Annotated in this window: 44 protein-coding genes and 2 pseudogenes; 22 read left to right on the top strand and 24 right to left on the bottom strand. The window is 70.8% G+C overall.

Annotation, left to right across the window (positions count from 1 at the left end; translation table 11 throughout):
• Positions 1-251: 251 nt before the first annotated feature.
• Positions 252-1,229 (bottom strand): DeoR/GlpR family DNA-binding transcription regulator, encoded by a 978-nt coding sequence (locus ACFVXA_RS04945; RefSeq protein ID WP_362032312.1) that lies wholly within the window; start codon positions 1,227-1,229, stop codon positions 252-254.
• A 167-nt stretch (positions 1,230-1,396) separates the two neighbouring features.
• Positions 1,397-2,902, bottom strand: a pseudogene (locus ACFVXA_RS04940) (NAD(P)H-quinone dehydrogenase); the annotation flags it as partial.
• Positions 2,903-2,952: 50 nt separating this feature from the next.
• Between ACFVXA_RS04940 and ACFVXA_RS04935 the strand changes: the two are divergent.
• The 4 genes from ACFVXA_RS04935 (at position 2,953) to ACFVXA_RS04920 (ending at position 8,053) form a co-directional block, all read left to right on the top strand.
• Positions 2,953-3,390: a gamma-glutamylcyclotransferase gene (locus ACFVXA_RS04935; RefSeq protein ID WP_362032310.1), complete on the top strand. Its 438-nt coding sequence runs from the start codon at positions 2,953-2,955 to the stop codon at positions 3,388-3,390.
• Between the two features lie 360 nt (positions 3,391-3,750).
• Positions 3,751-4,575 (top strand): purine-nucleoside phosphorylase, encoded by an 825-nt coding sequence (locus ACFVXA_RS04930; protein WP_362032307.1) that lies wholly within the window; start codon positions 3,751-3,753, stop codon positions 4,573-4,575.
• A 252-nt stretch (positions 4,576-4,827) separates the two neighbouring features.
• Positions 4,828-6,459 carry a phospho-sugar mutase gene (locus tag ACFVXA_RS04925; protein WP_390023829.1) on the top strand — a complete coding sequence of 544 codons (1,632 nt, stop codon included), beginning with the start codon at positions 4,828-4,830 and terminating at the stop codon, positions 6,457-6,459.
• Between the two features lie 394 nt (positions 6,460-6,853).
• Positions 6,854-8,053, top strand: coding sequence for a hypothetical protein (locus tag ACFVXA_RS04920; RefSeq protein WP_390023827.1), 1,200 nt, complete (start codon positions 6,854-6,856; stop codon positions 8,051-8,053).
• A 158-nt stretch (positions 8,054-8,211) separates the two neighbouring features.
• Here ACFVXA_RS04920 and ACFVXA_RS04915 read toward each other — a convergent pair whose 3' ends face one another.
• The gene (locus ACFVXA_RS04915) at positions 8,212-8,907 is read right to left on the bottom strand and encodes a PH domain-containing protein (protein ID WP_383748195.1); all 696 of its coding nucleotides are present in this window, start codon (positions 8,905-8,907) and stop codon (positions 8,212-8,214) included.
• A gap of 364 nt (positions 8,908-9,271) precedes the next feature.
• Here ACFVXA_RS04915 and deoC point away from each other — a divergent pair, with 364 nt between their 5' ends.
• From deoC to ACFVXA_RS04900, 3 genes are read left to right on the top strand one after another with little or no spacing between them, the layout of a single operon-like run.
• Positions 9,272-10,267, top strand: a complete 996-nt coding sequence (gene deoC / locus ACFVXA_RS04910) for a deoxyribose-phosphate aldolase (RefSeq protein WP_383911792.1) — start codon at positions 9,272-9,274, stop codon at positions 10,265-10,267.
• A 6-nt stretch (positions 10,268-10,273) separates the two neighbouring features.
• A complete protein-coding gene (locus ACFVXA_RS04905; RefSeq protein ID WP_383748191.1) occupies positions 10,274-11,731 on the top strand; it encodes an aldehyde dehydrogenase family protein in 1,458 nt (485 codons plus the stop codon).
• A 2-nt stretch (positions 11,732-11,733) separates the two neighbouring features.
• Positions 11,734-12,639: an aldehyde dehydrogenase family protein gene (locus ACFVXA_RS04900; RefSeq protein ID WP_362032289.1), complete on the top strand. Its 906-nt coding sequence runs from the start codon at positions 11,734-11,736 to the stop codon at positions 12,637-12,639.
• A 181-nt stretch (positions 12,640-12,820) separates the two neighbouring features.
• On the opposite strand, the gene ACFVXA_RS04895 is transcribed toward ACFVXA_RS04900, so the two are convergent.
• The gene (locus ACFVXA_RS04895) at positions 12,821-13,228 is read right to left on the bottom strand and encodes a hypothetical protein (RefSeq protein WP_383911773.1); all 408 of its coding nucleotides are present in this window, start codon (positions 13,226-13,228) and stop codon (positions 12,821-12,823) included.
• A gap of 454 nt (positions 13,229-13,682) precedes the next feature.
• On the opposite strand from ACFVXA_RS04895, the gene ACFVXA_RS04890 reads away from it, so the two are divergent.
• Positions 13,683-14,321: a uridine kinase gene (locus ACFVXA_RS04890; protein WP_362032283.1), complete on the top strand. Its 639-nt coding sequence runs from the start codon at positions 13,683-13,685 to the stop codon at positions 14,319-14,321.
• 258 nt (positions 14,322-14,579) lie between these two features.
• Here ACFVXA_RS04890 and ACFVXA_RS04885 read toward each other — a convergent pair whose 3' ends face one another.
• Complete coding sequence (locus tag ACFVXA_RS04885; RefSeq protein WP_362032280.1) at positions 14,580-15,413, bottom strand: SigE family RNA polymerase sigma factor; 834 nt, start codon at positions 15,411-15,413, stop codon at positions 14,580-14,582.
• Positions 15,414-15,710: 297 nt separating this feature from the next.
• On the opposite strand from ACFVXA_RS04885, the gene afsQ1 reads away from it, so the two are divergent.
• From afsQ1 to ACFVXA_RS04860, 5 genes are all read left to right on the top strand, one after another.
• Entirely contained in the window at positions 15,711-16,388 is a 678-nt protein-coding gene (gene afsQ1, locus ACFVXA_RS04880) for a two-component system response regulator AfsQ1 (RefSeq protein WP_362032277.1), read from the top strand.
• A gap of 115 nt (positions 16,389-16,503) precedes the next feature.
• A complete protein-coding gene (locus ACFVXA_RS04875) occupies positions 16,504-18,105 on the top strand; it encodes an ATP-binding protein (protein ID WP_383748182.1) in 1,602 nt (533 codons plus the stop codon).
• Between the two features lie 329 nt (positions 18,106-18,434).
• On the top strand, positions 18,435-19,007 hold the full coding sequence (locus ACFVXA_RS04870; RefSeq protein WP_384399931.1) for a hypothetical protein: 573 nt from the start codon (positions 18,435-18,437) through the stop codon (positions 19,005-19,007).
• Positions 19,008-19,152: 145 nt separating this feature from the next.
• Positions 19,153-19,704 carry a VanZ family protein gene (locus ACFVXA_RS04865; RefSeq protein ID WP_390023824.1) on the top strand — a complete coding sequence of 184 codons (552 nt, stop codon included), beginning with the start codon at positions 19,153-19,155 and terminating at the stop codon, positions 19,702-19,704.
• A 130-nt stretch (positions 19,705-19,834) separates the two neighbouring features.
• Entirely contained in the window at positions 19,835-20,038 is a 204-nt protein-coding gene (locus ACFVXA_RS04860; protein ID WP_362032264.1) for a PspC domain-containing protein, read from the top strand.
• Positions 20,039-20,119: 81 nt separating this feature from the next.
• Here the strand turns inward: ACFVXA_RS04860 and ACFVXA_RS04855 are convergent, their stop codons facing one another.
• Positions 20,120-20,473, bottom strand: a complete 354-nt coding sequence (locus tag ACFVXA_RS04855; RefSeq protein WP_362032260.1) for an ATP-binding protein — start codon at positions 20,471-20,473, stop codon at positions 20,120-20,122.
• Positions 20,474-20,615: 142 nt separating this feature from the next.
• Positions 20,616-21,770: an adenosine deaminase gene (locus ACFVXA_RS04850; protein WP_362032257.1), complete on the bottom strand. Its 1,155-nt coding sequence runs from the start codon at positions 21,768-21,770 to the stop codon at positions 20,616-20,618.
• Positions 21,771-21,883: 113 nt separating this feature from the next.
• On the opposite strand from ACFVXA_RS04850, the gene ACFVXA_RS04845 reads away from it, so the two are divergent.
• A complete protein-coding gene (locus ACFVXA_RS04845; protein ID WP_362032255.1) occupies positions 21,884-22,645 on the top strand; it encodes an alpha/beta hydrolase in 762 nt (253 codons plus the stop codon).
• A 58-nt stretch (positions 22,646-22,703) separates the two neighbouring features.
• On the opposite strand, the gene ACFVXA_RS04840 is transcribed toward ACFVXA_RS04845, so the two are convergent.
• Positions 22,704-23,657: a LysR substrate-binding domain-containing protein gene (locus tag ACFVXA_RS04840; protein WP_362032253.1), complete on the bottom strand. Its 954-nt coding sequence runs from the start codon at positions 23,655-23,657 to the stop codon at positions 22,704-22,706.
• A gap of 62 nt (positions 23,658-23,719) precedes the next feature.
• Here ACFVXA_RS04840 and ACFVXA_RS04835 point away from each other — a divergent pair, with 62 nt between their 5' ends.
• Together ACFVXA_RS04835 and ACFVXA_RS04830 are read left to right on the top strand one after the other, a co-directional pair.
• Positions 23,720-25,024 (top strand): MFS transporter, encoded by a 1,305-nt coding sequence (locus ACFVXA_RS04835; RefSeq protein ID WP_383911151.1) that lies wholly within the window; start codon positions 23,720-23,722, stop codon positions 25,022-25,024.
• Between the two features lie 212 nt (positions 25,025-25,236).
• Positions 25,237-26,292, top strand: a complete 1,056-nt coding sequence (locus ACFVXA_RS04830) for a sigma-70 family RNA polymerase sigma factor (protein ID WP_362032247.1) — start codon at positions 25,237-25,239, stop codon at positions 26,290-26,292.
• 39 nt (positions 26,293-26,331) lie between these two features.
• Here ACFVXA_RS04830 and ACFVXA_RS04825 read toward each other — a convergent pair.
• The 12 genes and pseudogenes from ACFVXA_RS04825 to ACFVXA_RS04770 all read right to left on the bottom strand — a co-directional run.
• Positions 26,332-26,571, bottom strand: a pseudogene (locus tag ACFVXA_RS04825) (hypothetical protein); the annotation flags it as partial.
• Positions 26,572-26,722: 151 nt separating this feature from the next.
• A complete protein-coding gene (locus tag ACFVXA_RS04820; protein ID WP_383735687.1) occupies positions 26,723-28,006 on the bottom strand; it encodes a thymidine phosphorylase in 1,284 nt (427 codons plus the stop codon).
• 69 nt (positions 28,007-28,075) lie between these two features.
• The gene (locus ACFVXA_RS04815; RefSeq protein ID WP_362032242.1) at positions 28,076-28,477 is read right to left on the bottom strand and encodes a cytidine deaminase; all 402 of its coding nucleotides are present in this window, start codon (positions 28,475-28,477) and stop codon (positions 28,076-28,078) included.
• A complete protein-coding gene (locus ACFVXA_RS04810) occupies positions 28,474-29,760 on the bottom strand; it encodes an ABC transporter permease (RefSeq protein ID WP_362032240.1) in 1,287 nt (428 codons plus the stop codon). The genes ACFVXA_RS04815 and ACFVXA_RS04810 overlap by 4 nt, the downstream gene beginning before the upstream one ends.
• A complete protein-coding gene (locus ACFVXA_RS04805; protein ID WP_362032237.1) occupies positions 29,760-30,887 on the bottom strand; it encodes an ABC transporter permease in 1,128 nt (375 codons plus the stop codon). The genes ACFVXA_RS04810 and ACFVXA_RS04805 overlap by 1 nt, the downstream gene beginning before the upstream one ends.
• Complete coding sequence (locus ACFVXA_RS04800) at positions 30,884-32,410, bottom strand: ABC transporter ATP-binding protein (RefSeq protein WP_362032323.1); 1,527 nt, start codon at positions 32,408-32,410, stop codon at positions 30,884-30,886. The genes ACFVXA_RS04805 and ACFVXA_RS04800 overlap by 4 nt, the downstream gene beginning before the upstream one ends.
• A 200-nt stretch (positions 32,411-32,610) precedes the next feature.
• Positions 32,611-33,666 (bottom strand): BMP family ABC transporter substrate-binding protein, encoded by a 1,056-nt coding sequence (locus ACFVXA_RS04795; protein WP_362032235.1) that lies wholly within the window; start codon positions 33,664-33,666, stop codon positions 32,611-32,613.
• Positions 33,667-33,950: 284 nt separating this feature from the next.
• Positions 33,951-35,174 carry an amidohydrolase gene (locus tag ACFVXA_RS04790; RefSeq protein WP_362032320.1) on the bottom strand — a complete coding sequence of 408 codons (1,224 nt, stop codon included), beginning with the start codon at positions 35,172-35,174 and terminating at the stop codon, positions 33,951-33,953.
• 347 nt (positions 35,175-35,521) lie between these two features.
• The gene (locus ACFVXA_RS04785) at positions 35,522-36,769 is read right to left on the bottom strand and encodes a hypothetical protein (RefSeq protein WP_390023822.1); all 1,248 of its coding nucleotides are present in this window, start codon (positions 36,767-36,769) and stop codon (positions 35,522-35,524) included.
• A 29-nt stretch (positions 36,770-36,798) separates the two neighbouring features.
• Positions 36,799-37,737, bottom strand: a complete 939-nt coding sequence (locus ACFVXA_RS04780) for an N-acetylneuraminate synthase family protein (protein ID WP_362032229.1) — start codon at positions 37,735-37,737, stop codon at positions 36,799-36,801.
• A gap of 14 nt (positions 37,738-37,751) precedes the next feature.
• Positions 37,752-39,050 carry an N-acylneuraminate cytidylyltransferase gene (locus ACFVXA_RS04775; RefSeq protein WP_362032226.1) on the bottom strand — a complete coding sequence of 433 codons (1,299 nt, stop codon included), beginning with the start codon at positions 39,048-39,050 and terminating at the stop codon, positions 37,752-37,754.
• A gap of 32 nt (positions 39,051-39,082) precedes the next feature.
• Complete coding sequence (locus ACFVXA_RS04770) at positions 39,083-40,390, bottom strand: DUF6716 putative glycosyltransferase (protein ID WP_362032223.1); 1,308 nt, start codon at positions 40,388-40,390, stop codon at positions 39,083-39,085.
• A gap of 198 nt (positions 40,391-40,588) precedes the next feature.
• On the opposite strand from ACFVXA_RS04770, the gene ACFVXA_RS04765 reads away from it, so the two are divergent.
• The 4 genes from ACFVXA_RS04765 to ACFVXA_RS04750 all read left to right on the top strand — a co-directional run bounded on the left by ACFVXA_RS04765 (position 40,589) and on the right by ACFVXA_RS04750 (position 45,172).
• A complete protein-coding gene (locus tag ACFVXA_RS04765) occupies positions 40,589-41,569 on the top strand; it encodes a glycosyltransferase family 2 protein (protein ID WP_383911199.1) in 981 nt (326 codons plus the stop codon).
• Complete coding sequence (locus ACFVXA_RS04760) at positions 41,566-42,900, top strand: alpha-2,8-polysialyltransferase family protein (protein WP_362032221.1); 1,335 nt, start codon at positions 41,566-41,568, stop codon at positions 42,898-42,900. The genes ACFVXA_RS04765 and ACFVXA_RS04760 overlap by 4 nt, the downstream gene beginning before the upstream one ends.
• Entirely contained in the window at positions 42,897-44,072 is a 1,176-nt protein-coding gene (locus tag ACFVXA_RS04755; protein ID WP_383911169.1) for an acyltransferase family protein, read from the top strand. The genes ACFVXA_RS04760 and ACFVXA_RS04755 overlap by 4 nt, the downstream gene beginning before the upstream one ends.
• A gap of 179 nt (positions 44,073-44,251) precedes the next feature.
• Positions 44,252-45,172, top strand: a complete 921-nt coding sequence (locus ACFVXA_RS04750) for a class I SAM-dependent methyltransferase (RefSeq protein ID WP_390023820.1) — start codon at positions 44,252-44,254, stop codon at positions 45,170-45,172.
• A 127-nt stretch (positions 45,173-45,299) separates the two neighbouring features.
• On the opposite strand, the gene ACFVXA_RS04745 is transcribed toward ACFVXA_RS04750, so the two are convergent.
• Positions 45,300-45,950 (bottom strand): TetR/AcrR family transcriptional regulator C-terminal domain-containing protein, encoded by a 651-nt coding sequence (locus ACFVXA_RS04745; protein WP_383735699.1) that lies wholly within the window; start codon positions 45,948-45,950, stop codon positions 45,300-45,302.
• Between the two features lie 39 nt (positions 45,951-45,989).
• Between ACFVXA_RS04745 and ACFVXA_RS04740 the strand changes: the two genes are divergently transcribed.
• Positions 45,990-47,504, top strand: a complete 1,515-nt coding sequence (locus tag ACFVXA_RS04740) for an FAD-dependent oxidoreductase (protein WP_390023818.1) — start codon at positions 45,990-45,992, stop codon at positions 47,502-47,504.
• Between the two features lie 55 nt (positions 47,505-47,559).
• On the opposite strand, the gene leuE is transcribed toward ACFVXA_RS04740, so the two are convergent.
• The 3 genes from leuE to ACFVXA_RS04725 form a co-directional block, all read right to left on the bottom strand.
• The gene (gene leuE, locus ACFVXA_RS04735) at positions 47,560-48,210 is read right to left on the bottom strand and encodes a leucine efflux protein LeuE (RefSeq protein ID WP_362021630.1); all 651 of its coding nucleotides are present in this window, start codon (positions 48,208-48,210) and stop codon (positions 47,560-47,562) included.
• A 51-nt stretch (positions 48,211-48,261) separates the two neighbouring features.
• Positions 48,262-48,423 carry a hypothetical protein gene (locus ACFVXA_RS04730; RefSeq protein ID WP_389938240.1) on the bottom strand — a complete coding sequence of 54 codons (162 nt, stop codon included), beginning with the start codon at positions 48,421-48,423 and terminating at the stop codon, positions 48,262-48,264.
• Positions 48,424-48,524: 101 nt separating this feature from the next.
• Complete coding sequence (locus tag ACFVXA_RS04725; RefSeq protein ID WP_390023816.1) at positions 48,525-50,105, bottom strand: methylmalonyl-CoA mutase; 1,581 nt, start codon at positions 50,103-50,105, stop codon at positions 48,525-48,527.
• A gap of 272 nt (positions 50,106-50,377) precedes the next feature.
• Here ACFVXA_RS04725 and ACFVXA_RS04720 point away from each other — a divergent pair, with 272 nt between their 5' ends.
• On the top strand, positions 50,378-51,247 hold the full coding sequence (locus ACFVXA_RS04720) for a L,D-transpeptidase family protein (RefSeq protein WP_390023814.1): 870 nt from the start codon (positions 50,378-50,380) through the stop codon (positions 51,245-51,247).
• The last annotated feature ends 138 nt before the right edge of the window (positions 51,248-51,385 follow it).

Genomic DNA, 51,385 nt, shown 5'->3' with positions numbered 1-51,385 from the left:
GGAGCAGCCAGTCCGGCGGGCGCTTCGTTCTCCCGCGTACTGGACGTACTGGGTACGTGGACGTACTGGACGTCGGTACGGCTCTTCCCCGGCCCGAGGAGGCCCTGCGTGAGCCCCTGACGGCATGCGGGAGCTCGACGGCAGCCGCGGCAGGAGAGGGCGGCCGGCTGCCAGGCACCACGCCGGGCGCGAGCGGACGGGACAGGGCGGCGACGGCACCCCGGTCCCCGCGGGCACCCGCTCTCCCGGAGTCAGCGGCGGCGGAGGTCTGCCACCCTGGCCCGGTCGGGCGAGGGCTGGTCGCCCAGGACCGTGGCGGTGCGCAGTCGTTGGGGGCCACCCGCTTCCGGTACCACCTGGCCGCGGCGCGGCCCGGGGAGTGGTACGTCCCGGCGCGGCTGGCGCCCCGCCGGGACGGGATCGCCTCCCGCGCCGCCCGAAGCGGCTGACCCGCCGGCCACCGCGATCTGCACGCCCTGGTCCGCCAGGGCCTGCAGTTCGGTTGCCGCGCGGTCGTCGTGCGCGGGGGGCTCGTCCGTGACCAGGCGGGTGATCAGATCGGTCGGGACCGTCTGGAACATGGTGTCCGTACCGAGCTTGGTGTGGTCGGCGAGCACCACGACCTCCGCGGCCGCCTGGACGAGGGCCCGGTCGACCGAGGCCGAGAGCATGTTGGACGTGGAGAGTCCGCGCTCGGCGGTCAGGCCGCTTCCGGAGAGGAAGGCCCGGGAGACCCGCAGCCCCTGGAGGGACTGCTCCGCACCGGAACCGACCAGGGCGTAGTTCGAACCGCGCAGGGTGCCGCCGGTCATCACGACCTCCACACGGTTGGCGTGGGCCAACGCCTGAGCCACCAGAAGGGAGTTGGTGACGACGGTCAGCCCGGGCACCCGCGCGAGCCGGCGTGCCAGCTCCTGCGTGGTCGTACCCGCACCCACCACGATGGCCTCGCCCTCTTCGACGAGACCCGCGGCGAGATCGGCGATGGCCGTCTTCTCGGCGGTCGCGAGATGCGATTTCTGCGGAAAGCCGGACTCCCGCGTAAACCCGCCCGGCAATACCGCACCGCCATGTCGGCGGTCGAGGAGTCCTTCTGCCTCCAGTGCGCGCACGTCCCGCCGTACGGTCACTTCGGAGGTCTGGACGACGCGGGCGAGCTCACGGAGCGACACGGCTCCATTCGCTCGCACCATTTCGAGGATCAATTGGCGACGTTCTGCAGCGAACACGAAACTGACAGTAACCCCAACGACCGTCTGCTTTCAGCAGTTTGCGCCGAATAACAGAAGTTGTTCGCATGGCGGGGCGCGAAGTGGTATACGCGCCTACTCACGCCGCCTATGCCGTACGAATGGTCGACAACTCCCCGTGACCAGCGGGAAGTCGCTGCGAAGCGTCAGCTCTCCTCGGCCGTCTTCCGGGTGTGCAACTGCCGTGCCACCTCCGCGATCGAGCCCGACAAGGAGGGATAGACGGTGAACGCGTTCGCGATCTGTTCGACCGTCAGATTGTTGTCGACCGCGATCGAGATGGGGTGGATCAGTTCCGACGCGCGGGGGGCGACGACCACGCCGCCGACCACGATGCCGGTGCCGGGGCGGCAGAAGATCTTGACGAAGCCGTCGCGGATGCCCTGCATCTTGGCGCGCGGGTTGCGCAGGAGGGGGAGCTTCACGACCCGGGCGTCGATCTTGCCCGCGTCTACGTCGGCCTGCGTGTAGCCGACGGTGGCGATCTCGGGGTCGGTGAAGACGTTCGACGAGACCGTCTTCAGGTTCAGCGGGGCCACCGCGTCGCCGAGGAAGTGGTACATGGCGATACGTCCCTGCATGGCGGCGACGGACGCGAGGGCGAAGACTCCGGTCACGTCACCGGCCGCGTACACGCCGGGGGCGGTGGTGCGGGAAACCTTGTCGGTCCAGATGTGTCCGGAGTCCCTGACCTTGACGCCGGCGTCGTCCAGGCCCATTCCGCTGCTGTTCGGGATGGCGCCGACGGCCATCAGGCAGTGCGAGCCGCTGATGACCCGGCCGTCGGAGAGCGTGACCTCGACACGGTCGCCGACCCGCTTGGCGGACTCGGCGCGGGAGCGGGCCATCACGTTCATGCCGCGACGGCGGAAGACGTCCTCCAGGACGGCGGCGGCGTCCGGGTCCTCGCCGGGCAGGACGCGGTCACGGGAGGAGACAAGGGTCACTTTCGAGCCGAGCGCCTGATAGGCGCCGGCGAACTCGGCACCGGTGACACCGGAACCGACCACGATGAGCTCCTCGGGCAGCTCGTCGAGGTCGTACACCTGCGTCCAGTTCAGGATCCGCTCGCCGTCGGGCTGCGCGTCGGGCAGCTCGCGGGGGTGACCGCCGGTGGCGATGAGGACGGCGTCGGCGGTGAGCGTCTCCTCGGTGCCGTCCGCGGCCCGGACGACGACCTTGCGCGAGCCGTCGAGACCCTGCATGCCCTCGAGCCGGCCGCGACCGCGCAGGACGCGTGCGCCGGCCCGCGTCACGGAGGCGGTGATGTCGTGCGACTGGGCGAGCGCGAGGCGCTTCACCCGGCGGTTGACCTTGCCGAGGTCGACGCCGACCACCCGGGCGGCCTGCTCCATGGGAGGCGTGTCGTCGGCGACGATGATGCCGAGTTCCTCGTACGACGAATCGAAGGTGGTCATCACCTCGGCCGTCGCGATAAGGGTCTTCGACGGCACGCAGTCGGTGAGCACCGACGCCCCGCCCAGACCGTCGCAGTCGACGACGGTCACCTCCGCGCCGAGCTGGGCGGCCACCAGGGCCGCCTCGTATCCGCCGGGTCCGCCACCGATGATCACGATCCGAGTCACGTACTCCATTGTCCCGCACGCTTCAAGGTGCTTCCGCCCAGGGGGGCACCGGCTGTGCATCCGAGCTCCTTCTGTTACGCAAGAGGCGTACGCGCCGCTGCCGTACCCTCGACCCCATGTCGCTCTACGCCGCGTACGCCGGCAATCTCGACCCGCGGCTCATGACGCGCCGCGCTCCGCATTCGCCGCTGCGCGCCACCGGCTGGCTGAACGGCTGGCGGCTGACCTTCGGCGGCGAGCACATGGGCTGGGAGGGCGCGCTCGCGACGATCGTCGAGGCGCCGCGCTGCCAGGTCTTCGTGGCGCTGTACGACATCGCGCCCCTGGACGAGGACTCCCTGGACCGCTGGGAGGGTGTCGGCCTCGACATCTACCGGCGGATGCGGGTACGGGTGCACACCCTGGAGGGCGAGGAGCCGACGTGGGTGTACGTGCTCAACGGGTACGAGGGGGGCCTGCCGTCGGCGCGGTACCTCGGGGAGATCGCCGACGCGGCCGAGTCCGCGGGGGCGCCGCACGACTACGTCATGGAGCTCCGCAAGCGACCCTGCTGAGCTCCGGGCCGACGAACCCCGCGACCCTGCTGAGCAGCCCTGCGGCCCAGGTGACGTCTTGCCCTGCGGAGCCTCGCCACTCCGCCGGGGCCTCGCCACCCCGCCGGGGCCTCGCCACGTCGCAGCAGGTTCTTCGCCACCGCGGCGGGTTTCCCCGCCTCCCCCCACGCCCGACTCCGCCCGTTTTCCGGGATCGCGCCGGTCCGGTCGTCGAGGGGGACACCTCCTCCTCGCACGCTTTCTTGGCGCGCTCCGCGCCACCCCCGCACCGTTCCTTGTTGGAAACGACAAGACAACGATCGCAAGACCGTGAGCTCTGTCATCTACGCGCGTAGGCCTGGACCAGCTACCCTCATGCGCGTGAACGCATCTCTTCTTCCGGACGACATCCAGGGCGACCCCTATGCCGCCGCCGGCGCCGCCGCCACGCGGCTGCGCGAGCTCACGGGCGCCGAGACCCACGACGTCGCCCTCGTGATGGGCTCCGGCTGGGCGCCGGCCGTGGACGCGCTCGGCTCCCCCGAAGCCGAGTTCCAGGTCACCGAGCTGCCCGGGTTCCCCCCGCCGGCGGTCGAGGGCCACGGCGGCAAGGTCCGCTCGTACAAGATCGGTGACAAGCGGGCCCTGGTCTTCCTGGGCCGCACCCACTACTACGAGGGCCGCGGAGTCGCCGCCGTCGCGCACGGCGTACGGACCGCCGTCGCCGCCGGCTGCAAGACCATCGTGCTGACCAACGGCTGTGGCGGCCTGCGCGAGGGCATGCGCCCCGGGCAGCCGGTGCTGATCAGCGACCACCTCAACCTGACGGCCACCTCGCCGATCGTCGGCGCGAACTTCGTCGACCTCACCGACCTGTACTCGCCGCGGCTGCGCGCGCTGTGCAAGGAGGTCGACCCCTCCCTGGAGGAGGGCGTGTACGCGCAGTTCCCCGGGCCGCACTACGAGACGCCGGCCGAGATCCGGATGGCGCGTGTCATCGGGGCGGACCTGGTGGGCATGTCGACGACCCTCGAGGCCATCGCCGCGCGTGAGGCGGGGGCCGAGGTGCTCGGTATCTCGCTGGTGACCAACCTCGCCGCCGGCATGACCGGCGAGCCGCTCAACCACGAGGAGGTCCTCCAGGCGGGCCGCGACTCGGCCGCCCGGATGGGCGAACTCCTGACCCAGGTCCTGGACCGGCTGTAGGTTCTTCGGCGCCCCCCTCCGGCCCTGCCCGTCCCGTTACCTGGGGGCTCCACCCCCAGCCCCCCGTATCGCGCTGCGCGCTCGTCCTCACCCGCCGGACGGGCTGGAAACCGGCACCGGATGCCGGCGCCTCCGGCGTGTGAGGAGCGGCTCCGGGGCGGAGCCACGGGTACGGGTCGGGCAGGGGCGGAGGGGGCGAGCGAACCCCGGGGTACACAGCAACGTACGAACGAAGAGAGAGGTTCACCCGAGGTGCAGGACGAACTCATCGCACGGGCCAAGGCGTGGCTGGCCGAGGACCCCGACGCGGAGACCCGTGACGAACTCGCCGAGCTCATCGACGCCGGGGACGTCACGGAGCTCGCCGCCCGCTTCAGCGGCACCCTCCAGTTCGGCACCGCCGGCCTCCGGGGCGAACTCGGCGCCGGCCCCATGCGCATGAACCGCTCCGTCGTGATCCGCGCCGCCGCCGGCCTCGCCGCGTACCTGAAGAGCAAGGGGCAGACGGACGGCCTGGTCGTCATCGGCTACGACGCCCGCCACAAGTCCGCGGACTTCGCCCGCGACACCGCGGCCGTGATGACCGGCGCGGGGCTCCGGGCAGCCGTCCTCCCCCGCCCGCTGCCCACCCCCGTCCTCGCGTACGCCATAAGGCACCTCGGCGCGGCGGCCGGCGTGGAGGTCACCGCCAGCCACAACCCGCCCCGCGACAACGGCTACAAGGTGTACCTGGGCGACGGTTCGCAGATCGTCCCGCCGGCGGACGCGGAGATCGCTGCGCAGATCGACGCGGTCGTCTCGCTGCACGACGTCCCGCGCCCCGCCGAAGGCTGGGAGACCCTCGACGAGAGCGTTCTGGACGCCTATCTGGCCCGTACGGACGCCGTCCTCTCCGAGGGGTCGCCGCGCACCGCCCGCACCGTCTACACGGCGATGCACGGCGTCGGCAAGGACGTGCTGCTCGCGGCCTTCGCCCGGGCCGGCTTCCCGGCCCCCGTCCTCGTCGCCGAACAGGCCGAGCCCGACCCGGACTTCCCGACCGTCGCCTTCCCCAACCCGGAAGAGCCCGGTGCGATGGACCTCGCCTTCGCGCGGGCCCGAGCGACCGACCCGGACCTGATCATCGCGAACGACCCGGACGCCGACCGCTGCGCGGTGGCCGTCAGGGACGGCGCGGACTGGCGGATGCTGCGCGGCGACGAGGTCGGCGCGCTGCTCGCCGAGCACCTGGTGCGGCGGGGTGCGCGCGGCGCGTTCGCCGAGTCGATCGTGTCCTCGTCCCTGCTCGGCCGGATCGCCGAGCGGGCGGGGCTGCCGTACGAGGAGACGCTCACCGGCTTCAAGTGGATCGCCCGTGTGGAGGGTCTGCGGTACGGGTACGAGGAGGCGCTGGGCTACTGCGTCGACCCGGACGGCGTACGCGACAAGGACGGCATCACCGCCGCCCTGCTCGTCACCGAGCTGGCCTCCGAGCTCAAGGAGCAGGGCAGGACCCTGCTCGACCTCCTCGACGACATCGCCGTCACCTACGGCCTGCACGCCACCGACCAGCTCTCGGTCCGGGTGGAGGACCTGTCGGTCATCGCGAACGCCATGCGGCGCCTGCGCGAGCAGCCGCCGACCCGGCTCGCGGGTCTGGCGATCACGAAGTCCGAGGATCTGACGCGGGGCACGGACAAGCTCCCGCCGACGGACGGCCTGCGCTACACGCTGGACTCCGCCCGCGTCATCGTCCGCCCCAGCGGCACGGAGCCCAAGCTCAAGTGCTACCTGGAGGTCGTGGTGCCGGTGGACACCCACGACGGCCTCCCGGCGGCCCACGCGAAGGCCGCCGAACTGCTGGCCGCGATCAAGCGGGACCTGTCGGCCGCCGCCGGTATCTGACGATCTGACGACGGGACCTGTCGGCCACCACCGGTATCCGACGACGGGACCTGTCGGCCGCCGCATAGAACTGCCGACAGAACCTGCCGACCCGCTACCGACAACTGCCGACAACTGCCGCCAGATCCTGTCGGTCACAACCGACAACTGCCGCCAGCACCTACCGGCCGCCATCGACGACTGGCGACGGGACCCGGCAGGATCCGACACCGCCGGTGGGGCCACTCGCGTCGCGACTCTCGCGTCGCGGACCGAGGGGCCCCACCGAGCGAACCCCGCTCCGCCGCCCTTTCGGGTGATTTCCGCACGGCAGTTGACGCAGCGCTCCCGTGCGCCGCCGGAAGACCGAGGAACGGTTACCGGTAGCGCACCACCGAGTCCCAGGAGCTGCCGCGTGCCCTCGACCGCTTCCCGGCCGACATCCGCCCCACCCCGGAACGCCCCGAGCGGACTCGTCCCGACCACCCGGCAGCCGCCGCGGAAGGCCCGGCTCCGCGCCCACCTGCGCCGCGCCGCCCCCGCTCTCCTCGCTTACGCGGCCGTACGCCTCACCGTCCTGCTCGCGGTCGCCCTGTGGGCCCACCGTCAGCACCACGGCCTCTGGCCGATCCTGGCGACGCAGTGGGACGCGAACTGGTACCTGGGCATCGCCGCCCACGGCTACACGCACCACCTGGGCACGGCGTACGACGCGAACAACCTCGCCTTCTTCCCGCTGTACCCCCTGCTGGTCAAGGCGGTCGCGGTGCTCACACCGGGCACGCGCGCGACGACGGGGCTGGTGATCGCGGTCGCGAGCTCGTTCCTCGCCGCGTGGGGCGTCTTCGCGGTGGGCAGCCTGCTGCACGGCCGCCGGGTGGGCGTGCTGCTGACCGTGCTGTGGGCTGCGCTGCCGGTGGGCCTGGTCGAGTGGATGGGCTACACGGAGTCGCTGTTCACGGCGTTCGCCGCGTGGGCGCTGTACGCGGTGTTGACCGGCCGCTGGCTGTGGGCGGGTTCACTGGCGGCGCTGTCCGGGCTGACCCGCCCGACGGGCATCGCGGTGGCGGCGGCGGTCAGTGTGGCGGCCCTGCTCTCGCTCCGCCGGGCGTACTCGGGCCGCGCTCTCGCGGCAGCCGCCCTCGCCCCGGCGGGCTGGCTCGCGTACGTCGGCTGGGTGGGCCTGCGCCTGGGCCGCTGGGACGGCTACTTCGCCGTACAACAGCTGTGGCACAACGAGTGGGACGGCGGCGTGGAGACCCTGCGCCGGCTGCGGGAGGTGCTGGCGTACGACTCGACGCCCGAGCTGTTCCTGGTGATGGTGACCGTGACGCTGCTCGCGTCGGTGGCGCTGTACGTCCTGTCCGCGTGGGACCGACAGCCGCTTCCCCTGCTCGTCTTCACCGGGGTCCTGCTGCTGATCGTCCTGGGCAGCGGCGGCGTCTACTTCCCCCGCGCCCGCTTCCTCCTCCCGGGCTTCCCCCTCCTGCTCCCGCCGGCCCTGTACCTCGCCCGCGCCTCCCGCCGCTTCCGCACCCTGGCCCTTACGGCGGCGGTACTGGGCTCGGTGTACTGCAGCGCGTACATGGTCCTGGTGTGGCCGAGCGCACCGTGACAACCACACGCTGAGCACCCGCCGCGATGACACAAGGCGCGGTCAACCCACGGCGATGACACGAAGCACGGTCAACCCACCGCGACGACGCGAAACACGATCAGCCCACCGCGATGACACCAGGCACGGTCAGCCCACCGCGACGGCATGAGGCGCGGTCAGCCCACCGCGATCAGGATGGCCAGCAGGACCGCTCCCGCGACCGCGGGCCCCATCACCTCGTACGCCCAGCGCACGCTGATCTCGCCCTGTGCGCCCTCGGCGGCCGCCCTGGCCTCGGAGAGCTCGCGCAGGTCTTCCATGATCTGGTCGGTCGTGGCGCGGCTCGGCGCTACGGGAGCGGACGACGCTCCGCCGAACGCGGACGGACGGCCCGTCCCGGAGATGCGGCCCAGCGTCGACATACGGCCGCCGCCGCCCGCCGAGGCGCCGCGCGTCTGCTGCTTGGCCACCCTCTTGCGGGCGCGCAGCGAGACGGGGACCGACCAGAGCTGGTACTTCGTGCCGGACGTGTCGACGACCTCGTTCGAAAAGCCGGAGCGCAGTGCGGCGACCTTGCTCCAGGGCAGCACGATGACGCGGAACGGGTTACGGATGCGCAGTCGGTCCTCGTTCGCGTAGACCGCGGGGCGCAGGGTGAAGGCGGACACCAGCGGAACGACGAGGATCAGCGCGGCGAGGGCCAGCCAGGGGGTGCGGCCGTGGCCCGAGATCAGCGCGTCGACGCCGAGCCAGACCGCGATGAGCAGCAGCAGGACGCCGCCCGCGATGCCGGCGGGCGACCGGTAGATCCGGTCCTTCGTCTCGGGTCGCGAGGCGTCCGGTACGGGGGGCTGGTGATCGGGGGTGCTCATGGCCCGATTGTGCCGGACGTCCGCGACGGGCAGGTACGTGGTGCCCCGCGAGCAGGTACGTGGTGCCCCGCGAGGTGCGTGGGAACCGCGCGACAGGCCCCCACCCGCCCGCAACAGAAGGACGCGGAAGGACGACCACGATGCCGGGGCACAGCCCCCGGATACGGGACATGTCCACGGGACGGGTCAGGATGGGCCCACGGAACGGGTCCGGACGGGCCCACGGAACGGGTCGGGGCGGGCCCACGGAACGGGTCGGGGCGGGCCGACGGGACGAGGGTCGGGGTGGAGGCGGCGGGGAAAGCCACATCGACCCCCGGGGGTGTACAGCCGCTACGCGCGTAGATATGCTCGGCTGGTGACCATGCCCACCACTGCACCTTCCCCCAAGCTCTCGGCTTCGCTCGAGCAGGGTGGTGCCCCCACCCACGCACTCGGCGACGTGGCCGCGTCGGACAGCACGCTGCGCCGCTTCCTCCACGGGCTGCCCGGCGTCGACACGGTCGGCCTGGAGGCGCGCGCCGCCTCGCTCGGCACCCGTTCCATCAAGACCACCGCGAAGGCGTACGCCATCGACCTCGCCATCTCGATGGTCGACCTGACCACGCTGGAAGGCGCGGACACCCCGGGCAAGGTCCGGGCACTCGGCGCCAAGGCGGTCCACCCGGACCCGACCGACTCCGCGACGCCCAGCACGGCCGCGGTCTGTGTCTATCCCGACATGGTGGCCACCGCGAAGGAGGCCGTCGCCGGCTCCGGTGTGAAGGTCGCCTCCGTCGCCACCGCCTTCCCGGCGGGCCGCGCCGCGCTCGACGTGAAGCTGGCCGACGTGCGCGACGCCGTCGCCGCGGGCGCCGACGAGATCGACATGGTCATCGACCGCGGGGCGTTCCTCGCGGGCAAGTACATGAAGGTGTACGACGAGATCGTCGCCGTGAAGGAGGCCTCGGGCGCCGCCCGGCTGAAGGTCATCTTCGAGACCGGCGAGCTGTCGACGTACGACAACATCCGGCGCGCGAGCTGGCTCGGCATGCTGGCCGGGGCGGACTTCATCAAGACCTCCACCGGCAAGGTGGCCGTGAACGCGACGCCCGCGAACACGCTCCTCATGCTGGAGGCCGTCCGTGACTTCCGCGCGCAGACCGGGGTCCAGGTCGGCGTGAAGCCGGCCGGCGGCATCCGCACCACCAAGGACGCCATCAAGTTCCTGGTCCTGGTGAACGAGACGGCGGGCGATGACTGGCTGGACAACCACTGGTTCCGCTTCGGCGCTTCCTCGCTCCTCAACGACCTGCTGATGCAGCGTCAGAAGCTGGCCACCGGCCGCTACTCCGGCCCCGACTACGTGACGGTGGACTGATCCATCATGGCTTCCGCATTCGAATACGCACCGGCGCCCGAGTCCCGCTCCGTCGTCGACATCGCCCCGTCGTACGGGCTCTTCATCGACGGCGAGTTCACCGAGGCCGCCGAGGGCAAGGTCTTCAAGACCGTCTCCCCGAGCACCGAAGAGGTCCTCTCCGAGGTCGCCCAGGCCGGTGCCGAGGACGTCGACCGTGCCGTGAAGGCCGCCCGCAAGGCCTTCGAGAAGTGGTCGGCGCTGCCCGGCTCCGAGCGCGCCAAGTACCTGTTCCGTATCGCCCGGATCATCCAGGAGCGCTCCCGTGAGCTCGCCGTCCTGGAGACCCTGGACAACGGCAAGCCGATCAAGGAGACCCGCGACGCCGACCTCCCCCTGGTCGCCGCGCACTTCTTCTACTACGCGGGCTGGGCCGACAAGCTCGACCACGCGGGCTTCGGCGCGAACCCGCGCCCGCTGGGCGTGGCCGGCCAGGTCATCCCGTGGAACTTCCCGCTGCTGATGCTGGCGTGGAAGATCGCCCCGGCACTCGCGACCGGCAACACGGTCGTCCTCAAGCCCGCCGAGACGACCCCCCTCTCCGCGCTGTTCTTCGCGGACATCTGCCGCCAGGCGGGCCTGCCCAAGGGCGTCGTCAACATCCTTCCGGGATACGGCGACACGGGTGCCGCGCTCGTCGAGCACCCCGACGTCAACAAGGTCGCCTTCACCGGCTCGACCGCCGTCGGCAAGGCGATCGCCCGCCAGGTGGCCGGTACGCAGAAGAAGGTCACCCTCGAACTGGGCGGCAAGGGCGCGAACATCGTCTTCGACGACGCCCCCATCGACCAGGCGGTCGAGGGCATCGTCACCGGCATCTTCTTCAACCAGGGCCAGGTCTGCTGCGCGGGCTCCCGGCTCCTCGTCCAGGAGTCGATCCAGGACGAGCTGCTGGACTCCCTGAAGCGCCGGCTCTCCACCCTCCGCCTCGGCGACCCGCTCGACAAGAACACCGACATCGGCGCGATCAACTCCGCCGAGCAGCTCTCGCGCATCACCTCGCTCGTCGAGCAGGGCGAGGCCGAGGGCGCCGAGCGCTGGTCCCCGGCGTGCGAACTGCCCTCCTCCGGCTACTGGTTCGCCCCGACGCTCTTCACGAACGTCACCCAGGCGCACACCATCGCCCGCGACGAGATCTTCGGCCCGGTCCTGTCCGTCCTCACCTTCCGCACCCCGGACGAGGCCGTCGCCAAGGCCAACAACAGCCAGTACGGCCTCTCGGCGGGCATCTGGACCGAGAAGGGCTCCCGGATCCTGGCCGTCGCGAGCAAGCTCCGCGCGGGCGTCATCTGGTCCAACACGTTCAACAAGTTCGACCCGACCTCGCCGTTCGGCGGTTACAAGGAGTCGGGCTTCGGCCGCGAGGGCGGTCGTCACGGCCTGGAGGCGTACCTCGCCCCGTCGAGCCCGGAGGGCGAGCGATAAACATGAGCGCAGTCGAGAAGTCCGAGCAGCGGCGTCTGGGTGTCTTCAAGACCTACAAGCTGTACGTGGGCGGGAAGTTCCCGCGTTCGGAGAGCGGCCGGGTGTACGAGGTGACCGACTCGAAGGGCAAGTGGCTGGCGAACGCGCCGCTTTCCTCCCGCAAGGACGCCCGTGACGCGGTCGTCGCTGCCCGCAAGGCGTTCGGCGGCTGGTCCGGGGCCACGGCCTACAACCGCGGCCAGATCCTCTACCGCATCGCCGAGATGCTGGAGGGCCGCAAGGACCAGTTCGTCCGCGAGGTCGCGGACGCCGAGGGCCTGTCGAAGTCGAAGGCCGCCGCTGTCGTCGACGCCGCGATCGACCGCTGGGTCTGGTACGCGGGCTGGACCGACAAGATCGCCCAGGTCGTGGGCGGCGGCAACCCCGTCGCGGGCCCGTTCTTCAACCTGTCCTCCCCGGAGCCGACGGGCGTGGTCGTCGTACTGGCCCCCCAGGAGTCGTCGTTCCTGGGCCTGGTGTCCGTGATCGCTCCGGTGATCGCGACCGGCAACACGGTGATCGTGATCGCGAGCGAGAGGTCCCCGCTCCCGGCGCTGTCGCTGGGCGAGGTGCTGGCCACCTCCGATCTGCCCGGCGGGGTCGTCAACGTCCTCTCGGGCCGTACGGCCGAGATCGCCGCTCCCCTCGCCGCGCACCAGGACGTCAACGCGATCGACCTCGCGGGCGCGGACGACGTACTGGCCAAGGAGCTGGAGATCGCCGCCGCGGACAATCTCAAGCGAGTCGTCCGTCCACAGGCTGTGGATTACTCCGAGACCCCCGGCATCGAGCGCCTCACGGCCTTCCTGGAGACGAAGACCGTCTGGCACCCGACGGGGTCCCTGGGCGCCTCCGGATCGTCCTACTGAGTGGTTGAGCTGCTGGGCGGCTGAGCAGCTGGGCGGCTGAGCAGCCGACCTGCCGACAGCTGAGCGGTCAGCGAGGCGTAACGAGATCTCGGGGCCCCGATCAGTGTCCCCGGGGCCCCGATCACGGGAGAGCCGCGCTTCCCCTCCGTCCAGGGGGAGCGCGGCTCTCTCATGTCCCGCCTCAGTGCAGCAGTCCCGCTGTCTGCCCGACCGCCGGGATGCTGCCGACCGAGGGCGCCTGCGCCAGCGGTTCGGTCAGCGCCTGGGAGGACAGCGGCTTGAAGTCGGCGAGCTGGGTGGCCACGCCGTTGTCGAGCGGGTCCACGCCGGTGCCCGCGAGCGGGTTGGGCTTCAGGCCCTCGACGGGACCGGCCACATGGCCCACCGTGCCGGTCAGTCCCTGGAGGCCCGCCTGCGGGTCGACGTCGGCCGGCGAGGTGGGCCTGGTGCGCATGACGTCCAGGACGGGGGCCGTGTTCGCAAAGGCCGGGCCGGCCGCGGCCGCACCGGCTGCGACCACGCCGACCGCGACGGCGATCCGCGCGGTGATGCGGGCCTTGGTGGTCTGCTGGGCTGCGTGTCGCGCCATCAGGTTTTCCTCTTTGCCGAGCGGAGAGCAACTGAAGTGACACACAGAGTAGTTGACTCGTCTTCCCGTGCGGCGTTCGCGGGCCGGATTCGCCTGTGTGGGTCAACGGCACATCGGCGCCGACCCCTCCCAGCCGCCGGTTAAAACAGCTCCGGAATCCCGGCTCGAAGCCGTTGCCGTTCTGGAAGGTTGGACAGCTCGGGCGGCTCCCGAGGCCTGGAGAAGACCGACGACCCGGCAGCGCCGCGCGCCGGTGCGGTCGGCGGTCGGCGGCCCCCGTCGGCGCCTACACCTCCCGGGTAGGCGCGGGTCCTGGCGCGGAACCGGACGCGTCGGTGCGCTTCGTGACGGAGCCCGCATCCGCCCGATCCGGGGCGGGAGTCCGGGCAGGGATAATGTCCGGGAGCCGTGCCGACCCACGGCGCCCCGGCCGCGTCACAGAAGGTACAGAGAATTGGGTTCCCATCCCCCGATATCCACCCGCGTGGTGCTGCTCTGCGGCCCCTCCGGCTCTGGAAAGTCCCTTCTCGCGGCCGACTCCGGGCTGCCCGTGCTCCGGCTCGACGACTTCTACAAGGAGGGCACGGACCCGACGCTGCCGCAGGTGGAGGGCAGCGCGGACATCGACTGGGACCACCCGCTGTCCTGGGACGCGGACACCGCGGTCGCCGCGATCGAGGAGCTGTGCCGCACGGGACGTACGTCCCTCCCCGTGTACGACATCTCGCTGAGCGCGCGGACCGGCACGGAGACCCTGCGCATCGAGCGGACGCCGCTGTTCATCGCGGAGGGGATCTTCGCCGCCGAGATCGTCGAGCGCTGCCGGGAGTTGGGCGTGCTGGCCGACGCGCTGTGCCTGTCGCGCGGCCCGGTCACCACGTTCCGCCGCCGCTTTCTGCGGGATCTGAAGGAGGGCCGCAAGTCGGTGCCCTTCCTGCTGCGCCGCGGCTGGCGGCTGATGCGCGCCGAGCGCTCCATCGTGGCCCGGCAGGCCGCCCTGGGCGCCCATCCCTGCGACAAGGACGAGGCCTTGGGCCGCCTGACCGCGGCGGCCGCCGGCCGCCGCGCCGCCGCACGCCCCACGGCGGCGTAGTCACCCCGCGCGCGGTCACCCGCGTCTGACGCGGCACAGCCGAAGGAACAGGCGGACACGCTCGCGGCCGTGCGGAAAAACGGAAGCTCGCGGCTGTGCCGCGAAAACGAAAAGAGGTCCAGGCGGACCCCCCGTCCGCCTGGACCTTCCTCGTTTCCCCCGTGGTCCCCCGTGGTCCCCCGTGACCCCGTTGGTTCCCCCCGGTACCGCTCCCCCGTACTACCTGTTACCTGTTTTCCCCTTGCTTCCCCCAGACCTTCAGGCGACAAGCTCCCCGAAGGACTCCTCCTCGTCACGGCCGAAGCTGAGGACCTCGTCCTCGCGCATCCGGCGGAGCGACCGCCAGATGCTCGACTTCACCGTGCCGACACTGATGTCGAGGATCTCCGCGATCTCCGGGTCGGTGCGGCCCTCGTAGTAACGGAGGACCAGCATCGTCCGCTGGAGTTCGGGCAGCCGGGCGAGCGCCTGCCACAGCACGGCGCGCAGCTCGGTGCCGCGCATCGCGTCCGTGTCACCGGGCGTCTCCGGCAGCTCCTCGGTCGGGTACTCGTTCAGCTTGCGGCGGCGCCACGCGCTGATGTGCAGATTGGTCATGGTGCGGCGGAGGTAGCCCCCGACCGCGGCCTTGTCACTGATCCGGTCCCAGGCCCTGTACGTCGAGAACAGCGCGCTCTGCAGCAGGTCCTCGGCCTCGAAACGGTCACCGGTCAGGTGGTAGGCGGTTGCGTACAGGGAGGCGCGGCGCTCCTGGACGTAGGCGGTGAACGCCGCTTCGGCATCCACCGTCTCCGACGCCGAGCGGCGCTCCCCCGTGCCCTCCCCGTACGCGGCTCCCCCGTGAGCCTTCCCCCCGGTCGTGCTCCCCGCGGCTGTCACCGCGGGGCTTTCCCCCGTGAACGCGTCAACCACCGTCATGTACGCGGTGAGCTGACGCCCGGTGCCGCGAGCGCACCCCCGCCCTCCCCCAAGCTCTCGGCTTCGCTCGAGCGGGGAGGTGCCCCCATCGGCACAGGACTTCTCCGTGCCCCGGGTGACGTCGTGCAGACGCGTGACAACTGCGCTTGTGCTGGTGCTGTGCAGCGTGTTCATCTCGCGCCCCCCGTCGTGGAGTCCCGGTTCTTCGGTTCGTTCGGCCGTGCTTCCTTGCTTGTGTCGAAAAGCTTGCCCGGGCCACTTCATGGCCGTGTCCGCCGACTGTCACAGACCTGTCACAGGGCCCCTCCCCAGGCGCGCCACAGCGCGATCACAGAGAAGAGCGCTACGACTACGCAGAGGATCGCCCAGGCCCCCACTGCGCCGCACGAGGGGCCCTCCATCTGTGCGGGAGATGGATGGGAGCGCTCCAACGGTCGATACCCGGCCATGACATGGGCCAGAATGACGTTCGTGCCTTCCCTGTTGCTGATCGAGGACGACGACGCCATCCGTACGGCCCTGGAGCTCTCTTTGACGCGCCAGGGACACCGTGTGGCCACCGCTGCCACCGGCGAGGACGGTCTGAAGCTGCTGCGTGAGCAGCGACCGGACCTGATCGTGCTGGATGTGATGCTGCCCGGCATCGACGGATTCGAGGTGTGCCGGCGCATCCGGCGCACCGACCAGCTGCCGATCATTCTGCTGACCGCGCGCAGCGACGACATCGACGTGGTGGTCGGACTGGAGTCCGGCGCCGACGACTATGTCGTCAAGCCCGTGCAGGGCCGGGTGCTCGACGCCCGGATCCGTGCCGTGCTGCGGCGCGGCGAGCGGGAGGCGAACGACTCGGCGTCGTTCGGCTCGCTCGTCATCGACCGTGCCGCGATGACGGTCACCAAGAACGGCGAGGACCTGCAACTGACACCCACCGAGCTGCGGTTGCTCCTGGAGCTGAGCCGCCGGCCCGGACAGGCGCTGTCCCGCCAGCAGTTGCTGCGTCTCGTCTGGGAACACGACTATCTGGGCGACTCGCGCCTGGTGGACGCCTGCGTGCAGCGGCTGCGTGCGAAGGTCGAGGACGTGCCGTCCTCGCCCACCCTGATCCGTACCGTGCGGGGCGTCGGCTACCGGCTGGACTCTCCCTCGTGAGCGACGCACGTGCGGCCGCCGGGCCGCGCCCGGGCACGAAAGCGGCACCGCTGTGCCGCACAGGCGGATATGGGGGTGCCCCCGGACGGAGTCCGGGGGAGAACGGTCGGGCACGGTGAGCGAACCGCAGGACGAGCTCCGTGGCTGGGCCGCGGCGCGCAGGGCGATCCTGTCCGGGCTGCGCTTCACCAGTCTGCGACTGCGGCTGGTCGTCGTGTTCGGACTCGTCGCACTCACGGCCGCCGTGTCGGCGTCGGGCATCGCGTACTGGCTCAACCGCGAGGCCGTGCTGACGCGTACGCAGGACGCGGTGCTGCGCGACTTCCAGCAGGAGATGCGCAACCACGCGAGCCTGCTGCCGGTGCACCCGGCACAGGACGACCTCCAGCGCACGGCCGGGCAGATGGCGAACAGCAGCCAGCGCTTCAGCGTGCTGCTGGTCGGCCAGGACGGCAGCGGCAAGACCGTCGTCGGCAACTCCGCGCTGGACACTTTCACGCTGGAGGACGTGCCCAAGTCCCTCCAGAAGGCCGTGAACAGGAAGCAGCCGGTCTCCTCGAACAACAAGTCCGCGTACCACTTGTACTGGCAGCGGATCACCGACCACGACAAGCCGTACCTCGTGGGCGGCGCGAAGGTGATCGGCGGCACGACCACCGGTTACATGCTCAAGTCCCTCGAACCCGAGGCGAAGGATCTCAACTCCCTCGCCTGGTCCCTGGGCATCGCGACCGGCCTGGCCCTGATCGGCTCGGCGCTGCTCGCGCAGGCCGCCGCGACCACGGTCCTCAAGCCGGTGCACCGCCTCGGCATCGCGGCCCGCCGTCTCGGCGAGGGCAAGCTGGACACCCGGCTGCGTGTGTCCGGCACCGACGAACTCGCCGATCTGTCAAGGACGTTCAACCACACGGCGGAGGCCCTCGAGAAACGCGTGGACGACATGAGCGCCCGCGACGAGGCGTCCCGCCGCTTCGTGGCGGACATGTCCCACGAACTCCGTACGCCGCTCACCGCGATCACCGCCGTGACGGAGATCCTGGAAGAGGAACTCGACGCGGAGACCGGCAGCGTCGACCCGATGATCGAACCGGCCGTACGTCTGGTGGTCAGCGAGACGCGCCGTCTGAACGACCTCGTCGAGAACCTCATGGAGGTCACCCGCTTCGACGCGGGCACGGCTCGTCTCGTCCTCGACGACGTCGACATCGCCGACCAGATCACCGCGTGCATCGACGCGCGCGCCTGGCTGGACGCGGTGGACCTGGACGTCGAGCGCGGCATCACGGCACGTCTCGACCCGCGCCGCCTCGACGTGATCCTGGCCAACCTGATCGGCAACGCGCTCAAGCACGGGGGCTCGCCGGTACGGGTGTCGGTGCGCAAGGAGGCCGACGCGCTGGTGATCGAGGTCCAGGACCACGGTCCCGGCATCCCCGAGGACGTACTCCCGCATGTCTTCGACCGCTTCTACAAGGCGAGCGCGTCCCGCCCCCGCTCCGAGGGCAGTGGTCTCGGGCTCTCCATCGCCCTGGAGAACGCGCACATCCACGGCGGCGAGATCACCGCGGCGAACGCGCCCAAGGGCGGTGCCGTCTTCACCCTCCGCCTGCCCCAGGACGCGTCGGAACTGACCGCCGACGACCCTCGCGACGGCGGCACCGGCGGCACGGGGAACGCCTGCGGCAACGGGAACAGCACCGAGGAGCCCACCGGATGACGACCGCACGACTCCTCCGCACACGCGCCACCCGCACCGCACCGACCCTCCCCGCACGCGCCACCGGCACCGGACGCACCCGCCGCGCAGGCGCCACCGGCACCGGACCGACCCTCCGCGCAGGCGCCACCCGCACCGCACCGACCCTCCCCGCACGCGCCACCCGCACCGCACCGACCCTCCGCGCACCCGCCACCGGTACCCGACCGACCCTCCGCGCACGAGTCGCGCGTGCACGCACCGGATCCTGGCCCGCCGCGCAGCGACTCCGACGTGCACGGTCCTGGCCGGCCGCGCCGCGACTCCGACGTGTACGGTCCTGGCTGGCCGTGCCGCTGCTTGCCGCGTTGCTCGTGGGGTGCGGTATCCGCTCCACGCAGGTGCCGACGGACTTCGGTCCTGCGCCGTCCCGGGTGCCCTGCGCCCTGTCCGGCCCGGACATCTCCACCCAGTCCTCCCGGGGCGTCCCCGTGCAGGTCTTCCTCCTCTGCTCCGCGCAGCTGGTCACCGTGGACCGTTCGGTCAGCGTCCCGGACGGTACGGCGGAGGCGGCGCGGCGGGTGCTGGTGGCCCAGGGGCTGCTCGACGAGCTCGCCGAGACGCCCTCCACGCCGGAGCAGCAGGCCCGGTACACGACGGACGTGCGGGGCGGGATGACGGTCAGCGGGCCCCGGGACAAGGACCCCGAGGACACGCTCCGGCTGAGCACCGCGCCGGAGAGCCTCACGCACTCCGCCCTGGCCCAGATCGTCTGCACCTTCTCCGACTCCGCCGCGGCCCGGGACGACGGTTCCGTCATCCTCGGCGGCCCCGCCCCGTCCCCCCTCCGCAGCTACGCGTGCACCCCGGAGGTCCGCGCCGACCCCGGCACGACCTCGCCCCCGTCGGAGGCGGTCTCCTAGGGCCCGTCGGGCATATGAGGACGAGCGTGTCAGCGCGATGCGGGGGTCCGGGGGGTCGCCCCCCCGGGTACGGACAGGTAGGGGCGGCGGGGGCGAAAACGGCCCGGCCGGAACCGATCGTGCCGGACCCGGCGTCTTGGGGGGCGTGCAGCGTCAAGGTTCAGACGGCGGCAGTGCCGTGACCCACGTCCGTGTGGCAGGAGGTGTCCTCCTCGTCGCACACCTCGCCCTCGTCGCCTGGATCACCCTGCGCCCCCTGGACGTCCCCTGGGTGAGCGCCGCCAATCTGCGGCCCTTCGCGGGCATCAGAGCCGACCTCGCACTGGGCCCCCAGGAAGCGGCCCGCCGCATCGCCGAGGGCCTGGGCCTCCTCGCCCCGCTGGGCGTCCTGCTCCCCATGGCGGGCGGCAAGCTCGCCGTCTCCCCTCTCGGCTCCCTCATACGTACGGTCGCCGCCGGCGCCCTCATCTCGCTGGGTATCGAGCTGCTGCAGACCGGCGTCCCCGGCCAGGTCGTGGACGTCGACTCACTGCTGCTCAACGCCGTGGGCGTGGCCCTCGCGCACCTCGCGGTCGTGCCGGCGGCCAGGGCCCGGCTCCGCCGCCGGGCCGAGACTCGGCGCCGCGCGGCCCTCCCGCGGGAGGACACCGCTCAGGGTCGGACCCCGACGATTCCCAGGGTCGGGATCGCCCCGTAGAGCGACGCTTGGCCCGCTTCGTCCCCGTAGCGTGGAAGACATCGAAGCCGGACACCTCGAAGGCTTCGCAGCCGGACGGCATCGAAGCCGAACAGCCCGGCACTCCACCACGGTTCGCGAAGGAGCCACCATGACCGCCCTTGCCCGCCCCACCAACGGCCGCATGATCGGCGGCGTGTGCGCAGCGCTGGCACGGCGCTTCGGCACCTCCGCGACCACGATGCGCGTGATCTTCGTGCTCTCCTGCCTGCTCCCTGGCCCCCAGTTCCTGCTCTACATAGCGCTGTGGATCCTGTTCCCCTCCGAGGACAAGGCCACCCGCACGGCCTGGTGACTCCAACGGACGCGGCATGTACGCCGATGGGGCGCACCCCACCAGGGTGCGCCCCATCGGCGTACATGCACGCGGCGGAAGTCAGCCGAGCGGAATCCCGTTCACCGGCAGACCGCCCGTCGGCAGCCCCTGCACCGGCAGGCCTCCGAGCAGCCCGGCCACGGGCGCGGCCTGCCCCTTGGCCAGGACGCGCGCGGCGGCAGGCTGCGCGGCGGCCATGCCCGCACCCAGCCCGCTCTGCCCATGCGCGAGCGCCTCACCGGCACCGGGCAGCGCCTTGGCGACGTTCTCCGCGGGCAGCGTCTTGGTGACGGTGTCCAGCGCCGAGGAGGCGTCCGGCACGGCCGGCGCGGCGTTCGCGGCACCCGCGCCGGTGGCGGCGAAGGCGGCACCGAGAGCGGCGACACCGAGGGTCTTGGCAGCAGACTGCTTCATTTTGAATGCGTCCTTGTATCCGTGTTACGGGGATGTGAGCGGTCCAAAAACGTAAACACGCAGAGCCGCCCTCCGCAAACATCAGAAAGCGGCCGAGTCATGGAGAAGAAGTGAAGACCCGGCCGCGTTCCACCCCCTCCGATCAGGCCTGATTCCCCACAGAAGCGCTGGTGGAGGCGGTCTGCTGGAACAGCCATTCGGACTTCAGCTCGGCATATCCGGGCTTGATCACGTCATTGATCATCGCCAGTCGTTCATCGAAAGGAATGAATGCTGACTTCATAGCATTGACCGAGAACCACTGCATGTCGTCGAGCGTATAACCGAATGCCTCGACAAGATGCTCGAATTCCCGACTCATGCTCGTGCCCGACATGAGGCGATTATCCGTATTCACGGTCGCGCGAAAATGCAGCCGCCGCAGCAGTCCGATGGGATGGTCGGCGTACGAATCGGCGGCACCGGTCTGGAGGTTGGAGCTGGGGCACAGCTCCAGCGGGATGCGCTTGTCGCGCACGTACGAGGCGAGCCGCCCGAGCTGCACCGAGCCGTCCTCGTGGACCTGGATGTCGTCGATGATGCGTACGCCGTGGCCGAGCCGGTCGGCGCCGCACCACTGGAGGGCCTGCCAGATCGACGGAAGCCCGAAGGCCTCGCCCGCGTGGATGGTGAAGTGGTTGTTCTCGCGCTTGAGGTACTCGAAGGCGTCGAGGTGCCGGGTGGGCGGGAAGCCGGCCTCGGCGCCGGCGATGTCGAAGCCGACGACGCCCGAGTCCCGGTAGCGGTTCGCCAGTTCGGCGATCTCCAGGGCGCGGGCCGCGTGCCGCATGGCGGTCAGCAGGGCGCCCACCCTGATCCGGTGCCCGTTCTCCCGGGCGAGCCGCTCGCCCTCCCTGAAGCCCTCGTTGACCGCCTCGACGACCTCTTCGAGGGTGAGCCCGGCCTCCAGGTGCTGCTCGGGCGCGTACCGGACCTCGGCGTAGACGACACCGTCCTCGGCGAGGTCCTCGGCGCACTCGGCGGCGACCCGGACCAGTGCCTCGCGGGTCTGCATGACGGCGCAGGTATGGGCGAAGGTCTCCAGGTACCGTTCCAGGGAACCGGAGTCCGCCGCCTCCCGGAACCAGACGCCGAGCTTGTCGGGGTCGGTCTCGGGGAGACCGGAGTAGCCCGTTTCTTGGGCGAGTTCGACGATCGTCCCGGGGCGCAGGCCCCCGTCGAGGTGATCGTGCAGCAGGACCTTGGGCGCCCGGCGGATCTGTTCCGAGCTCGGGGTGTTCTGGATCTGGCTCGTCATTTCCGCACTGTAGCCCCTACGCGCGTAGATCTCCTGCTGTACGAATCCGTCGATACGTAACGGTGACCGTGCGGACGGGTGGCGTACACCGTTGCTTCTGACACTGTTCTGTCATGGCACAGCAAGCGACGCCGGTTCGCAGGGCCCGGCTGGGGAGGGCGCTCGGCCCGGAGCCGACGGCGGTGAGCGGAGTGGTTCTGCTGCTTCCCGGCGGCGAGGCGATCTCCGACCGCAGGCCGTCCCCCATGATGGCGACCGCCTCTGTACGCGCGCTGGGACGGCGCCTCACCCGCGCCGGACGCGCGGAGGGTCTGGTCACCCACGTGGTGCACTACCGGTTCCGGGGCTGGAACGGCAGCGAGGCGCATCTGGCGCGCGACGCGTCCTGGGCCGCCGACGAGGTCGTACGCCGCTACGGAGACGTCCCGGTCTGCCTGACCGGAGTGGACATGGGCGGACGTGCGGCGCTGCGCGCGGCCGGCCACAGTGCCGTCAACTCCGCACTGGCGCTCGCCCCTTGGCTGCCCGAGGAGGACGTGGCGGCGCCACCCGAACCGGTGAAGCAGCTGGCCGGGCGGCGCGTGCTGATCGTGCACGGCACGAACGACGAGCGCACCGACCCCGAGCTGTCCTTCCGGCTCGCCGCGCGCGCGAAGAAGGCCAACCGCGACATCTGCCGCTTCGAGGTCCACTCCGACGGGCACGCGCTGCACCAGTACCGGGCCGAAGTGCTCGCACTGGCCGAGGACTTCGTGATGGGTGCCCTGTTCGGCCGGAGTCTGTCCCGGCCGCTCGAGGACGCGCTCGCGGCTCCGCCGCCGCTGGGACTGCGGATGCCGCTCGCCTCCGGGTTCGGGAAGGCACTGCGCCGCTAGGTCCCCGCGTCTTTGGACCGACCACTCCTGGACAGGCCCTGGGGCCGTCCGGGAGTGGTCAGTCCGGGAGCAGGCGTCCCCGTCGGGACAGCAGGAACCTCTTGAAGGCGGCCACCGGTGGGGTGTCGGGATGGCCGCCCAGCCAGGCCACCCCGATCTCCCGTGCGGCACGCGGTGCCGTCACCGTCAGCTCCACAACCCCCGGACGGGGTACGGCCGGTGGGGGAAGGAGCGCCACCCCGAGACCTGCGGCGACGAGGCCCCGCAGGGTCTCCGCCTCCTCCCCCTCGAAGGCGACGCGCGGTTTGAAGCCGGCCTCCGTGCAGAGGTCGTCGGTGATACGGCGCAGGCCGTAGCCGGGTTCCAGGGTCACGAAGGTCTCGTCGGCGGCCTCGGCGAGGCGGATGCGCTTGCGGGCGGCGAGGCGGTGGTCGGCCGGTACCACAAGCCGGAGTTTCTGTTCGTCGAGGCGGTGGCCGACCAGATCGGGCGCGTCCGGCACGGGGGAGGTGAGGCACAGGTCCAACTCGCCCGCGCGCAGCCGCTCCAGCATCGCCTCGCCATAGTTCTGCACGAGGCTGAAACGGACCCGGGGATGGTCGGCGCGGAAGGCGCGGATCAGGCCGGGGACCGTCTCGGATCCCATGGTGTGCAGGAACCCGAAGGCGACCTTGCCGGTGGCCGGGTCCGCGTCGGCGCGCACCTCGTCGGCGGCGCGCTCGATCTCGGCGAGGGCGCGTTCGACGGAGGAGAGGAAGGTGCGCCCGGCGAGTGTCAGCGCCACCGTGCGGCCCCGGCGCGCGAACAGGTCGACGCCCAGGTCCTGTTCGAGCCGGACCATGGCCCGGGACAGGGTCGACTGCGGGACCTGCATCTCCTGCGCGGCCCGGGTGACGTGCTCGGTGCGGGCGACTCCGGCGAAGTACGCGAGGCGTGGGGCGAGCAGCGCGACGATGTCTTCTGTGTCACTGGACGGTGACAGGTGAGCTTCTGACCTCTGCTGATGCGCCATGGGATCGATTATGGGGTTTCCGTGCATTGGACGGATGAGCGGCGGCTCTTTACGTTCGAAGCATGCCTTCCGCCAGTACCGAGGCGCCCACCACCGTGGGCGCCACCGCCTCCGCCCCTGCCACCGACTCCCGTGACGCTCGCGGCACCCGCGATTCCCGTATGGCCCCGGGCGGGCCCGGCTACCGCCGGATGAGCTTCGCCCTCTTCCTCGCCGGTGTGGCGACCTTCGCGCTGCTCTATTCGACTCAGGCCCTCCTCCCGCTCGTCTCCACGGACTTCGGGGTGAGTGCGAGCGAGGCGAGCTGGACGGTGTCGGCCGCGACGGGCGGGCTGGCGCTCTTCGTGCTCCCCATGAGCGCGCTGTCGGAGCGTTTCGGACGGCGTACGTTGATGACGGCGTCGCTGGTCGTCGCGGTGGCGGTCGGGCTGCTGGTCCCCTTCGCCCCGTCGATCGGCGCGCTGGTCGCGCTGCGGGCGGTGCAGGGCGCGGCCCTCGCCGGCCTTCCGGCGTCGGCGACGGCGTATCTGGCGGAGGAGGTCCGCCCCAAGGCGCTGATCACGGCCATCGGTCTCTTCGTGGCGGGCAACAGCGTCGGCGGGATGAGCGGCCGGGTCATCACCGGCTGGGTCGCGCAGGAGTGGGGCTGGCGGGTGGCCGTCGGCACGATCGGCGTGATCGCCGTGGCCTGCGCGGTGGCCTTCCGGCTGCTGCTCCCGGCGCCTCGGCACTTCACGCCGGGCTCGCTGCGGCCGCGTGTCCTGGTCCGGACGGTCCGGGACCACCTCTCCAACCCGCTGCTGCGCCGGCTGTACGCGATCGGCGCGCTGTTCATGATGGTGTTCGGCGGGGTCTACACGGTCATCGGATACCGCCTGACCGAGGCCCCCTTCTCGCTCCCCCAGGGCATCATCGGATCGATCTTCCTGGTGTATCTGGTGGGTACGGTGTCGGCGTCGACGGCGGGCAGGCTGGTCGGCCGCCTGGGCCGGCGAGGGTCCCTGTACCTCGCGGGCGGCACCACGGCTTCCGGTCTGCTGCTGTCCCTGGCGGACTCGCTTCCCCTCGTGCTGCTCGGTCTGGTTCTCATCACGGCGGGGTTCTTCGCCGGGCATGCGGTGGCGTCCTCGGCGGTGAGTCACACCGCGGTGCGTGGCCGGGCGCAGGCCTCGGCCCTCTATCAGTCCGCGTACTACGTCGGCTCCAGTGCGGGGAGCACGATGGGGGCGGTCGCCTTTCACGCGGGGGGCTGGGGCGGCACGGTGGTCCTCGGCCTGCTGGCCGTCCTCGGCGTCGTGACCATCACGGTCTTCGGCTCCCACGCGGCGCGCGTCCAGTCCCGCCGGAAGCCCGCGCCGGCCCACTGAAGGCGGTTCCCGCCCCCGCCGCCCCTGTCCATTCCCGTCCCGTACCTGGGGCTCCGTCCCGGACCCCGTTGCGCAGTTCCCCCTGCCCCTGTTCAGGGGCGGCGGGGGCGAAACGCCCACTCCGCACGCCATTGTCAGTGGGCTGCGGTAGCTTCCGAAGTGCCGGCGCAACGACGCGCGGGACGGACCACAGCCACAGGGGTGGGTTGGCTATGAGCAGCGAAGGTACGGCGACGACGACAGACCTGGACGTCCGGCTGGAGAAACACCGGGTCGAGCTGACCGGGTACTGCTACCGGATGCTCGGCTCCTCCTTCGAGGCCGAGGACGCGGTGCAGGACACGATGGTCCGCGCCTGGCGCAGCTACGACAAGTTCGAGGGCCGCTCCTCGATGCGCTCCTGGCTGTACCGGATCGCGACGAACGTATGCCTGGACATGTTGAACGCGGGCAACAAAAGGGCGCGGCCGATGGACCTGACCGCCCCCTCCCCGCTGGCGCAGGCGGCCCTCAATCCCCGCCCGGACAACACCTGGCTGGAGCCGATGCCCGACGCCCGCGTACTGCCCACGGTCAGCGACCCGGCCGAGGCGGCCGTCGCGAAGGAGTCGGTGCGGCTCGCCTTCATGGCGGCCCTCCAGCAGCTGCCGCCCAAGCAGCGCGCGGTGCTGATCCTGCGCGAGGTCCTCGCCTGGAAGGCGAGCGAGGTCGCCGAGCTGCTCGGCACCACGGTCGCCTCGGTCAACAGCGCGCTCCAGCGGGCCCGCGCGACCCTCGCCGAGAGCGACGGCGCCGGCGCGGAGGCCGCGGCGTCCGACCCGCTCGACGAGGAGCAGCAGAAGCTCCTGGAGCGCTATGTCGCCGCCTTCGAGGGGTACGACATGACGGCGCTGACCGCGCTGCTCCACGAGGACGCGATCATGACGATGCCGCCGTTCGACCTGTGGCTGCGCGGCACGGACGACATCACCGGCTTCATGACCACCCTGGGCGCCGCATGCGCGGGTTCGCGCCTGATCCCCGTCGAGGTCAATGGTCTGCCCGGCTTCGCCCAGTACAAGCCGGATCCGGAAGCGGGTGGTTACACGCCCTGGGCGGTGCAGGCCCTGGAGATCTCAAAGGGGCGGATCACCGGGTTCCACTGCTTCCTGGACACCGCCCGCTGGTTCCCGCTCTTCGGCCTCCCGCTCCGGCTCGACGGGGACGGAGAGGCCGCAGGTGTCGGAGGCGTCGCCGACGTCCAGGCCGAGGCCGACCAGGTCGAGTAGGGCGCGCAGGGCCGGGTCCGGGTTGCGCAGGCGTATCCGTCCTCCGGCCCGCCGCGCGGCCAGCTCCAGCCGCGCCAGTACGTCGACGGCGGTCAGGCCGGGCGGCCCCAGCCCCCCGACATCGCAGACCACGACCCCGGCCCCGGTCGTCTCCAGCTGTGCCCGCACGTCCTCACAGAGCCCCGGCACCTCGTCACGGGTGACGAGTCCGGGCAGTACGAGTACGGCGGGTGTCGTGGCGTCCACAGTCTGTAGACCGGCCGGGCGCCCAGAACTCATCGTTCGGACATGAAGCGCGGACGTAGAGCACGGCCACGCAGCGCGGATATGGAGCGCGGACGTGGAGCGCGGACGTGGAGCGCGGACATGGTGAACGGGACCGGTGCGGTTCCACCGGTCCCGTTCACCCCGAAGGAGGGGAAGGCTCAGCTCACGCGATCCGGTCCAGCACGATCGGCGTCGCCTTGAAGTCCGTGCCCGCCGCCGCGATGTCGTACGACCCCTCGACCGCCTGGAGGGCGTACTCGAAGCGCTCCGGGGTGTCCGTGTGGAGGGTGAGCAGCGGCTGGCCCGCCGTCACGGTGTCGCCCGGCTTGGCGTGCAGTTCGACGCCCGCGCCGGCCTGCACCGGGTCCTCCTTGCGGGCGCGTCCGGCGCCCAGGCGCCAGGCGGCGATGCCGATGTCGTACGCGTCGAGGCGGGTCAGCACACCGGAGGCCGGGGCGTTCACCACGTGCTGCTCGCGCGCGACGGGCAGCGCTGCGTCCGGGTCGCCGCCCTGCGCGGCGATCATGCGGCGCCACACGTCCATCGCGGAGCCGTCGGCCAGCGCCTTCGCCGGGTCGGCGTCCTTGACGCCGGCCGCGTCGAGCATCTCGCGGGCCAGGGCGATGGTGAGGTCGACGACGTCCGACGGGCCGCCGCCCGCGAGGACCTCGACCGACTCCCGTACCTCAAGGGCGTTGCCCGCCGTCAGGCCGAGCGGGGTCGACATGTCCGTCAGGAGCGCGACCGTCTTCACACCGTGGTCCGTGCCCAGGCCCACCATCGTGGAGGCGAGTTCCCGCGCGTCCTCGATGGTCTTCATGAAGGCGCCGCTGCCGACCTTCACGTCCAGGACCAGGGAGCCCGTGCCCTCGGCGATCTTCTTGGACATGATGGAGGAGGCGATCAGCGGGATCGCCTCGACCGTGCCGGTGACGTCACGGAGCGCGTAGAGCTTCTTGTCGGCGGGGGCCAGGCCGTCACCCGCCGCGCAGATGACCGCGCCCGTGGTGTCGAGGACGTGCAGCATCTCCTCGTTCGACAGGAGCGCCCGCCAGCCCGGGATGGACTCCAGCTTGTCGAGCGTGCCGCCGGTGTGGCCGAGGCCCCGGCCCGACAGCTGCGGGACCGCCGCGCCGCAGGCGGCCACCAGGGGCGCCAGCGGGAGCGTGATCTTGTCGCCGACGCCGCCCGTGGAGTGCTTGTCGGCGGTCGGGCGGGACAGGGACGAGAAGTCCATGCGCTCGCCCGAGGCGATCATCGCGGCCGTCCAGCGGGCGATCTCACGGCGGTTCATGCCGTTGAGCAGGATCGCCATGTTGAGGGCGGCCATCTGGTAGTCGGCGACCTCGCCTCGGGTGTACGCGTCGATGACCCAGTCGATCTGTTCGTCGCTGAGCTCCCCGCGGTCCCGCTTGGCGCGGATGACGGAGACGGCGTCCATGGCCATGGCTTTCCTTCCGGATGAAATGAGCGGCCCCTCCGGAGATCAGTGGATCACAGGAGGGGCCGCACGGAATTACTTGGTGAGATGGTCCGGACCGAAGGCCTGCGGCAGCATCTCGGAGAGCGGCAGGATTCCGGCCGGGGTCTCCAGGAGCAGATCCGGCCCGCCGAACTCGAACAGCAGCTGGCGGCAGCGCCCGCAGGGGACGAGGATCTCGCCGTGCCCGTCGACGCAGGTGAAGTGCGTCAGCCGGCCGCCGCCGGTCCGCTGCAGCTCCGAGACCAGCCCGCACTCGGCGCACAGGCCGAGGCCGTACGAGGCGTTCTCGACGTTGCAGCCGGAGACCGTGCGGCCGTCGTCGACCAGGGCGGCGACTCCGACGGGGTAGCCCGAGTAGGGGGCGTACGCGTGGGACATGGCCTCGCGGGCCAGCTCGCGCAGCGCCTCCCAGTCGACGGCGGCCGGCGTGGTCACTTGCCCTGGCCCTTCCGGTAACGCATCCCGTCGGCCTTGGGCATGCGCAGGCGCTGCGCGGACAGCGACAGCACGAGCAGCGTGACGACGTACGGGGTGGCGCCCACGAAGTCGCTCGGCACCTCGTCCGTGAGCAGGTACCAGACCAGGACGAGCGCGGCGACGAAGAGGCTGATCGCGCCCTGCCAGTGCGCCTTGCGGTACAGCTTCCAGGCGGCGAGGACCGCGAGCAGGACGACCAGCAGGAGCAGCAGCGCGTGGACGGTCACGCCGCCGTTGCGCAGCTGCAGCGCGTCCGAGTAGCCGAACAGGCCCGCGCCCATGGCCAGTCCACCGGGCCGCCAGTTGCCGAAGATCATGGCCGCGAGGCCGATGTAGCCGCGGCCGCCGGTCTGGCCTTCCAGGTAGATGTGCGAGGTGACCAGCGCGAGGAAGGCGCCGCCGAGTCCGGCGAGGCCGCCGGAGACCGCCACGGCCATGTACTTGTAGCGGTAGACGTTGACGCCGAGCGACTCCGCGGCGACCGGGTTCTCACCGCAGGAACGCAGGCGCAGGCCGAACGGGGTGCGCCACAGCAGCCACCAGCTGCCCACGAACAGCAGCGCGGCGAGGACCGTCACCACGGACACGTCGGTGACCAGGCCGCCGAGGATGCCCGCGAGGTCGGAGATCAGGAACCAGTGGTGCTTCTGGAGCGACTCGAGACCGTTCGAGAGACCGGGCACGGTGATGTGGCCCAGCGAGTCCGCGGGCGGTGACTGCTTGGGGTTGCCGCCCGCGTCCGCGGCCTTGCCCTCCGAGAAGAAGAGCTTGGCGAGGTACTGGGTGGTGCCGAGCGCGAGCAGGTTGACCGCGACACCGGAGACGATGTGGTCGACGCCGAAGGTGATGGTCGCGACGGCGTGCACCAGACCGCCGAGGACACCGAAGCCGACACCGCACAGCAGGCCGAGCCAGGGGCTGGACTGCCAGCCGACCCAGCCGGCTCCGAAGGTGCCGAGGATCATCATGCCCTCGAGGCCGATGTTGACCACGCCGGACCGCTCGGACCACAGGCCCGCGAGGCCGGCGAGGCCGATGGGCACGGCGAGGCCGAGCGCGGCACCGACCTGTCCGGCGGAGGTGAGCTGGTCGGCGCCGGTGATGACGCGGACCGCGGCCACGAGCAGCAGCGCGCCCGCGACGATCATGAGGATCTGGCCGGCCGACCGGCCGGACCGCTGGGGGCCTGTGTCCGCCTTGGGCGCCGCGGGCGGCGGCGTGTCGGTCATCGTGGCAGTCATCACGCCACCTCCTGCTTCTCGGTCCGGGCGGCGGCCTGGGCGGCGAGTTCGGCGCCGACCCGCTGCTGCTGACGCTTGAGGCCGTACCGGCGTACGACCTCGTAGGCGATGACGACGCACAGGACGATGACGCCCTGGATGACGCCGAGGATTTCCTTGTCGTAGCCCTGGAACTCCAGGTGGTTGGTGGTGCGCTCCAGGAAGCCCCACAGGAGGGCGCCGAGGGCGATGCCGATCGGGCTGTTGCGGCCGAGCAGCGCGATGGCGATGCCGGTGAAGCCGATGCCCGACGGGAAGTCGTTGCTGAACTGGTGGCTGTCGTTGAGCAAGGTCGGCATGCCGATCAGACCGGCGACGGCCCCGGAGATGACCATGCTGGTGGCGATCATGCGCTTGACGCTGACGCCGCTCGCCGCGGCAGCGGTCTCGGACTGGCCGACGGTGCGCAGGTCGAAGCCGAAGCGGGTGCGGCCGAGCACGAACCAGTACGCGACACCGACGAGCACGGCGATCACGATGAAGCCCCAGAGCACGCCCGCCGCGCCCGTGTCGAACGAGAAGAACCAGGAGTCCTGCGGCAGCGGCTTGGTCGATACGACGGTGCCGCCGCTCTGGAGTTCGGCGAGCTTACCCGGCTGGAGGAGGTAGGCGATGATCGCGGTGGCGATGGAGTTCAGCATGATCGTCGAGATGACTTCGCTGACGCCGCGGGTCACCTTGAGGATGCCGGCGATACCGGCCCAGAGGGCGCCCACGCCCATCGCGCAGATGATCATCAGCGGGACGGCGATCCAGCCCGGGACGGTCAGCGCGCCGCCGAGCACCGCCGCGAAGAACGCGGCGAGCCGGTACTGGCCGTCGACACCGATGTTGAACAGGTTCATCCGGAAGCCGATGGCCACCGCGACACCTGCCAGGTAGTACGTCGTCGCCTTGTTCAGGATGTAGACCTGGCTGTCGCTGGCGGTGCCGTAGGTCAGCATGTCGCTGAAGGCGTCGCCCGGGTTCTTGCCGGTGGCGAGGATCACCAGGGTGGTGACGACGATCGCGGCGACGAGCGCCAGCAGCGGCGCCGCGAGGCCGAGGAGCAGCCGCTCCTTGTCGATCCGTGAGGTCAGCTTCTTCATCGGTCGTCGTCCTCTGTGTGCTCCAGGTGGCCGGTGGCCGCACCCGTCATGGCGGAGCCCAGCTCCTCGGGGGTGATCGTGGCGGGGTCCGCGTCGGCGACCAGGCGGCCGCGGTACATCACCCGCAGGGTGTCGGAGAGCCCGATCAGCTCGTCCAGGTCGGCGGAGATCAGCAGCACGGCCAGACCCTCACGGCGGGCCTCGCGGATGTGGTCCCAGATCGCGGCCTGCGCACCGACGTCCACGCCGCGGGTGGGGTGGGCGGCGATCAGGAGCTTGGGCCGGTGGCTCATCTCGCGGCCGACGATCAGCTTCTGCTGGTTGCCGCCGGACAGCGAGCCCGCGGTCACCTCGATGCCCGGCGTGCGGACGTCGTACGCGCTGATGATGCGCTCGGTGTCGGCGCGGGCGGCCTTGAGGTCGAGCAGTCCGCCGCGCGAGTTGGGCCGCTCGGTGACATGGCCGAGGATGCGGTTCTCCCACAGCGGTGCTTCGAGAAGCAGGCCGTGGCGGTGGCGGTCCTCGGGGATGTAGCCGACGCCGGCCTCGCGGCGGCGGCGGGTGGGCGCGTGGGAGATGTCGGTGTCGTCGAGCGTGATGACGCCGGCGTCGGGGTCGCGGATGCCCATGATCGCCTCGACCAGCTCGGACTGGCCGTTGCCCTCCACTCCGGCGATGCCGAGGACCTCGCCCTTGTGGATGGTCAGCGAGATCTCGTCGAGGATGATCCGCTCGATGCCGTCGAGGTCCGTCTGGGACAGGTGCAGCCCGTCCACCTTCAGCAGCGGGACGTCCGTGACGGTGGACTCCTCAGTCTCCGGAGTGGGCAGTTCGCTGCCCACCATCAGCTCGGCGAGCTGCTTGGAGGTGGTGCTCTTCGGCTCGGCCGTGCCGACCGTGGTGCCGCGCCGGATGACGGTGATCTCGTCGGCGACGGACAGCACCTCGCCCAGCTTGTGGGAGATGAAGATGACGGTGAGCCCCTCGGCCTTCAGCTCGCGCAGGTTGTCGAAGAGGGCGTCGACCTCCTGTGGCACGAGGACGGCGGTGGGCTCGTCGAGGATGAGGATCTTGGCGCCGCGGTAGAGGACCTTGAGGATCTCCACGCGCTGACGGTCGGCGACGCCGAGCTCCTCCATGAGGACGTCGGGCCGGACGTTCAGCCCGTACGCGTCGGAGATCTCCTTGATCTTCGTACGCGCCTTGGCGCCGATGCCGTGGAGCTTCTCCGCGCCGAGAACGACGTTCTCCAGGACGGTGAGGTTGTCGGCCAGCATGAAGTGCTGGTGCACCATGCCGATGCCGCGCGCGATGGCGTCGGCGGGGGTGTGGAAGGTGACCCGCTCGCCGTTCACCGTGATGGTGCCCTCGTCCGGCTGCTGCATGCCGTAGAGGATCTTCATCAGGGTGGACTTGCCGGCACCGTTCTCACCGCAGAGGGCGTGGACGGTGCCCGTGCGGACGGTGATGTCGATGTCGCGGTTGGCGACGACACCGGGGAAACGCTTGGTGATGCCGCGCAGTTCGACGGCAGCGGGAGGGCTGGACGCGTTGATGGCGCACTCTCCTCGGGGAAAGGGGCTGCGTGGGGAGGGCAGGCGTCGGCGACGCTAGCGCGGCAACTCCATGCTACACGCGTAGAGTTGACACATTGTTATGGCTCGGCGAGGGGCTGCAGAGCGCGCCTCTCGCCGAGCCCGGGGTCCGGCGGGGACCCGTCAGATCACGGGGTGGTCTTGACCGTGACGCTGCCGTCGACGATCTTCTTCTGGGCCGCGTCCAGCTTGGCCTTGATGTCGTCGATGAAGCCACCGCTGGTGGCCAGCGAGACACCGTCCTTGGCGAGCGAGTAGGTGTTGGTGCCGGTCAGCGGCTTGCCGTCGTGGACCGACTTGATGAAGTCGTAGACACCGACGTCGACGTTCTTGACCATCGAGGTCAGGATCGAGCTCTTGTACTTCGCCAGACCCGGGATGTTGTACTGGTCCGAGTCCACGCCGATGGCCCAGGCACCCTTCTGCCCGTTGACCGCCTCGATGGCGCCGTTGCCGGAGGAGCCGGCCGCCGTGTAGATCACGTCGGCGCCCTTGTCGAGCATGCCCTGCGCGGCTTCCTTACCCTTGTCGGGGCTGGAGAAGCCGGAGAGGTCCGAGCCGTGGCTCAGGTACTGGGTGTCGACCTTGATCTTCGAGTTGGTGTCCTTGACACCCTGGACGTAGCCGGCCTCGAACTTCTTGATCAGCGGGACGTCGACGCCGCCGATGAAGCCGACGTGGTCCTTCTTGGTCTTCAGCGCCGCGGCGACACCGGCCAGGTAGGAGCCCTGCTCCTCGGTGAAGGTGATGCTGTCGACGTTCTTGGCGTCCACCACCGAGTCGACGATGCCGAAGCTGGTCTTCGGGAACTTCTTGGCGACCTTGGCCATCGACGCGGCGTAGGAGAAGCCGACACCGACGATCGGGTTGTAGCCGGCGTCCGCCAGGTCCGTGAGGCGCTGCTCGCGGTCGGCCTCGGTGTCGGAGTTCTTCGCGGTCAGCTCCTTGATGGAGCCGCCGAACTCGGACTTGGCCTTGTCGGCGCCGCGCGCGGCGGAGTCGTTGAAGGAACGGTCACCACGGCCACCGACGTCGAAGGCCAGTCCGATCTTGATGCCCTTGCCGTCGCCGGAGGAAGACGACGAGGAATCGTTCTCGGAGGAGGTGCTACCACAGGCAGTGGCAGACAGTGCGAGAGCTGCGGTCGCGATACACGCAGCGGAAAGCTTGGCTACCCGGCGCACGGGAAGGCTCCTTCACCTGACCTGAGCGCCATGTCGGCGCTTGATGTGAGCACCATGCCAGTGCTCGAGCCGGGACGCCCCGTCGGCGTCGGCTTCGCGGCATCGTAACGCGCGTAGATGTCAGAAAAACACCTCTCGCGAAGCCGTTATCGATTCGAGGCAAACAGCGTCTGAACTCGGGATCTTGCGGCTCCGCGCCGATGATTTCGAACCAAGGACGAATGGCTTACAACAGTGTTGCGCCGGACGTCGGAACGGCCCCCCCGCGCCGGGGGGCCGGTCGCTCAACGCTCCGCCGCGTCCAGCAGCGCCGCCGCCGTGAACAGCTCGACACCCACCGTGATCGCCGACTCGTCCGCGTCGAAATCGCCCTGGTGCAGGTCACGGGTGGTGCGGTCGCCCGGCGTGCGCACACCGAGGCGGGCCATCGACCCGGGCACGTGCTCCAGATACCAGGAGAAGTCCTCGCCGCCGAGGCTCTGCTCGGTGTCCTCGACGGACTGCGCCCCGAGCCGGGCGGTCATGGCGTCGCGGAGGAGTTCCGTGACGGCCGGGTCGTTCACGACCGGCGGGACGCCACGGATGTAGTTGATCTCGGACTTGGCGCGGTAGAGGTTCGCGATCTCGTCGATGGCGGCGTGCACCAGGTCGGGCGCGGCGCGCCAGGCGTCGAGATCCAGGCAGCGCACGGTCCCGGAGAGCTCGGCGTGCTGCGGGATGACGTTGCAGGCGTGTCCGGACTCGATACGCCCCCAGGTCACGGCGAGCCCGCTGCGCGCGTCCACCCGCCGGGCGACCAGCGCCGGTACGTCGGTCACGACGCGGGCGGCGGCCGTCACGAGGTCGGTGGTGAGGTGGGGGCGCGCGGTGTGACCGCCCGCGCCGTCGAGAGAGACTTCGAGCCGGTCGCACGCCGAGGTGATGGGGCCGTGCCGCAGGCCGATGCGCCCCGCGTCGACCTTCGGGTCGCAGTGCACGCCGACGATCCGCCCGACGCCGGCGAGGACACCCGAAACGATCGCGTCGGCCGCGCCGCCGGGGAGCACCTCCTCGGCGGGCTGGAAGATCAGCCGCACCGGGTGCTCGAGGCGGCCCTCGCGGTGCAGCTCGGCGAGGACGAGACCGGCGCCGAGCACGACGGTGGTGTGGATGTCGTGGCCGCAGGCGTGGGCGCGGTCCGGCACGGTCGACCGGTACGCGCAGTCGGTCTTCGTGTCCGGGATGGGCAGCCCGTCGATGTCGGCGCGCAGCGCGAGCATGGGGCGTACGCCGTCCCAGTCGCCGATGTCACAGATGAGACCGGTCCCGGTGTCGAGGACGCGCGGCTTCAGGCCCGCCTGCTCCAGACGCGCCTTCAGCGCCGCCGTGGTGCGGAACTCCTGGTTGCCGAGCTCCGGGTGCATGTGCAAGTCGCGGCGGAACGCGACGAGTTCGGCGCGCAGTGCCTCGGGCAGCGCGCCGGGGAGCGGTGCTTCCCCGGGAAGATCGGCCTCGGACTCTCGGGACATCAGTTGGTTCACCCTCTGAAGGGTAGGGCGATCGGGCGGCCAACTGACCCACGATCAACAAAACTTCAGCCCGTTAGGGGAAGAAATTCCGGCCGCGCGGCGCATACGTGACGACGGGGATGGGTAAACTTTCCCGCCTTTCCGGGCTATTGGATCTTGAACCTGCCGGTCGGGCATCCCATGATCCGAATCCGGCGGGGGTTACCCTCCGATTCTGCACGGTAAACGCTCGGAGTGCCCGAGCTCATTCCCGTACCCCACGGTCCCACAGATCTCACCCTCCGGATTCCCGGAGCGTCACCGCCACGCTGCGCTTGCGCCACGGGCCGCGCACACGGCCCGGCGCCCTACACCGCCGCGACCGACGACAGCCGATGTACGTCCCGAGCCGTGCCCGTGACGCCCGACAGGAAGCCCTGTGCCCGCGGTGACGCGTTCTCGGTCAGCCAGCTCGGGTCGATGTCGCAGACGGCGACGCGGACGTCGGTGCCGACCAGGGCGAGCGGGAGGGTGTGGACGACGGTCGACGGGAAGCTGAGGATCGTACGGCCGATCGGGCCACGGCGGGCGATCAGTTCGAGGGGCAGGTCGGGGCGGACGATCTCGAGGCCCGTCTCGGCGGCCAGGCGGTGCAGTTTGTCGGTGCTCTCGCGGCGGTGCGCGAAGTAGCGGGTCGCGCCGTGGGTCTTGGCGAGGGCGCGGACCGCCTCCAGATAGCGGTCCGGGTCCACCACACCCGTCTCCACGAGGGAGGTGCCGACCAGGTCCGCGCTCTTGGTGATGCGGGGCGGGCCGAAGCGGGCGCGGGTCCAGGAGAAGTCGTTGGCGGTGACGCGGACGCCGTCCGGGGCCGAGTCGATCGGCATGGAGGAGAAGACCTCGACCGTACGGCGGTTGCTCGGCGTGAGCCGACGGCGGGCGGAGGCGGAGACGGGCGCGAAGATGACGTCGCGCGCGCCGGGGCGGCCACCGCGCCGGTGCCAGCGCACCAGGCGTTCACCGCGGGCGAGTTGGGCGACGAACTCCATCGTCGCCGTGCCGTCGTCGACCACGACCAGGTCGCGGGCGCGGGTGATGGTGAGCAGGAGCTGTACATAACGGGAGAAAGGGTCTCCCATCACGATGCGGCGGGCCCGGCGGAGCAGCGGGGCGAGGCCGCCGATGGTGTGGAAGGGGGCGGTGGTGCCGCCGCGCGCCTCCTCCCAGCGGACCTGGTGGCCCTCGTCGCGGGCCAGTTCCGCCATGCGGCGCAGCTGGCCGCGGGTCATCGGGTCGTTGGGCGAGAGGACGACGAGGGTGAGCCCCGCGCCGGACACCGGGTCCGCTATTCCGGAGGACCCCGCGCCGGACACCGGGTCCGTCACACCGGACGACCCCGCGCCGGAAACCGGGTCCGTCACACCGGACGACCCCGCACCGGAAACCGGGTCCGTCGCACCGGACGACCCCGCGCCGGACACCGGCTCGGCCACCGCGGAGGGCGCCGTGGCGCTGTGGGCGTGCGCGTGCGCCCACTCCAGCACGTTCAGGAGCTGTACCGGGCTCTCGACGAAGGCGAGAGTGTGGGGGCCGGCGGAACCGGCGCGGGGGCTCATCGACGTACGACCGTCCCGTCGTAAGGTGCTCAGACCGCGACCGGCTCGCCCGCGGCGTCGGCGATCTCCGCCTCGGCGACGACGCCCGTCACGCGGCGCAGCTTCTTCATGGGGCCGAGCTCGGACTCGTAGACCTTCTTGACGCCGTCGCCGAGGGAGGCCTCGATGGTGCGGATGTCGCGGACGAGGCGCTGCAGGCCCTGCGGCTCCACGGAGGCGGCCTGGTCCGAGCCCCACATGGCGCGGTCGAGGGTGATGTGGCGCTCGACGAAGGTGGCGCCGAGGGCGACCGCGGCGAGCGTGGTCTGCAGACCCGTCTCGTGGCCGGAGTAGCCGATCGGGACGTTCGGGTACTCGGCCTGGAGGGTGTTGATGACGCGGAGGTTGAGCTCCTCGGCCTTCGCCGGGTACGTCGAGGTGGCGTGGCAGAGCAGGATGTTGTCCGAGCCGAGCACCTCGACCGCGTGACGGATCTGCTTCGGGGTCGACATGCCGGTCGAGAGGATGACCGTACGGCCGGTGGCGCGGAGCGAGCGCAGCAGCTCGTCGTCGGTCAGGGACGCGGACGCGACCTTGTGGGCCGGGACGTCGAACTTCTCCAGGAAGGCGACGGCCTCGGTGTCCCACGGGGAGGCGAACCAGTCGATGTTCTTGCTCTTGGCGTACTCGTCGATCTGGCGGTACTCGTCCTCACCGAACTCCACGCGGTGGCGGTAGTCGATGTAGGTCATGCGGCCCCAGGGGGTGTCGCGCTCGATGTCCCACTGGTCGCGCGGGGTGCAGATCTCCGGAGTGCGCTTCTGGAACTTGACGGCGTCGCAGCCGGCCTCGGCGGCGGCGTCGATCAGCTTGAAGGCGTTCTCCAGCTCACCGTTGTGGTTGATGCCGATCTCGCCGACGACGTAGACGGGGTGGCCGGGGCCGGCGGTCTTCGAACCGAAGGTGCGCAGACGGGAGTTGGTGCTCATGGGGGAGAAATTCCTTACTTGTCGAGGGAGTCGAGAGAAGGGCCGAGGATCCAGCTGGCGATCTCTCGGATCGCGCCGTCGCCACCGGGGACGGTGGTGACCGCGCGTGCGGCGCCGCGCACGACGTCGTGGGCGCTCGCGACCGCCACCGGCCAGCCCACGAGGGCGAAGCACGGGAGGTCGTTGACGTCGTTGCCGACGTAGAGCACGCGCTCAGGCGCGATGCCCTGCTCCTCGCACCACTGCTTCAGTGCGAGGTCTTTCCGGTCGATGCCGTGCAGGACCGGGATCTTGAGCTTCCGGGCCCTGGCGGCGACGACCGGGTTCTGTTCCGTGGACAGGATCAGCATCGTCAGGCCGCTCTTGCGGAGGGCGGCGATACCGAGGCCGTCCCCGCGGTGCACGGAGACGAATTCCCGTCCGTCGGAGTCGATCAGCACCCTGTCGTCGGTCTGGGTGCCGTCGAAGTCGAGGACGACCGCGTCGATGTCGGCGGCGGTCGGGAGCGAACCGGGGCGGCTCGCGTCGAAGAGGGGGGCCAGCACGCGGGCGCGGGCCAGGTCGTGCGGGTCGTCGATCTCCAGCACCCGGGCCGGGTCGGTGCGGACGGGTTCCGTACGGCCGAAGAAGCGGTGCTGGTGCTCGCGCAGGCCCGCCGCGTCCATGGCGTAGGCGGCGCCGGTCTCCAGCAGGTCCTGGGGGCGGTCCTGGCGGCGCGGGCGGAACGACTTGTCGTGGTTGACGCCGTAACCGCCTTCGGTGGCGACGGAGTTGGCGACCTTGGTCGCCCCGCCCACCTCCGCGGTGCGGGAGGTGTCGACGACCGCCGGGTCGTCGGCCGCGTCCCGCCAGATGAACCCGTGGAAGGGAGCCACCGTCAGCGCGGTGTCGGCACCGTTCTCGACGACCGCCGCGGCGACCCCGTCGATGTCCTCCCGGGTGATGAACGGGCTGGTGCACTGGACGAGGAGGACCACGTCGACCGCCGCGCCGTGCAGCGCCTCGTGGGCGTCCATGGCGTGCAGCACGGCGGCCTCGGAGGTCGCGGTGTCGCCGGCGATGGCGGCGGGGCGCAGCACGACCTCGGCGCCGGCCTCACGGGCGGCCGCCGCGATCGCCTGGTCGTCCGTGGAGACCACGACGTCCGTGACGAGCCGCGTCGCCCGGCACTCGCGCACCGCGCGGGCCACCAGCGGCACTCCGCCGACCGGCAGGAGGTTCTTGGCGGGGACGCCCTTGGAGCCGCCCCGCGCGGGGATCACCGCGAGCACGCGACGTACCGAAGTCGCTTGGCCCGCTTCCGGGTTGGACATGGGAAGTACTCCTTGGGAAGGGATCTTGGCGCTCACAGCTCCCCCATCCGCCGGATCACCGGCGCCACGCGCTGGACGCCGTGGCGGTAGGCGCCGCGGGCGGCCCGGCGCACGATCTGCCGTACGGGACTGGGCTCCCTGTCCGCCGCGGGCGCGCCGGGCAGCGGGCTGCCGTCCGGGCCGAGGTGGTGGCGGGCGAGGATGCCGGGCAGATAGCCGGGCGCGGTGACGGGCGTGTAGTAAGGGGCGAGGGACGGGAGGTGGCCCGCTTCCAGCAGCTCGGTGATGCGGAACCGCGCCACGTCGAAGGCCGTCTCGTACGAGCCGTCGGCGGCGACGCCCTGCCGGGCGACCCACCGGGGGTCCGGCGACGGCTGGTGCCGGTCGTCCAGCTGGTCCCAGGAGGCGAGGCAGCCGGAGCCCACGAAGTGGTGGTTGCCGAGCGCCTCGCGCACCCCGAGGTCGGTCAGGACGACGGTGGGGATACGGCGGTGCAGGGATTCGAGGGCCGCCGTGGAGCTGATGGTGACCAGCAGGTCGGTGCGGTCGAGGACATCGCCCATGTGCCCGTAGACGAGGCGGAAGTTGGCGGGCAGGTCGGTCTTCTGCGCCAGCTTCTGGTAGGGCAGTTCCTCGATGTGCGTGGTGTGCTCGCCCGGCTTGGAGCGCAGCTTCAGCAGCACTTCGCGGTCCGGGTGGAGCCGGGCGTGCCGGATCAGCCGGTTCAGCAGGTACGTACGGTCCTTGCGGCTCTCCGGTACGGAGGGCTGGGCGGCGAAGACGACCGTGTACGGGTCGTGCTTCTCGTAGCCGTCGCCGCCCAGGAAGGGCAGCGCGACCTCGGTCACCGACGAGGCGTCGGCGCCGACCCCCTCGTACACGGCCCGGAATCGGTCCGCGTCCTGGCGGGAGTTGGCGAGGACGAGGTCCGCGCCGTGCCGCAGCAGCAGGCCGTCGGCGAGCTTCTCGTATACGACGCCGACATAGCCGGTGACGACCACGGGCCGCTCGGTCCGCCCGTCCCAGGCGCGGGCCAGGCCGTGGATCATCGCCTGGACGGCACCGCCGACCAGGGCGAGGACCAGTACGTCGTACCGCTCCTTCGCCATCTCGCGCAGGAATTCGACGGCGGTGACCTCGCGGAGGGAATCCGCGCGGACGCCGACTTCTTCGAGCTGGCGGGCGGTGGGGGTGGCACGGCCACGCAGGAGGAAACCGTCGAGGTGGATGTCCGATTCGGCCGGAGAGATACGATTCGCGGTGAGCGAACCCCATTTCCACCGAGTATCGGAATCCGCGAGAACGGCGACCCGCAGGGACTTCGGGGTACTTGCTGGCACGTCCAAGACGCTAGGAAGCCATTTCGAGGTGCGGCCCAACCCGAATGCAACAAAGGGTTAACAGCACGTCGACGAATGGCGAATCAGGCCGCCGGGGCACAGAAAAATAGCCTGGTTCACAGCTTCGCCACGCGCCGTTCACCTGGCATCAAGCCGCCGGTCAAGACGAATGCCGGGCCGCCCCCTAACGTCACAGGGGTGGTCAAGCTCTCCGTCATCGTGCCGTTCTACAACGTGCAGCAATACGCGCCCGACACCCTGAAGAGTCTGCGTGCGAACGCGCGCTCGGACTTCGAATTCATTCTCGTCGACGACTGCTCGCGCGACGAGACACCGGACATTCTCGCGCGCGCGGAGCGCGAGCTCCCGGGCGCGGTGTATGTCAGACACGAGAAGAACGGAGGTCTGGCCACCGCACGCAACACGGGGATCGACAAGGCGCGCGGCGACTACCTCACGTTCCTCGACGGGGACGACTGGCTCGCCCCCGGCTATTACGAGCAACTCCTCGCCTCCATCGAGGACTTGGGCTGCGACTTCGTCCGTACGGACCATGTCCAGTGCACCGCTCGCGCCCGCGCCATCCACCGTGTTCCGCACGGCCGGCGGGGCGTGGTGATGCGTCCGCGCGACGCGATCCTGCCCGCCGACCGGTCCACCTCCGTCGACTACGCCTACGCCTGGGCGGGCATCTACCACCGCCGGCTGGTGGACCGCGGGCTGCTCCACTTCACCGACGGCCTGCGTACGGCCGAGGACCGGCCGTGGATCTGGAAGCTGCACCGGGAGGCGGAATCCTTCGCCACGGTGGGGCTGCTCGGCGTGTTCTACCGGCGTGGCGTAGCCTCCTCCCTCACCCAGATCGGTGACGTGCGTCAACTCGATTTCATTCGCGCGTTCGATCAGGTCGTGGCGGAAACCGCCGAAGACCGTGACGCGGAAAAACTCCTGCCCAAAGCCGTGCGCACATATTGCGCGATTATTTCCCATCACCTGGGATCCATCGAAAGGTTCGAGCCAGCGGTGGCACGGAAACTCAAGTCGATGAGCGCAGTCGCCCTGCGGCGCATGCCGCAGGACGTGCTCGACGACGCCCTCGACTCGATGGACGTCCAGCGCGCCACGCGGCTGCGCCGGCTGCGCCGCCGTCCCGCCCCCGCCTCGGGGGTGGCCGCGTGACCACCCAGATCTTCCTGGCGTCCACGCTGTACGGGACGGCGACGCTCGCCGCCGCCCTGGACACCGAGTGTTTCGCGCCGGCCGACCGGCGCATCCTGCTCGTCTCCAACAACGCGGCGACACCCGAGACGACGTCCGGTGTGGACGAGATGCCCGGCTTCGAGCGGCTGCGCGGCCGCTTCGACGACGTGATCTCGTGGAACGAGACCATCTCGCCCTTCCACCCCGGCGGCTGGGCCCCACGGCTGGATGACGTGCCCCTGTGGGAGCGGCATCTGCGGCTCGCCTGGAACCTCGGCGACGACGACATCGAGCTGGCCGTCGAGTCGATCCAGGTGAACCCGGCGCTCGGCGTCGCGCAGATCTTCACCGGCGCGCCCGTCACCGTGTACGCCGACGGTCTGATGAGCTACGGCCCGACCCGCAACAAGATCGACCCGCTGGTCGGCACCCGGGTGGACCGCCTGCTCCACCTGGACCTCGTCCCCGGCCTCAGGCCGCTGCTCCTCACGGAGTTCGACGTCGAGCCGGAGATCGTCCCGACGGACGCGTTCGTGAAGGTACTCGCCGAACTCGTCGACACCGGCGACGCGTTGCCGTCCGTCGACGAACCGGCCCTGCTGCTCGGCCAGTACCTCTCCGCGCTGGACATCCTCACCGCCGAGGAGGAGGAGAACCTCCACGTCCGGATGCTGAAGGGCGCCCTCGCACTCGGCCACACCCGCGTGGTGTTCAAGCCGCACCCCTCGGCCCCGGCCCGCTGGTCGCGCATGCTGGAGAAGGAGGCCGAGAAGCTCGGCGCCGACCTCACCGTGCTCGACACCCCGGTCCTCGCCGAGGTGCTCTACCAGCGGATGCGCCCCGCCCTGGTCGTCGGCTGCTTCTCCACCGCGCTGCTCACCGCGTCGGCGCTGTACGGCCTGCCGGTCGCCCGCATCGGCACCGAGTCGCTCCTCGACCGCCTCACGCCGTACGAGAACAGCAACCGTGTCCCCGTGACGATCGTGGACGCCCTGCTGCCCGCACTGACCGACAAGGCGGCGGTCACCGAGCAGCGGCACGGCCTGGACGTCACCGCCCTCACCGGACTCGTACGAGCCGTGGGATTCGCCATGCAGCCGAAGATCTACCCGGACCTGCGTCCGGAGACCGAGCGCTATCTGACGCGGCATCTGAACCAGCACACCTGGCGTTACTTCAAGCGGCGACGGCTGACCTCGCTCGCGCTGCCCGGCGCGGTCCCGGCCCAGCTCGCCTTCATTCCGCGCAACGCGACGGTCCGCCGGGTGGCCCGCCGCGCCCGGTCGTTGAAGCGGGCGACGCTCGGATGACCGCCTCAGCCGCGGCGTCGGCCGCCGCCTCCGCACCGACGGACACGTCACTGCCGACGCCCGCGCCCAAAGCCGGTGCGGACGGTGTCCCGCCCCGGATACTGCGCCGGGCGCACGCACCACGCCTGCGTGCGCTCGACGGACTGCGGCTCGTCGCCGCGCTGATGGTCGCCGGGTACCACTACGGCGGCCGCGACGGCGAGGTCGCGCAGGCGTGGGGCAGTTCCGCGAAGCACCAGTTCCCCTCGCTGCACTCGTACTTCGCGTACGGCTGCCTGGGCGTCCAGGTCTTCTTCGTGATCAGCGGCTTCGTGATCTGCATGAGCGGCTGGGGACGCCCGCTGCGCTCGTTCTTCGCGTCCCGCGCCTCCCGTCTGCTTCCCGCGTACTGGGCGGCGATCATCATCGTGACGGCGGTGTTCGCGCTGCCCGTGGTCGCGTACAAGGCGGTCTCGCCGAGTGACGCGCTGGTGAACCTGACGATGCTCCAGCAGCCGCTGGGCGTGGACCGGGTGCTGGGCGTCTGCTGGACGCTGTGGGCCGAGGTCCGCTTCTACGCCCTCTTCGCCCTGTGCATCGTGCTGCCGGGTGCAAACCGGCAGCGGGTGATCCTCTTCTGCGCGGGCTGGACGCTGGCGGCGGCGTTCGCCCAGGCGGCGAACGAGCCGCTGCTGAACATCGTCCTGATGCCGGAGTACGCGTCGTACTTCATCGGCGGCGTCGGTCTCTATCTGATCCACCGCGACCGGCGGGACGCGTACGCCTGGGGCATCGTGGGCGTGAGCTGGCTGATCGGCCAGCACTACGCCGTGGTGAAGCTGTGGCACGCCCCGAACCCGGACTTCTTCTCCTACCGCACGTCGTTCGGCATCATGCTGGTCGTCACGCTCGGCTACGCGGCGGTGGCCGCGATCGCGCTCGGCTGGCTGAACTGGGCGAACTGGCGCTGGCTGAGCGTCGCCGGCGCCCTGACGTACCCCTTCTACCTGGTCCACGAGCACCTGGGCTGGGTCGCCATAAAGGCCTACCACCAGACCCTGCACATCCCGTCGTACGGCACGTTCGCGCTGACGGTCGCGACGATGCTGCTGCTGGCCTGGCTGCTGAACCGGTACGTGGAGGGGTGGCTCACCCCGAGGCTGCGCTCGGTGCTGTCGAGCCCCAGGCGCTGACCGCTCCCCAAGAGGCGGCTGCCAAGACCCGTTGCGCGGGCCGCGCCCAAGGCGACGAGGACGTGAGGGAAGCAAGCGGAATTGGCCGGCCGTTCACCTGAGCGTCCGTTTGAGCGGGCGTCCGCGGGCAGGCGCCGACCAGTTCCGCACAAGCTCGTCCGCCCAAGGGAGTGCTCCCCATGACCTTCGCCCACGGCACGACCCGTCCGCCCGGCCGGCTCGACGACGTACCCGGCTGGTTCCCCGTTCTCGACCAGACGCTCTTCGACTGGTTCCTGGGCCACCAGGAGTCCGCGGGAGTACGAGGTGATCTGCTGGAAGTCGGCGTGTACATGGGCAAGAGCGCCATCTTCCTCGGCCGCCATCTCCAGGACGGGGAGCGGTACACGGTGTGCGACCTCTTCGAGGGATCCGCACCGGACGACGCCAACCGGGCGGAGTCGACGAAGTCGTACGGCGCGCTCACCCGGCAGACGTTCGAGGAGAACTACCTCTCCTTCCACGACGCGCTGCCCCGCGTCCTGCAAGGCCCCAGCAGCGTGGTCCCGGCGGAGGTCGCCCCCCGCTCCTGCCGGTTCGTCCACATCGACGCCTCACACCTCTACGAGCACGTGTACGACGACATAGGCGCCGCCCGCGACGCCCTGCTGCCCGGCGGGGTCGTCGTCCTCGACGACTTCCGCTCGGAACACACGCCCGGCGTCTCCGTGGCCGCCTGGGAGGCGGTGCTCACCAGGGGCCTGCGCCCGATCTGTCTGAGCACGCAGAAGCTGTACGGGACCTGGGACGACCCCGGCCCCGCCCAGGAGGCGCTGCTGACGGCGGTGCGTGGGCGTGCGGACTGCCATCTGAGCGTTCAGCAGGCGGCCGGACATCGCATCATCCGCCTCAAGTCCAAGGGCATGCGGGCACCAGCCTTCCCGCCGTCCCGGTACGCGAGCGGGACCGGGGCCGCCACGGACCGGGCCCCCTCCCGGCCGGGCAGGGCCGCCGCCCCGCGGCGCGGCCGCACTCGGCGCATCGCGGCGGACCTGCTGCCGCCCGTCCTCACCCGCGCGATCCGCGGTGCCCGCCCGGGCAGGGACCCGGGGGCGCGCTGACCTGCGCGCCCGTCGGACGGGGCAGTAGTGCGGGCGGCGGTCGACGGGCCGGCCGTCGGGCGGCGGGCGGCCGGGGGCGGCGAAGAAGCGGCCGGGGTCGGCGGCGGGGCGGGCGGCCGGGGTCGGCTCAGCCGATCCCGTACCGCGCCTCGATCCCGGCGATCACCAGGGCCAGCCCCTCCTCGAAGTGCCGGTCGTAGTCCTCGAAGATCTCCGCGCCCGCCGCGGCCGTCAGCGGGAAGTCGGCCATCCGGCGGGCGCGTTCGTCGATGTCGTAGCCCTCGCGGCGCTCGCCCGGCAGGGGCTGGACACCCTGCTCCTCGGTGACGAAACCGAGTGTGTACATGTACGCGGTCGTGGTCGCGCGGACTGCCTGGGCGAGTGTGTACCCGGCATCCGTGAAGAGCCGCAGCATCTTCTCCATCTCGACGGCGTGCAGGGTGCCGGTGAAGCGTGTGCCGCTGAAGACCCTCGCGCCGTCGCGGTAGCTGAGCAGCGCGGCACGCAGTCCGCGGTTGGACGCCACCAGCCACTCCTGCCAGGTCGCGCCGAGCGTGCCCGGCATGCCGTCCTTCATGCGGCGGTACATCTCCGTCGCCATCTCGTCCAGCAGCTCCTGTTTGTTCTTGAAGTGCCAGTACAGGGCGGGCGCCTGGACGTTCAGCTCCTTGGCGATCGCGCGGAGCGTGAGGCCGTCCAGGCCGCCCTCGTTCAGGAGGGCGAGGGCGGTCTCGACGACCTGCTTCTTGTCCAGCTTGGGGGATCTCCGGGTAGCCACGCTTGACAGTTTAACGCCGTTAAGCACATGCTCGAAAGCATGGAACTTAACAACGTTAAGGAGCGTGCCATGGACACGGGAGCAACGGACTCAGAAGCAATGGCCACGGATGTACTTGTCGTGGGTGCCGGCCCCACGGGCCTCACCCTCGCCATCGACCTCGCCCGGCGCGGGGTGGACGCCCTCGTCGTGGAACGGGCCGACAGGCTGTTCCCCGGATCGCGCGGCAAGGGGCTCCAGCCGCGCACCCGGGAGGTCTTCGACGACCTCGGGGTGCTGGACGCGATCCACGCGGCGGGCGGCCCCTACCCGGCCGGGATGATCTGGCAGGACGGCAGGCGCGTGGGCGAGCACCAGATGTTCGACCCGGCCGAGACGAGCGTGGACTCACCCTATGGCGAGCCGTGGATGGTGCCGCAGTGGCGGACCCAGGAGATCCTGTTCGCGCGGCTGGAGGAGCTATGGGGGTCCCCCGTGTTCGAGCGAAGCCGAGAGCTCGGGGGAGGGCGGGTCGCCTTCGGGCGGGAGGTCGTCGGCCTCGCGCAGGACGACGACGGCGTGACCGTGGAGTTCGCGTCCGGCGCCCCGGTCCGCGCGCGGTACGCCGTCGCCGCCGACGGCGGTCGGTCGACCGTGCGCCGCGCGCTGGGGATCCGCATGACGGGAGAGACGGTCGACCCGAACCCGATGCTGGTGGCGGACGCCCGGATCACCGGCCTGGACCGCGACAACTGGCACGTCTTCCCGCCACGCGGGGACGCCGACGGCTTCCTGGCGATCTGCCCTCTGGCAGGCACGGAGGAGTTCCAGGTCACCGCCCGGTTCCCGCAGGGTACGGACATCGACCTCTCGCTCGACGGCATCCGCAAGGTCGTCGCCGCCCGCTCGCACCTCTCCCCCGACGACGTGACCGAGGTGCGCTGGGCCTCGGACTTCCGGCCGCGGGCCGCGCTGGCCGACCGCTTCCGCGCGGGGCGGGTGCTCCTCGCCGGGGACGCGGCGCACGTCCACTCCCCCGCCGGGGGCCAGGGCCTCAACACCAGCGTCCAGGACGCGTACAACCTGGGCTGGAAGCTGGGCGCCGTGCTGAGCGGCAAGGCTCCGGAGTCCCTCCTCGACACCTACGAGGAGGAACGGCTGCCCAACGCCGCCGACATGCTCGGCCTGACCACCCGGGTCCACCGGGGCGAGGTGCGGCGCGGCGCGGCCACGCGGCAGCTCGGGCTCGGCTACCGGGGCCGCTCACTCTCGATGGAGACCCGCGCGGGACTCCCCGAGGCCACGCTGCACGCGGGCGACCGGGCACCGGACGGAACGCTCGGCGGCGTACGCCTCTTCGACGCGTTCCGAGGCCCGCACTGGACGCTGCTGACGGTCGGCACGGACGAGACCGCACTGCCGCCCCTGCCCGCCTCCGTCCGTACGGTCCGCATCCCCTCCTACGAGGCGTACGGCACCGGCGTGTTCCTCGTCCGGCCCGACGGTTACGTCGGCTGGGCCGGCGAGACGGCTGAAGGGCTGACGGAGTACACGACCCGCGTGGGCGTGGCCTAGCCGCCGACCGGCCCTGGGGGCTTTGGGTCCTGGGGGCCCCGGGCCCCGGTGAGTCCTAGGCGCCGGCCAGTGTGAGCTTCACGGCGAAGCCGAGGAAGAGGGCGCCCGCGGCGGTGGTGGCCCCCGCGGAGAGCCGCTTGCGGCGGCGGAAGGCCGCCGCGAGCCTGGTGCCGCTGAATATCAGCGCGGACAGGTACAGGAAGCTCGCGAACTGGGCGAAGGCGCCGAGGACGACGAAGGAAAGGGCCGGGTAGGCGTAGCCCGGGTCGACGAACTGCACGAAGAAGGCGACGAAGAACAGGATCGCCTTGGGGTTGAACAGGCTGACGACGAACGCCCGCCGGAAGGGCCGCTCCTCGGTGCCGGTCGCGGGCTCCGCGCTCTCCGCCGCCCGCTCCCGCCGCGTCCGCCACATCTGCCACGCGGTTCGCAGCATCCCGACGGCGAGCCAGGTCAGATACCCGGCCCCCGCGTACTTCACGATCCCGAACAGCACGGCGTTCGCCTGCAACAGCGAGGCGACTCCGGCCGCCGACAACGTCATCAGCACGGTGTCCCCGCACCAGACACCCGCGGCGGCGGTGTACCCGGCCCGCACACCACGGCGGGCGGCGACGGAAAGTACGTACAGCGAGTTGGGACCGGGGAGCAGGACGATCAGGACGAGACCTGCGAGATAGGTGGGGAGATCGATGACGCCGAACATGAGAAGGAGTGTCGCACGGGGGTACGACACTCCGCGTTCGGGTCTCGCGGTTCAGTCACCGTCGAGGAGGGTGTCCACGGAGAGGTCGAGGGTGACGCCGACGCATTCCGGGACCGGAACGCTCTGGCCTCGCTCGTAGCGCTCGGGGGCTGGGTACTTGCCGTTGACCGGATCCCGGTAGAGCAGCACCTCGTCGTGCTTGCGGTCAGCCACGACGCAGACCGGAATGCCGGCCGGGGTGGCGGGCAGCACCCCGGCGGCGGCCGACCCTTCCGTTTCCGCCCCCGATCGCTCATACGGAGTAATTGCCCAGCTCAGAAGGCATCCGAGGGGACGTAAGTCCCCCAGACCTCCCGCAGCGCGTTGCACACCTCGCCCACCGTCGCGCGGGCGCGGAGGGCGTCCTTCATGGGGTAGAGGACGTTGTCCGTGTCCTCGGCGGCCTTCTTCAGGTCGGCCAGGGCGGCGTCGACCGCTGCCTGGTCGCGCTCCGCGCGGAGCTTGGCGAGGCGGTCGGCCTGCTGGGCCTCGATGGCCGGGTCCACGCGGAGCGGCTCGTAGGGCTCCTCCGCGTCGAGCTGGAAGCGGTTGACGCCGACCACGACCCGCTCGCCGGAGTCGGTCTCCTGGGCGATCCGGTAAGCGCTGCGCTCGATCTCGGACTTCTGGAAGCCGTGCTCGATCGCGTTCACCGCGCCGCCCAGTTCCTCGACCTTCGCCATCAGCTCAAGGGTGGCCGTCTCCACGTCGTCGGTCATCTTCTCGATGACGTACGAGCCCGCGAAGGGGTCGACGGTCGCCGTGACGTCGGTCTCGTAGGCCAGCACCTGCTGGGTGCGGAGGGCGAGCCGCGCGCTCTTGTCGGTGGGGAGCGCGATCGCCTCGTCGAAGGAGTTCGTGTGCAGGGACTGCGTACCGCCGAGCACCGCACCCAGGCCCTGGACGGCGACGCGGACCAGGTTCACCTCCGGCTGCTGGGCCGTCAGCTGCACGCCCGCCGTCTGCGTGTGGAACCGCAGCATCAGGGACTTCGGGTTCTTCGCGCCGAACTCGTCCCGCATCACCCGCGCCCAGATCCGGCGCGCGGCACGGAACTTGGCGACCTCCTCAAGGATCGTCGTCCGGGCGACGAAGAAGAAGGAGAGGCGGGGTGCGAAGTCGTCCACGTCCATGCCGGCCGCGACCGCCGTACGGACGTACTCGATGCCGTCGGCGAGGGTGAACGCGATCTCCTGCGCGGGGGACGCGCCGGCCTCCGCCATGTGGTAGCCCGAGATCGAGATGGTGTTCCACTTCGGGATCTCGGTCTTGCAGTACTTGAAGATGTCCGCGATCAGACGGAGGGAGGGCTTCGGCGGGAAGATGTACGTCCCGCGCGCGATGTACTCCTTGAGCACGTCGTTCTGGATCGTGCCCGTCAGCTGCGCGGCCGGCACGCCCTGCTCCTCGCCCACCAGTTGGTACATCAGCAGGAGCAGTGCCGCGGGCGCGTTGATCGTCATCGACGTGGAGACCTTGTCGAGGGGGATCCCGCCGAACAGGATCCGCATGTCCTCGACGGAGTCGATCGCCACGCCCACCTTGCCGACCTCGCCGTGCGCGATGGCGGCGTCCGAGTCGTGGCCCATCTGGGTCGGCAGGTCGAAGGCGACCGAGAGACCCATCGTGCCGTTGGCGATCAGCTGCTTGTAGCGGGCGTTCGACTCCACGGCCGTGCCAAAACCGGCGTACTGCCGCATCGTCCACGGACGGCCCGTGTACATCGACGGGTACACACCGCGGGTGAAGGGGTACTCGCCCGGCGCGCCCAGCTTCTCAGCCGGATCCCAGCCCTCCAGAGTCTCCGGGCCGTAGACCGGCTCGATGGGCAGACCGGACTCGGATTCGCGCGCCATTGCTGTGCCTCCCGCTGAAGCTACTCACTAGTAGGACCCGACCCTCGCGACGGACTGTAGCGGCGGCCGTGCGCCCGGTGGAGGGGCCCACGCTGGGACCTTGCTCACAGAACGCTTCCGGACCCTGATCAGTGACGTCGTGAGGAGACGTCGTTCGCAGACGTCTCCCGGTGACGACATCGACCGTTCCGCTCTCCACCATGCCGCCTGGTTCGCAACCGGTCACGCGGGGGGAGCATCTCAGGTGACACGACGGCACAACGGGGGTCCGGATGCGTACGACAGGTGCTACGGGTGGTACGGGTGGTACGACGGCCAGTGGTACGACGGCCGTGAAGAGATCGCTGGCGGCCCTCGTCGCCCTCGTCGCGGTGAGCGGCTGCACCGCACAGGCCGTGGACGCGCACGGGAAGACGCCGCCGCCCACCCGGACCGGCCGTACGGCCACGCCGGCGCCCACATCCCCTTCCGCCTCCACGCCCCAGGACGACAAGCCGGACGCCCCCGCCCCCAAGGTCCTCTGGTCCCGCGGCGACAAGGGCAACGACGTACGCGAACTCCAGGCCCGGCTGCACCAGGTCGCCTGGCTCATCACGGCGCCGACGGGGACGTACGACGCCCCGACGGTCGACGCCGTGAAGGGCTTCCAGGGCAAGCGGGGGCTGCCGCGCACCGGCGGCCTGGACACCGTCACCTGGGAGCGGCTGCGGAAGATGACGCACAAGCCCGCCGACTGGGAGCTGTACCCGTACGGCGGGCAGCCGACCGCCGCGCCGGACCCGCGCTGTATGACGGGCCGCGTGCTGTGCGTCAGCAAGGGGAGCCGCACGCTGCGCTGGATGATCGACGGGAAGACGGTCTCGACGATGGACGTGCGGTTCGGCTCGCAGTACACGCCGACCCGCGAAGGTGTGTTCAGCGTCTACTTCAAGTCGCGCTACCACGTGTCGACGATCTACCACACGTCCATGCCGTACGCGATGTTCTTCAGCGGCGGCCAGGCGGTCCACTACTCCCCGGACTTCGCGGCCCGCGGCTACTACGGCGCCTCGCACGGCTGCGTCAACGTACGGGACGAAGGGAAGATCGCGACGCTCTTCGCGCAGGTCCGCACGGGGGACAAGGTCGTCGTGTACTGGTGACCGACGCGGCGGGGAGAGCGGAGAAGGGAGTGGGGCGGGGGGGGGGCGGCCGGGGGACGGAAACCCCCCCCCCCCACAAAAACCACCCACCGCACCGCGGGGAGCACCCCCACCAAAAAACCGCCGAAAACAAACACA

This window comes from Streptomyces sp. NPDC058246 (assembly GCF_042881985.1).
Classification (GTDB): domain Bacteria; phylum Actinomycetota; class Actinomycetes; order Streptomycetales; family Streptomycetaceae; genus Streptomyces.
The sequence above is the reverse complement of the archived record's forward strand: the minus strand, read 5'-3'. Positions and strand labels throughout refer to the sequence as shown.

Excerpts from the sequence above, each read along its gene's own strand:
- leuE (WP_362021630.1), bottom strand. The coding sequence starts at position 48,210 with ATGTTCGGCGTCATCGATCTCCCCACCTATCTCGCAGGTCTCGTCCTG.
- ACFVXA_RS04720 (WP_390023814.1), top strand. The coding sequence starts at position 50,378 with ATGCGTACGACAGGTGCTACGGGTGGTACGGGTGGTACGACGGCCAGT.
- ACFVXA_RS04850 (WP_362032257.1), bottom strand. The coding sequence starts at position 21,770 with ATGACGAGCCAGATCCAGAACACCCCGAGCTCGGAACAGATCCGCCGG.
- ACFVXA_RS04885 (WP_362032280.1), bottom strand. The coding sequence starts at position 15,413 with ATGAACACGCTGCACAGCACCAGCACAAGCGCAGTTGTCACGCGTCTG.
- ACFVXA_RS04905 (WP_383748191.1), top strand. The coding sequence starts at position 10,274 with ATGGCTTCCGCATTCGAATACGCACCGGCGCCCGAGTCCCGCTCCGTC.
- ACFVXA_RS04780 (WP_362032229.1), bottom strand. The coding sequence starts at position 37,737 with ATGAGCACCAACTCCCGTCTGCGCACCTTCGGTTCGAAGACCGCCGGC.
- ACFVXA_RS04915 (WP_383748195.1), bottom strand. The coding sequence starts at position 8,907 with ATGAGCACCCCCGATCACCAGCCCCCCGTACCGGACGCCTCGCGACCC.
- ACFVXA_RS04750 (WP_390023820.1), top strand. The coding sequence starts at position 44,252 with ATGACCTTCGCCCACGGCACGACCCGTCCGCCCGGCCGGCTCGACGAC.
- ACFVXA_RS04775 (WP_362032226.1), bottom strand. The coding sequence starts at position 39,050 with ATGTCCAACCCGGAAGCGGGCCAAGCGACTTCGGTACGTCGCGTGCTC.
- ACFVXA_RS04830 (WP_362032247.1), top strand. The coding sequence starts at position 25,237 with ATGAGCAGCGAAGGTACGGCGACGACGACAGACCTGGACGTCCGGCTG.
- ACFVXA_RS04860 (WP_362032264.1), top strand. The coding sequence starts at position 19,835 with ATGACCGCCCTTGCCCGCCCCACCAACGGCCGCATGATCGGCGGCGTG.
- ACFVXA_RS04855 (WP_362032260.1), bottom strand. The coding sequence starts at position 20,473 with ATGAAGCAGTCTGCTGCCAAGACCCTCGGTGTCGCCGCTCTCGGTGCC.
- ACFVXA_RS04810 (WP_362032240.1), bottom strand. The coding sequence starts at position 29,760 with ATGACTGCCACGATGACCGACACGCCGCCGCCCGCGGCGCCCAAGGCG.
- ACFVXA_RS04895 (WP_383911773.1), bottom strand. The coding sequence starts at position 13,228 with ATGGCGCGACACGCAGCCCAGCAGACCACCAAGGCCCGCATCACCGCG.
- ACFVXA_RS04725 (WP_390023816.1), bottom strand. The coding sequence starts at position 50,105 with ATGGCGCGCGAATCCGAGTCCGGTCTGCCCATCGAGCCGGTCTACGGC.
- ACFVXA_RS04820 (WP_383735687.1), bottom strand. The coding sequence starts at position 28,006 with ATGGCCATGGACGCCGTCTCCGTCATCCGCGCCAAGCGGGACCGCGGG.
- ACFVXA_RS04835 (WP_383911151.1), top strand. The coding sequence starts at position 23,720 with ATGCCTTCCGCCAGTACCGAGGCGCCCACCACCGTGGGCGCCACCGCC.
- ACFVXA_RS04840 (WP_362032253.1), bottom strand. The coding sequence starts at position 23,657 with ATGGCGCATCAGCAGAGGTCAGAAGCTCACCTGTCACCGTCCAGTGAC.
- ACFVXA_RS04755 (WP_383911169.1), top strand. The coding sequence starts at position 42,897 with ATGACCGCCTCAGCCGCGGCGTCGGCCGCCGCCTCCGCACCGACGGAC.
- ACFVXA_RS04740 (WP_390023818.1), top strand. The coding sequence starts at position 45,990 with ATGGAACTTAACAACGTTAAGGAGCGTGCCATGGACACGGGAGCAACG.
- ACFVXA_RS04805 (WP_362032237.1), bottom strand. The coding sequence starts at position 30,887 with ATGAAGAAGCTGACCTCACGGATCGACAAGGAGCGGCTGCTCCTCGGC.
- ACFVXA_RS04935 (WP_362032310.1), top strand. The coding sequence starts at position 2,953 with ATGTCGCTCTACGCCGCGTACGCCGGCAATCTCGACCCGCGGCTCATG.
- ACFVXA_RS04785 (WP_390023822.1), bottom strand. The coding sequence starts at position 36,769 with ATGAGCCCCCGCGCCGGTTCCGCCGGCCCCCACACTCTCGCCTTCGTC.
- deoC (WP_383911792.1), top strand. The coding sequence starts at position 9,272 with ATGCCCACCACTGCACCTTCCCCCAAGCTCTCGGCTTCGCTCGAGCAG.
- ACFVXA_RS04900 (WP_362032289.1), top strand. The coding sequence starts at position 11,734 with ATGAGCGCAGTCGAGAAGTCCGAGCAGCGGCGTCTGGGTGTCTTCAAG.
- ACFVXA_RS04790 (WP_362032320.1), bottom strand. The coding sequence starts at position 35,174 with ATGTCCCGAGAGTCCGAGGCCGATCTTCCCGGGGAAGCACCGCTCCCC.
- ACFVXA_RS04845 (WP_362032255.1), top strand. The coding sequence starts at position 21,884 with ATGGCACAGCAAGCGACGCCGGTTCGCAGGGCCCGGCTGGGGAGGGCG.